This is a genomic window from Carboxydocella sporoproducens DSM 16521 (assembly GCF_900167165.1).
Classification (GTDB): domain Bacteria; phylum Bacillota.
This window is the reverse complement of sequence record NZ_FUXM01000018.1, coordinates 1-42,227: the sequence shown is the minus strand read 5'-3', so window position 1 is coordinate 42,227 and position 42,227 is coordinate 1. Positions and strand designations below refer to the sequence as shown.

Genomic DNA, 42,227 nt, shown 5'->3' with positions numbered 1-42,227 from the left:
TGTATGGTATGTTGATATTGCCTAAAGAGGTTGATTACCAGCAACAAAAAAAGCCCCGGAGGGCCGGGATAAAGCTAGCTATTTTTAATGGCAATACATATGATGCTGTTGCTTCAAAAAATTCTTTGTGAATTTATTTTGATCGCTTAATTGTTCACGAAGATGTAAGCGCCTTTCTTTTGGTTTTCTTTTTTTCATTTTTTCTGCTATCTCAAGTTGTGTATCGTAAATATGTTTTCCAGAAACACCTACTATTATTGGAAACATTATAATTACAGCTTTAAAAAGCAAAATAAAGACCCTTAATTTTTGCCATGGTGTAGCTTGTTTAATTGCTTCATGAAAAGCAAATTTTATTCCAGAATCGAAAATAATTATAGGCATAATAAACGGATGAATAAACAGTGTAAAACCCCGTACTCCTTTTAAATAGATTTTTATAAAGATGCCAAGAGCAAGTGTTAAATATAATATAATTAAAACATAAAGAAAGTTGTCGACTATCATACTTATCACCTCTTTTGATAAAAATTATGAGTTGAATTCATTTGCCCATTTTTTTGCGTTTTCTGCTGGATATTCACAAATAATCCAATCTAACAAAGTAATTATTACATTTACCATAAGTGCATACCAAACATATAATAAGCTAATATTTATATTTAGACTACGAAACGCAATAAAATCTTTACTTAATTGAATATGTAATTCGTTATTTAAAGTAATAATTTCAAAGACTCCTAAAATTCCAATGATAACCCAGAAAAAAGTTATACACAAACTAATTTTCTTAAAATATTTTCTTATTTTTTCTGATGGCTCAAATTTAAGATAGTCAACGCACAAAGGACTAACAAAAAATAATAATGAAACAAAAAAACTAGAACCTGCCGAATTCTTATATCCTAATAAAATCCAAGCAAGAAGCGTATAAATAAACCTGAACCCTAAATTAGCAATAAACCCAGGCTTATCAGGAGATTGATAAGCATACATACAGTATAAACAATATTCCTTTGTTTGTGTCTGTTCGCTTTCGTTATTAATTGTTACTGAACTTTGCATTTTCATATCCCTCTACTGAATATATTATCTGAATATATTATTCATTCTGTTTCAGTATATTCGCCAAAAAGCAGATAAATCCTTCATTTGATTTTCGTCAATATTCGACAAAATGCGCAGAAAAGCCGTTCTTTCTGCCGTCTGTCACGGAACAATAACTGGCACTGGTATAATCAGCTTCTCTGCATTCTTGCCGGGATCAGGCTGGCCTTGCTGGTCCAGCGGCGTTACCTGCACAGTAAATACTACAGGACTCCTGTTGCTCACAGTCGGCTTCAGCAGTACAAACACCTTATGCCCATCCACCTGCGCTGGTCCGCTGGCCAGCACGTTGCCGGCAGCATCTTTATACTCATAGGTAGCGGTTATAGAAAAATTGCTGCCATCCGCTGAAGTTATTTCAACTCCGACCTCCCGTTCTTCCCCGATTTGTATTACTCGGCCCATTCAATTCAGCTCCTTCCAGGTGTAACGGCTGGGTAGTTCTTTAGCGACATATCTATCCGGCAGCTCCTTGTAAATGTGCCGTTCCAGCATTTCGCGCCAGCTGTACGCTGGCGATTTCTTTTTGGGTACAAAAGCTATAATTGCTGGCGCCAAACTGCTTGCCAGAGCAGATATAATTGCGCCTTGCACCCATGCCTCGGCTTTGTTGAGAGGCAAAAATCCGTTTATCATGGCCTGCCCCGGGCCTGGGATAACCTCTGCCTGGCCGCTTGCAGCCACAGTGTTGACCAGAGCCCCTGCACCTGCCACTCCTGGCACCACTCCAGCATTTCCGCTTATTCCTGGAATGAGGGCACCTGCTACCAAATTGGCTGCAGCCCCGGCAATATTTGCCCCTCCGTTAGCACTAGCAGCGATTACTGCTGCGAGTGCGGTTGCTGCTGTTGTATTAATGCTTGCGTCAACTGACGGAGTTGTGTAGGTTATAATCAACTTTGGTCTCAAAGCTGTATCTGTAGTGTATTCTTTACTGGCAAAATCGCAGTAATTACTGTTACTTTCGGTGTCTTGTTTTAACAGGACACCGAAATTATTCCCGTTCGTTTTCCAGCCTTGCACTAAAACTGTTATATCAAAGTCCTGCCAGCCCACTGCGGAAATATTTTTTGCAGTTACTACTGAAGAATCAAAACCTGGGGCTGTATTCCAAGTGATTGTGCTTTCAGACCATGCGCTGGTAACCTTATGCAAATTAACCGTTTGTGAGCCAGATACGGTATAGGCGTACAGACTTAATGTGGCAGAAGTAATATCCCCAGTAATCCCGGAAATATCAAACTGTACCAGCCCTCGCCAAGGCACCCCATAGGCAGAGTTCCAGCCAACTCGAATAATTGAGGTAGCACCGTAGTTAGTTGTTGAGTTTCTCTGCCATATATACGCATCCTGGCTGGATGGTTGTAACGTAGTGGTCGGGTCAATCCGGGCAGGATAAGTGGCATTGGCCAGCCAGCTGGCGTCCGGTATCAGGACAATCTCATTGCCATCCAACTGCAACGTAACTGGGCCTACCTCTCCGCTTGCATCTAACGCAAATGGTGCAGGAATTCTACCTACCAGTTGCCCACCTGCTTCAAAAACTATTTCCTGGCCGAATTGCACCATGTTGCAGCCCTTAGGATATGCTGGTATGCGAAACTCTGCGGGATGGCCTGGGCCCTTCAGTACTATATCCGCTTTAATCCCAGTTGTACCGTTAGTATATTCCAGGTCGGCATTAGACCATGCTTCCGTTATTATCAGCTTACGCCCAGATATGGACCTGGTTCCGGCAGGTAATCTGTAATCAACATAAATTTTCGGTGCAAACCCAAAACGGATGTACCCAGGCAGGATACGCAAATTGTATCCTGCCCGCTTTACCTTGTGTCCAAATCCCGGCTCGTATTCCCAGTCCCCCACGATTTCCTGCCAACTATTTCCGTCATGGTAATGCACATCCCCGGAATATATGTGCGCCTCAATTTTCCCATCTGGCCGCAGATAGTGCTTGCTATTGCGGGTGCGTTTGCTAATTAGTTCTTGCATAGCGCATCACCGCTATCCAACAGTAATGGTAAATATACCTGCTGCATCCCATGCAATCGTAAAATTGCCGTTGGTACTGCTGACATCCTGCCCGAAGTCCACATAGCCCAGCAGCGGACTTGTAGCAGGGTTACCGGTATCGACATATAACACTGCATATCTTGCAGTGATTGTCGCACTAGGCCACGTAATATCAGCTGCATCCAGGATTATTTTATTGTTTACGGCATCATAGGTTATTGTTTTCGCTGTAAGCACTTGCCCACCAGCTGTATAACCAGTCCCGGTTACCTCGTTGGTTATGCTGCTTAAGTATACATGGTTATCCTGATCTGGCACATACGCGCTGCTGCACAGCATTACCTTTATGGCGTCAGTGTCCCAGTCAATTTCCTTGTTCAGGGCCTTCAACAGCGCCTGGCCATACCATTTACCTGTCGCCGGCATCTCCGCCGCCTCCTTTTATTGCTGCTTTAGCCAGGCCATAAACCCCGCTGGCGGTTGCAGCTGCAATTATCCCATCCCGGACCGCTGCGACAACGTCCCCGCCAAAAGCAAAGGCATTAGCAGCATTTAATGTAGCCCCGATACCTAAAACCAGCAGCCAGATCCAATGTTTTGGCACAGGTATGGTCTGCTTTATGCTTTCCACCAGCCCTACGGTCAGGGCCATTACTAACTCGATAGGTAACATATTATTTACCCCCTTTCAATTTTTCGGCCATCCGCATGATCAGTGTCCCAGCATAATCGCCCTCAACCAGCTTACCTTTCCTGGCATGATCAAGCCAGTATTGAGGGCTGTTAATAATGCCTTGGGCCTGTAATACCTTTACCGCCTCGACCAGCTGGTCCCCCGGTTTAGGCGCTGGCGGCTGCCCACGCCAGCGGCCAAGGGCCATTTCGGTCAGGGGGAAATGTTGCCCAGGGCAGGCAGTCTGCGCCCAGTATTTGTGACCATGAATAATGCGTATATTCGGCAGTTGCTGCTTGAGCCAATTAATAAGCCAGACGCCTGCATTAAATTGCGCGTCTGGCATTATAGTTTGCGTATGCTCGTAATCGCCTTGAAAGCCGATGCTGATTAGCTGCTCGTTATGACCCAGAACACCAGCGCCAACGTTAAACCCCCGGCCCTGATAAATGGTGCCGTCAAATGCCACCCAGAAATTATAACCGATCCCATTCCAGCCCCTGGCCTGGTGTGCCCGGTGCACATCCCAAAAGCCCCAATTAGGGTTTGCCATATGGTGCAAGGCAATGCCGATAACCGCCTTCTTGTCCAGCGGCTTTAAGTCGGCCGGGTCCTTCCAATTTATTTGCGGCGTAATAATTTTGTATTCCACCTTAGACCCCTCCTTTTAAAATGAGTGCCAAAAAAGCCCCGATAACGGCGCCAATGATGGTTTTGTATATCCAGCTTTTGTCTTGCTCCAGAATGACCAGCCGCCTCTCTAGCTCCGCTGCTTTACCCCGGGCGCAGTCCGACCCACAAAGAGGCACTATACTCAAGCGCTCCTCTATTCTTGCCATGCGTTGACTTATTTCATTCAGCCTATCAGTTATTTGTCTGATTTCCTGGTCCGACATCTCCCGGCCTCCTTCCAAGCAAAATAAAAAAGCCGCTATGCAATCGGCTTCGGATACCTGGCCTTTATAGCCAGTATTTTTTGTTTTAATTCATGCGCCTCCGTCCCGGCCGGCGGTTCAAGTAATTTCCAGAGAGCATCCAGTTGGTCGCCGATTGGAGGGTATTCCTGACGTCGCTTTTCAGCGTATTCATAAGGGTTAATTGGCGGCTTGGAATTTCTGACCTCTTGAAGGTGCTGAATAAGCTGCTCGGCAATAGCCCTGGCTTCTTCCTCAGTTTCGATGGGCTGATAACCTTCGACAAAAGGCTTAATATCCTGAGCAATAGTTGTTTCATCATCTTTTATAACCACGACATACCCTCTATCGGATTTTTTAACATTTACCTCCATTAACATCACCACCTATTCTATTGCAAACGATAATGATAAAGCGCACTATTTATCGCCATATAAAAATCAGTTTCAGTACAATAGCATGAATATCCCGACATCAAGTAAAATGGAGGAAATATCAACAATGTGTAATCTCCTGTTACAAAATCCCATAATAGTGTTGACCTATGCCGCGAATAATCTTCAGAGCCTGAAATTACAAAAAACCTGTTGTTGCCCATATAATTCCAGGCCATAACATGTGGTCCACCCATAAAATTTAACAGACTTTTGCTCACCACTTGATCATAACTACTATTAAATACTACTTTTGCCGGCATTCTGTAACCGGTATAGTCAAAGGCATATATTGTATTATTTGTAGCGTCAAAGTAAACCCCAGTGCTGGGGTCTCCATTATAAAAAGCCGTTGACATATTAATCGACGGATAAGTTGTAAAGGTGTTGCTTGTTATATTGTATATAACTACCCGCCCATAAGTGCTGGACGAACCAGAATAATAATCTATTGCCAGCAAAAGATTGTTGTAATCATAGCATATCCCATTAAAATACCCACTGCTTCCATAATATGACGACACACTCGCTAAATTTACCCAATTACCATCATAATGTTTCGCTATATATAGGATATTGCTTGATAAATATGCAATATATATCACGCCATCCTTTACTATTAGTTTTTGTACCCCTCCAGGCACATTACCAATAGTGCTATATGTGTAATCAGTCCGGTTTATTTTGTAAAGGGTAAGCCCGTAAATACCGTATATATAGTTATCGTCAACAAACAAATTGGACAAAGTAACCCCCAAATAACACACTTTTTTAAGCGGCTGAATAATACTCGCCGGGTTATTATTTATTTGGGCCAGCCCACTTAAATGCACCCCATCCACTGTATCCGCATCCAACCCGCTTCCTGGGCCGTCCACCGTTTGCAGCTGCGCCAGGATATTGCTGGCCCCGATCTGCGCAGCAGTAACATTATGCGGGTTGTCGGTGCGGTTTGCGTGGGCGTCCAGGGCCGCTTGACTTGCCGCTCCAATGTCGGCCGGAGTAAGTTGATCCGGCCCCCCTGTGGCATGTCTGCTCTTGTGTGCGGCCAGAGAAGCCAGGGTTATGTCAGGGTTATCGTACCAGTTTGCTTTACCCGTTATTGCCCTGACCCTGTTCGCCAGCCAGTCCAAAAATTGCCGCAAGCTGCCGCTGTTCCCCGTCGGTGCCTGGGCCGGGTCAATGGTCCTGGCGTTCTCCTCCACCGCCAGAATATTGCCCTCAATGCGGTTAAAATCAGAGGCCGTCGGGATGTTCCCGGCGGCCCAGTCAGTTTTAGGGTTCTGGTAGTTGTTCGGTGCGCTGCCCATTCAGCAATCACTCCCCATAATATCCATTAGGGTCAATGTATGGGTTTTCTGCAGTGCATTGCGCCCAATGTGCCTGCACCAATTGGCCCAGCGCCTCCTGGTCGGTATCCAGGCCGTAGTCGTACTCTTTCAGAGCCTGGAACTTGCCCCTGCAATAGCCACATTCCACAAAAGCATAACCTTCTAAAAACTGCGCCATTTTACTACACCTCCGAAGTGCTGCTAATTAGCTCAAAGCTGCCCTGGGCCGTTGCGCCATTTACATATTTTACACGCCAGTATCTGGCCAGCAATCGCACCGTCAGCGTGCGTGTTTCCCCGGCAGCAAGAGCAATGCTGTCCCCCACTGCCGACCGCCAAATGGTTCCGTCCCGGGACTGCTCAATGTATAAGGTCCCGGGCTGATCCGCATAGGCCCGGGCGATAGCAAAAGCTGGGTAATTGTTTCCGTCAGTACCCAGGTCCCGGGTGGAGCCGGTATAGGTTGCGCTGGCTGCTAATGCTGTTGTGCTGTCCGTGTAAACCGTTCGTCTATTTCGCATATAAGCAGACACACCGGCTGGAGCATAAACAGAAATGCTCTGCGAAGCCCCACCGCCGCCCCGACCTCCGGTAATTTCTGCCGTCAGTTCGCTGATGTCCTGTACCACCACTGCATCAATGTATAATGTGGTGCTACTGGCCGGCGCTGTGGATAGGTTCTTGGCCCGTATCTGGATATAGTACTCTTGCGTTAGGTCAGGGATTAAGCGAGTGCGGCAGCCGACATAACTTTTCGAGCTTGTGCTGTCAGCATATCTACTAACAAAATAAGTCTCATCCGGGAATAGCTCAATCTCGAAAATGGTATAACTTGCGGATGATAGGGTGGTCATCGATATTGCTCCGCCATAAGTGCCGGCATTAGCGACATTATGCTTACCGTTCGTGGCCGAAGTGCCGTCCAACAGCCACTGAGCCACCATATCCCCAGCCTCGTTAACTACCTCTAGGTAGAACTCCTGATTAGCTATGCGCTGCGAAAGATAAGCAATAAACCAGACCCGGAAAGGTATAGTAAACTTTTTGGTGCTGCGGATGATGGTCTCGGTGTTGGCCGTGGTCCCAGTCGCTATACTTAATACGCTGTTGGCCACGGATATGGTATGCCCGCTACCGGTCTGCACCACCTGCCAGTTTGTGTTCAGTCCAGTTCCAGGGAAGTCTTCCCGCCAGGGCTGCTGCAGGGTGCCTACAATTAACTGTTTTCCGTAACTGGTAACTTCCTCGAAGTCGTCCAGCACCGGGTTATATGCCTGTGGTATAGGACGCCCGTTAGCATCCAGTTTTAAGGTGTTATCTGCATAACTCAAAATCACAACCTCCTTGCACTTAGTTTCGCTCGCAAAGCCCCCGCAAACTCCAACTCCTGCTTTACAACAGCAAAGGGTTCCCAGGTCGTGCCCCCCTCGACATTAGCTACATCCCCTAATTCGAGCGCCGGGTTACCTCGCCACTCCAGCTCTATATCCCGCCTTGGATCCTTGAAGCTGGCCAGCAGCCGGTCTGCAATTTGCTGCGCCATCGTCAAGGTCTGTACCAGCGGATTGCCAGGATACACATAGCGAATAAGGCCATGTTCGGTAATGCTGTTATCATCCCGAGCGATGGCCTTCTGTTTGTTTGCCACCTCCAGCGGCTGGGCCGTAATGGTAATTATTACCTGTTCCCCCGTCGGCCCGCTGTTTTGCAGGGTCAGCTCTGCACCCCAGGCATAATACTGAGCTGCCGCTATAACCGTATTCGTTGCCCCTTGCAGTGCGGCCATAGCATTTATGCAGGGTGTTTTATTGTAATACGCAATAACCTGTACCTGCTGGCCCGGACCAACGTTTATCGGATCATTACTGCGATATACTTCTTCGGCACTTTTGGGCAGCAGCGGCTGCGTTTCTACTTCTACCAGGTTTGCGATTTGCCCCCATTTTGTGGGCCGGTCCAATTTATAATAATCATCCTTGCTAATGCTTAGCCCGACCTCTGCGCTGAAAAAGGGCAGTAGGTATTGACTGGCGCGTTGGTATATATATTCCATCGTTTCCAGCCGAACCACACCATCCCGGTCGCAATACACCTGGCCCAAACAAGCCTCCGCTACTTTCCGCAGGGCCTCCCGATGGCTCATGTCCCCCAGGTAGGCATACGGAATTGTATGTTCTGTCAGCGCCGGGTCAAGCCAATATTCCCCTGGCGTCAGCCCGCCATCTTGCAAGATCGCCTCCGCCATCTGGTATAGGGTTATGTTCTGCCAGACCTGGGTGCCCTTGAAGGTGCTTTTACTCAGCAGTTCCAGCCGGTCTCGGCCGGTGGTCTCCACATACACCTCATCCCTGGGCGCCTTCCAATCTCCGGACCAGAAGGTCCCCAGCGGCACCCATTCGGTGCCACCCTCCAGCGGTGCCCCCAGCCAGGCTCTTATTCGCCGGTTAGGTTTAAGCAGCTGATATAGCGGACTTTGTTTATTGTCTGCATCAAACTTCCGACTGGCATTATTCAGCTTGACAGTTATTTCGTTAGCACTTATGTTGCCCACTGGCAAACTGCTGTTTGATACTTCTCTTTCCTCCAGCAAATATATGCTGATAAGGTCCTCGCCCTCATAAATCTCGCTAATGCTGGTATAAAATTCGGTTATCTTGACCTGCCGCCCCGGATGGCTCCAGCGGCTTATTTCCAACTCCATTTTGTTTGCCTGGGTTACAGGCGCCCCCAGGGTTTTGGCCCAGTTTATCTGCGTGTTTCCAGTCACCTGTTCCGTGTACAATAAAGTCGTGCCATTATACAGCCGAATAGTAAAATCAGCCGGATATTCGCCCCGCTTGCTGTCCCCAACCACGGTCAGCCGGGTTATTGGCCGACCAAAAAAAGATACTGTCAGGGTCGGATAGGGCTGGCTAAAATAGCCCCCAGCATCGGCCAGCTGACTCCCCCACCAGCCCATCTGCATTAGCTCCTCTTCCCCCGGCCCTGGCGCCAAGGCAAAGGTGCCGTCCAGTACCCATGCCCCGTCCAGGGCCGCTATTTTTGCAAATGGTTCTGCTACGCCGTCTGCTGTTTGAGCAGGATAAGAAATATTCGCCTGCTCATTTGCTGTGCAGGTAATAGATTGATCCAGGAAGGGGTCCGTGTAGTCAACCTGCACCCTGCCCAGGACCCGTCGTTCCACCGCCGCCATAGCTTGCATAAACTCGTTGCTAACTTGCCGCATTATTGCTCCACCAGCCCTATGCTAACATCCCGCCAGTACCTAACGCCCCCGACGGTCTGCCAGGCGTTCTCTTTTATGTCACCCACATATACAGTTATGGTCTTTGTCCCGCCGCTCCCCTGTGGGTCAGGGTAAGTCAGGGTGTGGAATGTCTTGCTTTCCAGTTCATCCAGGATTGTTTTAAGTTTACTTTCCTCGATAAGGTTGTATTTAATCGTAACAGACCGCTTGATGGCGATAATCTCCATCATCATTTTACCAGCAGCGGTCCGCTCTGCCTTGCTAATGCGGTACTGCCCAACCTCAATGTCCGACGGGTCTGCGATCGCCCGCCCGTTAATTGTAACCAGCGCCATGCCATCACCCCCCTATGATTACGGTGCGGCCCAGCCGCTGGCTTTCCCGGGTCAGCGCCGGGAACAACGCCCGGCCGATGCGGTTGCCATCTATCTCAAGCACGATTTCCTGCTGCCGGTGCTCCCCGCTATTGCTTGCGCTGTGCATCCGCAAAGCGTCCCGGACTGCAACATATACTGCCTGTGCGATCTGGTCCGCAAAGGCGGCGCCCCGCGAACCGCTTAAGGGAACAACTGCCTCCGGGCCGGCTTCGCCAACCATCGCCAAAGTTGGCCCGGTGACAATACCGCCCTTGGCCAGGAAAGGAATTTTCGGAAGTTGTACTACCCCAACAGAAAAGCCTCCAAAGGACCGGCCGCCCGGCAGCGTGATTTTGGGAACGGTAAATTTAAGGCTGTTCCATACATCGATTAGCTTGTTGATAAAACCAATGATGCCATTTACAGCAGACTTTAGCACCCCGGTAATGCCGTCCCATTTGCTTTTAGTGGCCTGCTTTAAGCTGTCCCATAGCTCGCTAATGGTGTTTTTGGCGGCTGTCCATTTGTCCGCTACCCACTGGGTTGCTGCTGCTGTGCTGCTCTTTATTGTATCTGTCAGCGCCCCCCATTTTGACCCGGCCCAGGATTTGATATTGTCCCACGCCTGGGAGAGATAGTTTGCTATGGTGTTCCACTTCTCGACCGTCCCTGTTTTTAAGTCAGCCCATAACTGTCCAATGCCCGTAACAAGAGCTAAAAACTTCTGGGCTGCCCAGGATTTTATATTCTCCCAAGCCTGGCTCAGATAATTCCCAATTGCGTTCCAGGCGTTTATTGCGCCTGTTTTGATTTTCTCCCAGTCCTGGGCAATAGCATTAACGATTTCGTTAAATTTTGCGTCTGCCCATGCTTTGATATTTCCCCAAGTCTGGCTCAGCCAAGCAGTTAATTCGGACCATTTTTGCTTTGTCCAGGCACTGATTTCGTCCCAGTAAAAGTATATTACAACCGCCAACGCGATAACGGCTGCGATTAGCCACCCGATTGGACCGATTGCGGCTATCCAACTTGCTGCCATCCTTGCCACATATCCTACCACAGCCAATGCATAGCGCCCAAATAAACCTAATGCCCAGCTTATATCTAACAACCTTTTTACCAGCGGTATTTCAGCTATAAACTGCATTATTCTGCCCAGCGGCAGTAGCTTCCCGATAAAGCTGCCCACTTCGGCCGCAAGCTTAATAAATTTACCCAGCATTAATGCAGCCACAATATACCCGATCGCCTCCAGGATAGGTCTGGCCTTCTCCATTGCTGCTGCCAGCTCGTCCCACTTCTTTGCCAGCTCACCTATAGGGCCGGTAGCCTGACTCAGGTCCGGGATTTTTGGAGCTGCAATATTGGGAGCCGCTACCTGTGGCATCGCCATATTCGCCGCAGCTCCGCTAGCCGCCTCTGCCATGTCCTCCTGCAGGGTGTAAACCTGGTCAAAAGCCTGCAGGTTTTTGCCTGCTTTTTTGCCAGCCCCCTCGACCGCTTTGCCTAACTGTTGCTGCGATTGCGCTGCTTTTTGCCCAGCCCCGGCGATGGCTTGTTGTTGTTGCTTTATCTTGTTGCCTACTTCAGCTGTTTTATTGCTTGCTTGTCCCAGAGTGTTACTGTACGCAAATATACGATCTGCTACCCCGGCCAGGGGAGGAATAAGCAAGCTCAATATCCGTACCACAGACCCGATCACTCGCAGTATAAACACACCAACTGCAGCTATTCCGCCCCCAGCATCTCTCCACGCTTTGTAAATCAGGTAAGCGGTTGTAGCAATAGCAGCGCCCTGTAGCATAAACGGTCCGAGAGATGCTAGTAATGCTATAGCCGCTTTTGTTGCTAATAACAAGGCCGGGACCAAAGCACCCACTATAGCCCCAGCTAAGGCCACAACCAGTATTTTGGCCTCTGGGGAGAATGCCCCCATTATAGCCTCCCGCAAACTATGTCCCTCATTTTTAAGCTGCCTTATTCGTGCCGTTAGGTTGCCCAGCTCATTAGCCACCTGCTGCATAATGTCCTTAATGCCAAATGCATCAATTAGCTCCTGCCCGACAGAACGCATTATAAATATTAGCTGGTCTTTTATGGTACTCCATAAGCCCAGCATGGTCTTGCTTTGTTTATCCATCGCCCCGGCGAAACGCTTTTCCATGCCCGCCAGGATAGCATTTATTCCGGTAGCCCCGGATATTGCCCCCTTTTCTGCCAGCTTCATTGCTTCCGGGATACTTGTTCCAATAGCTCGGGCCAGCATTTCCCAGGCTGGTATCCCCAGTTCCGCCAACTGCATCATTTCCTCGGCCGATACCTTACCCTTGGCCTGCATCTGGCCAAGAGCCAACGTTACCCGGCTTATCTCTGCTTGCCCGCCGCCCAGGGCCGCTACTGCGTCCCCGATAGCGGTCATCATGGGGATAATCTGCTTTGCGCTAAAGCCAAAGGCCAGCAGTTTCCTGCTGGCCTCGGTTAGACCTTGCAGTTCAAAGGGGGTTCTGGCCGCAAAAGCATCCAAATCCTCCAGAAAGGCCTTCGCCTTCTCCCCGCTTCCTAACAGTGTAGTAAAAGCCATTTCCGTCTGTTCCCATTCGGCCGCCAGCTTAATGCCAAAACCAGCAGCCGCAGCTGCCGCAGCGCTAATAGCGCCAACAAAAGCAGCTGCAGCTGCGGAGGCTTCGCCGGCGCTGCTGGCTACCCTGTTTAGCTTTTCCTTGGCTTCATCTAACGCCCGATGGAAGTCCGATGTCCGGGCCGTCAAACGGACAAACAATTCGCCAACCTGTGCCATCCATTATCGCCTCCTCAGCCTGCTGGCCCTGGCTTTTTGCTCGGCCTTTTTATGCTCGGCTTCCCGCTCTTTGGCCTCCGCTGCGTAAAATGCTATCCATTCCACGAATTCCCGGGTGCTCATCTTTCGTTCCAGCTCCGCAACAGTCATGCCCAGGTCCCGGGCCAGCCGAAACGTGAAAACTTTTTCCCACTCATCAGGGTATCGCCTGGGGTCCTTAAACCCCAGGACGAAAGGATTTCATAGCCTCTTTTTGTGCTTCTTCGGTCAGTCCGGCCAGCTCCAGGATTTCCCGCAGAATACGGTCAATCGCTGCGGCAGATTTGTTTTTAAGCTGTTCTGCCTGATCCATGGTGATTGCTGGCTCCACCAAACAGCTGGCCAGCATGATTGTTTCCAGCTTGTCGGTGTCAATCTGGCCATTTGCAGTGCTGGCCTGCCGCCGCATAGCCTGCTGCTGTGCCTTAGTAAGTCCGCGAATTTTAACATAGCCATCCCATTCGGGCACAAACAATTCTTTTTCATCAAGATCTGGTTTATTGATAATATCCTCAAAAGCCAAATACTTACTCACAAATAAACCCCCTTATTAATTATTAAGCGGTTGTCCGAGTAACGGCACCGCTAACCTGGAATTCAGCGCTAAAGGTGCCGGCCTCATCAACGGCAGTCTCCGGATTGTAACTGGTCAAAATGCAGGTGCCGGTAAATTTCGGGTTGCCGGTCGTGGTGCCCTGCGGGTAGTATTCAAAAGTCCTGGTCATACCAAAGATGCCGCCCAGGGTGCTATCTACCATCGGGTCATACACACCCTCGATGCTGATAGTTGCATCGAGTAGGCCAGGGATATAACTTTTTGCGGTGCTGCCCAGGGTGGTGGTTTCAGACGTTTCCGCTTCCTGGCTAAATGAAATGCTGGTCAGATACTGGCTAATATCAGTCAGCGTGCCGCTGCTGTTCTGTACCTTGAATACCGCCTTGCTACCGTGTGCAAAAGCCATTTCTCATTCCTCCTTTACTTTCTCGCAAATGCAACATTGAAGGTAAAGCTCGGGCTCGTCCCGCTTATGGTCCAGGTAGCCCGCAAATACCGGTTCACGGTTCCGGTTACAACTACCCGCTGTGCATTGTTGCTTGCCGTAACAACAGCGAATGTGGCCAAATCCGCCCAGGTGATGCCGTCAGCGCTGTGTTGTATCTTAATTGTTGCCGACGGGCTAACGCCGCTAACTGCAGTTACCTGCAAATAAGCCACTCCACCGTTACTGCTTGCGGCACTGTTATCCACTTGCCCGCCGCTGCCGGTGCTGGTTCTGGTGGCCAGCTGGTGTAAAGACACTATATTATCCAGCCCTTTGCTCGACTGCGCTTCAGCAGTAACGCTAACTACATCATCAACCGGGCTTTCTACCTCATAGCTGGTAAAGTATGCCGCCAGCCCATAGCCCCGGGCCCCCAGCGCGTCTCCTTGCGGATAATAACACCAAGTGCTTTCGTTGCCAGCTCCCAGGGCCGCCTGTACCACATATTCGATTTCACCGACCGCTGGGGAATGTATCCCCTCGGCGCTAATGGTTGCATCTTGCAGGCCCGGGACATAGCTTTTGGCGGTACTGCCCAGGGTTGTGGCCTCAACTGCCTCCAGCTCTCCAGAAACACTAACGCTGGTAAGGCAAGGGGTCAGATCGTACCCGTTACAATATACTTTTGCCTTGCTGCCATGTTCAAACGCCATCAGGTCTCACCTCCCTCATCGGGTTCTGCTGGCCGGACAAGCCCCTGCTCTAACAGCCACTTTACACTTTTCCTGGGCAGATCATCTACAATCTCTCCCTCTTCAACCCGCTTGCCATTATATTCAAGACCAGTCATCGCCACATATTTCATCCGGCCACCTCCCTGCCAGTCCAAATTTCGATATTAAAAACAAACAACACCCGGCCAGTTTCGTCACGTTCCAGAAAAAAAGGCGGCTGCATGGCCTTTATCACCATTTCTCTGCCAGAAGGCGAAATTTTGTTCCCCTTGCCTCCGTCGTCCAGCAGGCTAAAAATTCTCCATGCTCTGTTATAAGCATCCTCATATCCTAAAGCTCGAATTATTACCTGAGCGGTGGCTTTTACAGCAGGAATAGGAAGTGTTTGTTTAAATCCCCCGGTAGGATAAATTGCCACAGCTCCATCCGGATCTACCGGTAACTGCCCCAGGAAAATATTAATGCCGACGGTCCCTTCGCCGCCGGCCTGTATCAGGTCCGCAATATCACGAATCAGCATATGTGCCCCTCCTTACTTCAGGGCTTCACTTATTCCTTTCGCAATTATCCTTTTATAGGTCTCATAGTTTTCTTTGTAGGGGTCCTCCAGGTATTTAGCTTTACCGCCTTTTGGGTGATTAAAGTGCAGCGATTCATGCTGTACAATAGCATATGGCAAATTATACCCAACTCTAATACTAGCTTTCCCTTTCCTTTTCGTCAACTTACTTACATTACAGTTTGCCCTCAAATCACCCGTGTCCACAGGTGCCTGTTCAGCACTTTTCCTTTGCAGATCAGCCGCACAAATACGCAAAGCCTCTTCTGTTTTTCTGTCAACCTTTTTAGCTATAAATTGCCCTTCCCATTTCAGATCTTTGCCCATTGAAATTCACCTACTTACAGTAAGCAACCCTGTACATTATGGCTCCGTTCAAATCTACTGATTCAGTCACGGATACAATTTCCCATCTTCGGCTAGCATATTCAATTTTATCCCCTGGCTTAACCTCTTCCAGGCAAAAGAAACGGGCCTCGGAGACTACCTCCTGGCCCCTGCTATCCCTTATTACTTTTATTCGGTTCTCCCATCTTACGTTGATGGCCAAGCTGCTAAAAAGCGATTCCCCGAATTCATTCTGCCCGGTTTTTTTTAGCAATATCGCTGACTGCCTTAAGTATTCCTTTACCATATTGGCACCGCCCCGGCAATATATGGCTTTAGCAGTTCTAATGCTTCTCTGCTAAGTAACTTTAAGCTGGCTCGATATTCTTCACTGACATCCCCAAAACTTACCCGCACCACATTTTGTTCCTGAGCATTCGTTCTGGCATTATTCCCAAATTTTAATAGTGCTAGTGCTTCTTCGCATGTAGCTGCCTTTACCTCCGGGCTTATTTCTTCTTCCTGCGTAAATCCGAAAGTTGCTTGTCTTGTCCAGGCAAACTCTCTGGGGAATTCCAGCAACTGTGCCGGATCTGCCTTTTTGCCAATAAAGGGCAATCTGTTTATCCGTTTCGTCGCCGTTATCAATGCCTTTTCCTTGGTGTAACTGTCTGCATTTTCCCATTCTTCGCAGAAAAGTTTCCCGGCAAAGTATTCCTCCGCCTCGCTCAGGGTTACATAGCTGTTGATTCCTACCTGCAAGGCCATAAAACATCACCCCTTCTAGTTTTTGCCGGGAGATTTCTTCTTCAATTGTGCTTTTTCCTGCTCTGTCTGTAATTTTTTTTCATTTTCCTGCTGTTGTCTTTGCAGCTCTAGCTCTCGTCTTTTTCGGTTAAATGCCGTAACACTCATTTTACCACCTCATTTAAAAAGGGAGGCAGGATTAACCTGCCCCCGCTTAGATCTTGTGAATGAACGCGACCATGCGAATTGCTTTGGGTTCATAAACCCGCTGCCAGTTGGTACCTGTTTCAAGTTCGGCATTGCTGGGGCTGGAACCAGCAGGAGTTCCTACCCACTTGACACCGCGCGGGTGCAGAATAAAGGTTCGGCGGTTAATTAGGTAGTCCTCGCCAGCCAGGCTGTCCCGGTCAGTCTCTGTGGGAACGAATCCTACAGGATTGCCTTCGCCGTAAGCAATAGCACCAGCACCAAAAATATAGGTTGTGTACACTCCGGCAGAGGCTGGACAGCTGTCGTCAACAATTACCCGCTTGCCCATATAGGTAGGCACCTGCGGGCTGGCAGTAGACGGCTGAATGTACTGAATTAAATTCTGCTTCGCCAGGGCTGCCTCAACAGCGGAGTGCATAATCACAGCGGTCAGTTGGTCTTTGGCGTCGCCCAGAAGCTGTACAGCGTCGATGAAGCTGGATGCGGAAATCTTCTCCGCCCCGCCGGTCAGGCCAGAAATATCCAGCTTATTGCTGTTCATGCTGGCCGAAGCGAATACGCCTTTCAGAACGGAAATCAAAGTGGCCTGGTAACGGCGCGCCCAGTAACTGGCCACAAGATCGCCGATTACTCGCATCGGATCATCACCGGCAAGGTTGGCAGCCAGGTCGTTGGCGCCCCAGGCCTTGCCTCGACGCAGAATAGTTGCAACATCCTGGTCAGTACCGATTTTGCCAGGAGTTAAGGCCCCGGTATCAGACAGCACTTCATCTGCGCCAGTAAGGTCGGTCCAGTAGGGCATATTGATAGTTTTAGCTCCACTGGAAGCCAGCCGGTCAAATTCAGCAGTTCTCTGCACGATTCCACTTCCAAAGATTGCGGACAGTTCCATTGTTTTTTGCACTACATACGGGTTAAACACCTCAGGAATAATTACATCAGCAATTTTGGTGGTCACGGTTCATCATCCTCCCTTTCGTTACTTTATCCCCGCTTCAGCCATAAGTTTTTGAGCCAAAGCAGGATTTTCCCTGAGAATCTTACCTTGCAAAGTAAGGTTAAAAGTATCTTTGTGCCAGGGATTTTGCATCCCGCTGCTGGTTGTTGTAGGATTGGTTCCTCCGCCAATAGGCTTTGAAGCTATGCCCAGGAGTTTCTTGAGCGTCTCTGCATCCCGCCTAATCGCCTGTTCATCCTCGCCAAAAATTCTCCCGGCCAGGTCCAGTGGCAAGCCCAGTTCGGTCAATACCTTTACCTTGGTTGCCTGTATTTGCGCTTCTTTGGCCTCTCGCTCTTTTTCTTGCAGGATCCGCTCATATTCCTGGAGCTTGGCCTGCAGCTTTTCCTGCTCCGTCATCTGGGCTTCCTTGAGTTTCTGCAATTCCTCAGCCGCTTTTTTAAGTTCGGCGTAGTCTTTGTATTTTTCTCTCTCCCGCTTGAGGCGCTCGGCGATGATTCGCTCGATGTCCTCCTGCGTAAAGGTTTTAGGTTCCGCCTGTTGATTGTTCTGTGCGTCCTGCCCGGCGTCAGCAGGATTGATATTGGTATTGTTGAAATCATCCATAAAAAAACTACCTCCTTCTAATTTCCGTGCTTAACCGGCGCACGTTGCCGTAGTTTAGGCATAACAAAACCACCCTTGCATTTTAGCTTGGGTGGTTTTCACTGCTCTTTTATTCTCCATGTTACCCTCTCTATCTGGTCAGGAGAAATCTCCTCAACTTCACCCTCGTCTTCCGGGAACTCAACCAGGTATCCGAGAGGATCTTTCCCAACGTAAACGACAGTACCTTCTCTGCCATCTTTCAGTAAAACTACATCGTGTTCCTCCACAATCATTTTCATCACCTCTTATCAACATAGATGGTTGTTAATCTTGGTCTCCCAGTCTCTTTTTCGATAAGCCAACCTGTAACAACTGGTGCTGTCTTGCCATTCGGGCCTGTTAGTTCCATCCTTACCTCATACTTGTCGCCATACTTCGTTTTGCCCTTATAGACCGCAGGGTATTTGGATAAATTTGCTTTTACATCCTCTATTAACTGCCGATAGTTAATTTTATTATACCCCAGCGCTTTCTCAAATGCTATAGCCTTGTCACGCCCGCCCTTGGCATGTTCCATATTTAGCGCGTAACCAAGTAGTTTATTCTCAGGAATATGGGCGTTTTCTGGCGTTATTATACCGAACCTGGCATTTTCTTTAAGCCAGTCCTGATAATGCTTCAAAATTGCAGCATCCTGGCCTCTGGGCTTTTGCCCAGCCTTCTCGTATGACCGTTGCAACTGTCGGGCCGCTTTCAATTTATCTTCCAGCGGTGCGACCTCGTTATAAAGCACTTCTCTTGCCCTTTTCCGGTTAGTAGCGATTGTCACCGCATCCCGCATTTCTTTGTAAGCTTGCTTTTCTTCTTCGCTTCGTGGGTCTTTGATAAGCGAAGTATTGCTGTATTTTTGTACCTTATCTGCTTCCGGATCCAGCTCTCTCACATAAGGATGTAAGGAATGCCGACAATTCGGATGAATTGGCGGTCTATATCTATCTTCAAGCTTTGGATAACGTTTATCTTGGCCGGAGATACTAAATACCTTACCCTGGAGCGGAGCACATTTTTCGCAGGTCGGATAATGCGTCGTTATCTTCACCAAATCAAGTCCCGCTTCCCGGCAGGTGTTTATCGTGGCCGCGCTGGCCGCTTCCCTGGTAGTCGTTCTGGCCACCATCTCAGCATAGCTATCTAACCGCCACTTTCTCCCCAGCTTATCCACGAAAGCTGTTTGCCCCTGGTCGAGCAGCCGCTGGATCAACCTCTGTTTCATGTCATCAATCGTAGTCCCGCTGGCCATTTTACGGCCAGCTTCCTCAAGTGCAATGCGTCTGAATTCATCGTCAATCCGCCGGCCTATGAACTGAAAGGAGTCGTGCATACTCATGATCATACTGGAAGCTATTGCATTTATGGCCCGCTGGTGGATCTGGGTAAAGTTTGGATCAACTTTAGTTACGATATCTAAACCTTGCAGATACGTCCTTGTTTCCGCACTGGCCTTTGTATATACCTGACCAACTACCTGCTCAACCCATTCCTTTGTTTCGGTATCAAGTTGCTGCAGTATCTCGTATACTTCCTTAAGCAGGTCTCGCCAATACCTCACCGCTTGCTTTTTGGCCTCTTTTTCAATTATCCGGCGCAAAATCTCTTCAAATCCCCAGCGATAAAGCTGTATCAGTTGCTGGATCAGCTTTTCTTCATCCAACTGCGGCATTATTCTTCACCGCCTGTACTAGTTTCAGGCGTTATCGGTTTTGTTTGTGGTATCGCCGGTTTAAATATCAGCGGCACCTGTGTGTTTGCCTCAGCAGCTATCCGCATAAGTTCTTCTCTCAAAGTGTCTGCTTCAAACTGGAATAGTCGCCGTATTGCAGTTTCCCGGCTTTCCAGCCCGTTTTGTACCAGTATGGAATGAACTTCCGCTTGCTCTTTATCATCCTGCGGTAAGCCGTCATTCCACGTTATCTCGATATTCTCCAGCTTCACCGCTCCCGGCTTGCCCTGAGCTACTTCCAGCTCAGAAGCAAGTCGCAGGACTTTTTTCAGTGCTGGATCAAAGCGCATACGGATGCGGTTTACCTTGGCGAGCGGAGCCATCATCAGCCGACGTAGTGCGCTCCCACTTTCGGCAAGCCCGCTTTTAAGCTGGCCAAATGCCGCTGCGCTGGTTTCGCTCAAAATATAGAGTTGCTCCATCAGCAGATCAATTTGCCTGAATGCCGCTTCAAGCTGGCCATCCCAGGTGACGTATCCCGGCGGTTTCTCGTCAGGTCCTACCGGGAAGTATTTACCGCCACCTCTGAACGTCAACTGCCCCGTCTGCGGGTCTTTCTCCAGCGCCGTATCTGGGCCGTACATATTTGGGTCGGCATGCTTGTCCAGGATGCGGCTTATTTGTGCTACCCTTATCTCCAACTCCTGAATAATGCTGTCCAGGTCGGAGTAGTCATCCATGCCAGTTACCCGGTCAGAAGTAAGGATATTGTTTACTGGCACAATGAGGAAATCATCAACACCAGTGCTTACCTCTTCCCGATCCTGTTCCGCTGCTATCATCCCATCACGGAGCAAATATAAGGCGGAGGTGATTTTCCCCCGCTCGTGTATTTCGGCTTTGAGGTAGGTTTGCTTTCGAGTACCAAAAAGCCCCTTTTCCTCAACGTCGTAAGTGTAAGCCAAAACGTGGGCTACAATCTCCTTTACATTGTCCGTCTTTACTACAGGAAACCATACTGCCGGTTGCTGAGCCTCGATAATTGCCCGACCGTCATAGCGGATTTTGTAGAGCCCTACCCCAAAACGACTTGTATCTAAAACTACCTCATAAGACACATTATGGAGCTGGTTTTCCCTGATTAACCGTTCTAGGTTCTGCTGTTCCGAACTATTCCTATCACCAGCGCTAATTCTCGGCGGCTCTCCCAGCAGTAAATCAGCCCATAGTATGCTCAACCGCTTATGCCAGTTCAGAATTATCTCAAGTGTTGCCGCCTGGTCGCTCCGGAGCAGTTTAATCCACTGCGAATAAACCTGATCGTGCTTACCCTCGAATAATTTGCGGTTGTTGTCGTATAAGGTCAATCTTTCTAATTCCGTCGGAGGCGGCCATTTCTGGCCAATCGCCAGGAAATCTAAACTTGTAAGCAAAGTCATCACCAACCTTTTGGTTTATCTACCACCGTTCTATTTCGTTCAACCATGTCATTTTCTAACGCATATCTAACAGCATCAATGCTATGGTTGTTTTTATCGGGGAAATCGGCTTTGAAATTGCCGTTGTTATCTTTTTCTAACTCGTAATTCAAAAACTCCCTGGCTGTATTCGGGCATCTTTCCGGGTCTACCACTATCTCTTCTAAATCCTGCAAAAACTTAATACCAAATTCGACGCTTCCTGGACCTTTCTTGGCACCATATACTTTCAATCCATAACTCTTTAACTCTGCAATTGATTTTGGCTCTGCACTATCAGCGGTAATTAGAGAATTCAATTTGTTTTCCTCCTTGATTAATTCAGCCAAGCGTCGATTTGATAATCCAACTTGGTGAATCTCATAAAAAATAAAAAGCCGCCTGCGAGTGCGATCATAATGGCAAACTGTATAGTGAACGGGATCTATCGCATAACCCCAGTCAATCCCCCGGCGGATGCGGTCAAATGCTTTTATTTCGTCATCGGTAATTTTTCGAATTGTGATGTTACTGAATATTTCCCCACCAGTTCCGGTAACTTCCCCTAAATACTCATGCCGGTAAGCTTTCTCGTTAATCCGTCTTAAATGCTCTGCTTCAATAAAAAACTGTTCCCCAAGCCATTCACGAGGAACAGTCAAATACGTGCTATGATGTATCTTTCTGTCTGCTCTTTCAATTAAAACTTCTTCATTTACCCAGCTCCGTACTGAATTTGGCGGGTTATAGGTATAAAAAACACAAAACTGTTGCCCGCCCCTCATTAAGGACTGGTTTATTACCCGGATTTCTTCTATGCCATTGAATTCGTCTACTTCTTCATACCAAATAAACTTCACATATCCACGACTAACCTTGATTGATTTGATTTTTTTCGGCTTATCAGCCCCGCGGAATAAAATCTTTTGCCCTGTCGGGAGATAAGTTAATTCCATCGGGTTATGTTTAATATCCCAATACTCAGTAACTTTTAGCTTCTCGATTGCCCAAACTAATTGCTCGAATACGCTATCTTTGATTGTTTCTTTGACCTTTCGCAGGGCCACTGCATTGGCGTCAGGGTCCTTCATAAGACCAAGGATTATTTCCAAACTAACGAAGGACGATTTAGTCGAGCCACGGCCACCTTTTAACCAGTAATGAGTGTAGCGGTTGTTCTTTATGTCTTGATGTACTTCGTAAAACGACGGCGCTATCAAATCGCTAAGCTTAATCTTCATCGCTATCATCTGCCTTGATGTCATCAACAATTACGACGCCCATGTTGCCGCTAACGTTGACCTTTTCGGTAAACAGTGCATATCTTTTTCCTAAAAGCTCCGCTGCTTTTACCCGATCCTTTGTGCTTGGTGCTTTCTTTTCTTTAACCGGGCCACTTTCAGTAAAGCCAACTACTTCTTCGGTTTCTTGACCGCGCATAACTCGAGTGAGGAATTCTAACACTTCGTCCTGGGAGGCAATACGCTCGGATTCCTTTTGCTTCATTCTTTCCTCGATGTATTTGCGAACCTTAACATTTCTTAACATTCTACTTGCAGCCGCATTAGCGGCATCTTCACTTTTAACCTTATAACCTGCTCTTTTATAACTTTCAGTAGCATTTAGCGTCTCAATGTAATAATCACAAAACGCTTTCTGTTTTTCCGTAAGTTTCACATCACCTCACCTGCCTCACATTTTTGGACATGAAAAAAGAGCCCGAAGGCTCTAATTGTAGGTTAATTTTTATATCTGTACTTTACAGAGGTATTGTTTCCGTTAAGCGGCTCAACTTCGATTGCAATAATATCTCTTGGAAGTTCATTTAAGATTGATAAAATTACTATTTGTTTAATTCCTGTATCTTTTGAAATTTGCTGAATAGTTTTTGCTTCTCCTACGCTTTTAAGATAATTTATTATCTTTTCTTTTTCTGTCATTTTCCCCACCTCCTGCTTTTAAGCATTCGGTGGATTTATGTTAATTCCTGCATTGTTTCAACAAGTTTCTGCATTTCCTCTGCTATGGTCTTGAGTATTACTGCCGGTGGTACGCCCTCCATCTTTTCGGCAATTATGGCCGGTAATTGTTTTGCTGTTTCCAGAATTTCTGCCGGATCCAAAATCGATCACTCCTTAACTCGAGCCGTCCAATCGCCGCAACTGACAACATATCGCCCGCAGTGTATCACAACGTTCCGCTTGGCATAATCCCAAGTGTTTTTATCTCCAATGCTGTATAAATATGCAGCCTTTACTGCTTCGCATGGAGGAAGCATGAAATATAAAACCTCGCCAGTTGCAAGGTTAAGTACTGCTGTTTCTAAAATTTCAGCTGGGTTCACTGCTTACCCTCCTCAGGCAAACGCCAGGCCATTATCTTTAAGTACCTGGTATAAACAGCTTGCCAAAGCCGTTATCTGCCTGTGGTCAAGACCTAATTCGTATTCCAAGTTTATCTTTTCGATTATCTCATGCAACAACGTTACTTCTTTGTGATCATCCGGCTGCACCCCATCAATGACTATTCTCCCCTTTATATGATCACATTCTCCAAATCTGTCATTAGAAGCAGCTAGTCTATCATCCAGGATTACATCCAGGTATAATCCCCCGATTTTGATTTTGTTTGGCAATTTCATGTTATCACCTCAATAAGTCTTAAATAAAACAAAACCAGCACCCTTTTTTACTCTAAATAATAGACCGGCCTCTAATGAGACCGGTCCAGGAAAGGGGGCAGAAAAGAATGACAGGACATGCAGGCTGCCGCCCTTGCGGCGGCTTCGCTTCGCTAGTTTAATTATAAATTATTTGTACCCCTTTCATGCTCCGAAAAAACTCTAAGCTAATACCAGCCCAGTCGCTCAGCAACTCCATAGACAAAACCAGTTCGATATGCATAAAAAGTGCTTTCTGCTACAGGAATCATGTCTGCCATTTCCCTTACTGACATATCAAATCGGTTCCGCCCTTTCATCTTGGCCACAAGTTCCTCTGGCGGTTGCCAGTCTATCGCAAGTCCATACTTCACCCAAATTGCATGGCGTACTTCTTCTTTGGTTTTTGTGTATACATCCGCTATCGCTCTGGTTATTCGTTCCATCTCCCGCAACAATATGCTGTCCGCCAGCTTTGTTGCTCGGCGTTCTACTTTGCTTGAAGCATACCCACCGCCAACAACAGCTCCAAGTTCGTCTTGTCCTCCGGCCAGGATAATATCTTTTCTGAGCTCCTCAATAGCTTTTAGCGTATCGTAGTAGGCATATATTTCTGCTTCTACATGCCTGTACGTTGCCCTCTTCATCTTCAACACTCCCACCCCTTTCATCTAGTTTGCCGCTCCGGTTACTACCTCCGTGACCACTTGTTCTTTGCTTTTACCCAAGACTGTTAACAATTCCAGAACAGCTGCAGGATCGATAAAGGTTAGCTTGACTGGTGGCTTTCCAGGATTCTTGATATTTACCACCCAAATCGGTTCCCGTTTATCGCATTCGCAGGCTTTGGTTTCTGTCATCGGTTCCCCCTCCTTTTCTTGCGGCTTTTCCTGGACCTCTTTTTTGGGCACCACCTTGCCCTGCTCTCTGTCCCAGTCATAGCCATTGTGGCGCAGGTGGTACATAATGGTCGCATAAGTTTTCCCAATCTCCTGCGACAATCTATACGGGTTCCCTGCCTTATGTATTGCAGCAATCAAGTCATCCACGTTTTTGAATAATCCCATAACGGGCCTTACATCCTGTGGCACAGCGCCAGCCCCCCTATTCAACTTCTCGTTCTCTGCCTCAATTAGTTCAACTAATGGAATCGGCGGAATTTCCTCCGGTTCCGTCACAGGAATTATCTCCCCGGTCCGCCTGTAATGTTCCACGTCCATAAAATACCTTTTGCAGGGAAAAAGGTTGTCCATCCTTAAACCACCCTCCGGCAATCCAGGCAACACCTCAAATCCAAGTCCGGGTAATCCTTTAGTTCTCGTCCTCCGCAAAACGGGCAATACCCCTCATAGCGATACATTCCAGGCATTGTTCCTGGGCTTTTTTGTCCATTCGGATTGTTGCTAATATCCAACCCATCATAAATGCCATTGGCAAGCCCAATGCTGTTAGCCACATTGTTCCACCTCCTCAACCTTCCATATCCGGACTTCTGCCCGTTCCTCGCCTTTATCGCAGAGCCGCTTGATAACTCTGCCGTCCACTATCTGCCTATCATCCTTGTAAGCCACTTTGTTTAGCGCATCGGTTATAGCTTTCCCGTAATTGTCCCAGTCACCAGCTTTTTTGTCAGCAAGGTGGATGATAATCTCCACCGCAACTGGACCATTAATCCGCCTAACCCCGGCCCTGACTGCGTACCATGCCACTGCCTCCTTATAGGCCAGATATTGCTGAGCTCGTTCCTTCACGAATTTGCCTCTTTGCGTCATCCGGACGGCCGGCACTGGTCGGCCGGGGACAACAAATTCAAAGACCTCTTTCCCGCAACTCATCATAAATCCTCCTGAGTCGTCTTATCTGCAACTCCATCGCAATTACCGGGAGAGCAAGTACAACCAATCCAGCTATGTATGCTGCCAATAAGCCTTTCGTCATCCAGCTGCCCTCCTCTTTCTGGTTTTCAGGCGACGCGCCTTCCTCTCTTCCCAAGCCCTTTTTATTTCGTCAAGTATTTTTTCTTCCTGGACCATCTTTATCCGTTCTATCAGTTTCCACTCTTCAGGGGTATAGCTGCGGAAATATGCCGGTTCCGGGTCCCGGCTAACCAGTACCCCTTGCTTTATATCAACCACCTTGAGTGGATTTTCAAACAGGTCCTGAAACCTTTTCAGCTTGCTCCTATGCTCTTTTGCGATTCTATCGCGATTCGGCTGGTTCCCCCCATTGGACCAGGGGGATTTCTTTTTTGTCATCAGATACACCTCCGGTTAGTTAGAATAAACTCAGTTGCTGCATAGTTTCTTGCATCGGCACCTCATCGTAAACTTCAAGCCACTCTACATGCACATCATAAAAGGCATTTTGTGCACTCTGGACAAGTAGATCATTCGGAGTGATTTGCACAAAAGCGTAGTAGAAATTATCAGTGCCTTCAGTGCCTATTGCATTAACACTAAACAGTAGTATCTCATCAATCCTGCCTTCGTACCGTAAATACCACCCGTCCTTCATTTCAAAGCTGGAGCGCTTCTTGTGCCCCAGCCGTTTTACATACTGGCCAGGATGAAGTGTTTTATCGCCAAGTTCAATCGGTACTCTCTGGATTTGGTCACCTTCTTCCACCTTCGCATACATTGCGCCGCGCCCAAAATATATTTGCATGCTCACCGCCTCCTGTAAGGCTGTATTGGAGGCCCCGTGCTGGTTCGAACAGCCGCCCTGGCTTGTGCTACACCAGGTCACTCCTACTGGCAGGGCCTTGTTAAGATCGAAGTAGTCTTTGTTTTTTATGTAATACTCGTACTCCAACTCGTGCCTTATTTCTTCAACAATCTTTTCATAAAGCGCCTTGGCTTTGGATAATGGCAGCTCATGTTTTTTGGCTATATGCTTTATTACAGTACCTTTACGAATGAATTTGTTCTTTAGCTTGATGATGTCGGTTCTTACTTGGTCTTCGAGAGTCTCAAATAAAGTAAGCTGTTTTAGTGGTGGCTCCTTTCTTGGGCTTTTTATTAAGTGTGAAAACGGTCCTTCAGGTAAAACCGGCCCATCATATTTCAGCTTCCACACTTATTACACCGCCTCTTTCCTCCGCATTCTCAACAAACACTCATAGTGTCCAAACATATCCCGGCATCCGTGTTGGGTATAACTTATCTCGCCGCTGGGCTTTTGATATTTTCTCTGCTCAATTTGTAAAAACACTTCTGTTGCGGGTTTACCACAAACTTCACAGGGGCCAAACTTAATACTGCTTGCACCCAGGGATTTAATTCGATAGCGGAAGTCACCAACATATTCCCAGTCCATAGTAACTTTACCTACCTTGGTAAGGGAAATCGAAGTACTATCCAGTACCTTACCCAGTCTATCCATCTCATCTCATCCAGTTCTAACCTCGCACGTAAGCCTTCAATAAGCTTCAAGTAAAGCCACCAATGAAGTTTATTTAACAACTCGCACATTATGAAACCCCCTAAAACGGAATGTCCTTTAGGCTTCTTTTTCCCACCGGAGTTTAACCTGCAAAGGATGTAAATCTACTCTTGGCCTGTTCTTTCTGCTCCAGCTTCCTCCTCCAGTTTCCCCTATGCACTTCCAACCTACTGCCCGAAGGCTTGCCCCACTTTCCTCAGGCAAAGTGTAGGTGATAAGCTTCTTATAGCCAAGTGCTTTAGCTGCCCGCCAAGCCGCACCCAAGAGCATTGAGTTAGCATTTTTGGTTCCGTCAGTACAGGTTCTGGTTACCTCCAGTGTCCAGCCATCGTCCAGATGACGGGCAATCGGTCTGCCCACAATTGCTACCCCCACGATTTTTTCTTTTTCCATGTCGGCTACTGCCAAGCAGAATTTGTATCCCTGCGGAGGTTGGTGATGCCGATGATGTTGCCTGATAAAGGCATTGGCCTCATCGAGCGTGCAGGGAACTATTATAAGCCTTGGTTGTCGGTTCATGTTAGCACCACCAACCTAACCCTGGTTTTTGCTAAAATATTGCATGGGTTGATGAAATCGGTTTCCCGTTCACCAGCCTGGTTCTTAAAAGGCCGATCTACCGCTAGAGTAAATCTGGCCACCGCTTTACCGGTATTGGTATACCTCAGCTCAGGATCCCTGGTCAGGCGTCCAATGAGAATGATTCTGTTTAGCAATCTATTCACTCCTTGCTCAGACTATCTTCCTGTAGTCCTCGTAATTCATATGCACACCTCGGCACATTTCGAATATCCTGGAAGTTATCGCTTCAGCGGTTTCCAGGTTATCTTTTACCGTAAGACGAGCAGTGAGCTTTTCAATGTCATAATTACTCGTGATCAATATTGGCTTGTTTTTCTCATACCTTGAGTTGATGATGTAATATAACTTTTCCACTGCCCATTCTGTCGGCCTCTCTTTGCCCAGGTCATCAATAATTAGCAGGTCGCAATTTATGTACTTGTTAATGACCTGCTCCTCATTCTCCCTGGCATAATCGTCATCATACGTTGCCTTAATCTTTTCAAGCAGGTTAATCATCGTGCCAAATATAGGCTGATATCCTTGCAGTATAAGTTCATGGCAAATAGCAGCCGCCAGATGGGTTTTCCCCGTTCCATAACTGCCAGTAAAAATAAGTCCTAATCCCTGCTTTTTGTATTTTTCGAATTCTTTCGCGTACTTTAAGGCTATCTCATAGGCTTGTTTATTCTTGGTTGTTACTTGAAAGTTTTCAAACTTCCTCGTCATGAATCTTTCGCCCAGTTTACTTTCTTTCAAGAGCCTGGCTATTTTCTCCTGGTAAGCCCGTTCTTTCTCTTCCTGTGCGCGCCTTAACATCTCTTTCTTCTGCTCTTCTTCGTATTTACGCCAATACTCCTGGGCATCTTTACAGTTACATCGTGCATGCCCCCGATAATACCAGCGCGGCCCAAAAACTCGCAAGAACATCCCAACCGGTTCAAGCTCTGCCTGACAAAACTGGCAGATTTCGTTTTTAATATCTGGCACTTTTGCTCCCAATTCTGCGGCCTGAGACAAGGGTACATTTTCAATCAAGGCCTCTTGCGTAGAATCGCTGGACGTCCCCGGAAACAATATTTCCCCGATCCGCTGCATTGGCCACTTTACCCCCTTTGCTCTTGTCTTGGTAATCCCTCAAGTATCCCTTAACAGCATCTGCAGTAGTTAGCCCGTTACTGTGCCAGTTAATCAGGACCTTTTCAATGTACCTGATGTTCCTGGCATTTGATTTTACCGCCTCCTGAATGGCCATTTCTACCACATCCGGCTCAACACGGTTAAGCCACTCCAATAGCACCTGAGCTTCAAAAGGCGTGATGAGGTGCACGTTATCCTCGAATACTTTCCGCAGTTTCTGGAAGCCCTTTCCATCGGCCGCCTTATTATCATCATCTTCATCATCATCTTCTTGTTTATGTTTTTGTTTTAGTTTTAGTTTATATATGGCTGGAGGTTCTACTGGAGGTTGTACTGGAGGTTTTACTGGAGGTTTTACTGGAGGTTCTACTGGAAATATTCCAGCCTTAGTGTTATTGACTGGAATATTTCCATCCTTTTCTCCAGTTAAATCAATGATTTTATACTTTGTTGGCTCACCTTTTTTGTTCCCGCTCTTAAAATCAATAAGCCCTTTTTGTTTAAGTTCATTTCTTGCTCTGATTAATGTTTTTTCGTCTATCCCTATAAGTCCGCAGAGGGACTGATTGGTCCGCTGGAACCATGCCGTCCATCCGCATCTGTTGTTTATCATGAGCAATGTATGATAAAGCGAACTTGCGGATACAGACAGCTTGTTCTCTTGCAGCCAATCGTATAGGGCATTAAGCTGTTTAATGTAGTTCATAAGGGCTTCACCGCCATGTAGGTATTTTCAGAATCTGCCCAGGGTAAATTATCGGTTCCAACGGCTTTCCATCCTGGCTGTTAGCCTCACATATAATGTCTACACCTTCCAATACATCCCGTTGATCAGGATAAAACCTTTTTGAAATTGCCCAGAGCGTATCACCAGGTGCCACAATGTAGGTCGTATAACTTTTTTCGCTTGCCGAGGTATAATTTGCATAAAAACTGTATAAACTTAGTATCAGGGAGACTATGACCAAAATTGCGACTAAATTTAAGCGATACTTTTTCCGTCGTCTCCACATCTTTCTTCCCCCAGTTCCCTGGCCGCCTGTCTGATCTGGGCCAGTGTGGCATCCCCTTTCGCATAAGCGGTCAGCATGTAAGTGTTAACCATTACATCCAGGGCCGCATTTGCAGCCAGAACATCTGGGTGCTGTACAGTTCCATATTTGTTGACCAGTCTCTCAACCTTTTTGCGCTGCTTTGCGATCGCAATCAATGGATGCATTTCTATCCCTTCCCCTCTTTTTTTAGGACCGGCGGGACTAGCCCGCCGGTTTTAGTTATCTACCAGCCGTAGACAAAACACTTGTAGTTTCTATTTCAATCTTCCGCGGAATATAGAACTCCCGATTCAAACCGCTCACTTTTTGCGTCCACTCTGAGTCTCCTGCCTCGGATTCTGCTCTGGCGATCTTCCATAACTGCACATCCAATAGATCTGCATTATGGAGAATCACCGCTTCTTTAGTTTTAGGCTCAACCGGACTACCCCATTCAAGCTTGCCGTGGTGGCTGACAATTAAATGAAGCAGCTGGTTTGCTGTTTCATTATCCAGTTCCAGAATCAACTCAGCCAGCATCATTAATTCCAAACCAATATGTCCTACTAAACGTCCTTCAGATGTCATTGCTATTGTGCAACCACTTTTCCAGTCATACTCCCGAATCTTTCCTAAGTCATGCAAAAGAGCTCCGGCAATTAACAAATCTTTGTTTGCATCTTCAGGAGCAATTTTCAATGCCTGTTTCACTACACCGATAGTGTGTTCTGCTAAACCTCCAAGATAATTATGGTGATGGTTTACTGCACCTGGTGCAGTAAAAAAGTCGTCCCAATATCCTTGTAAGCAAGCATGCACCATCTGTTTTATTCCAGTATGGTTAATCATATTTACATAATTTTTAATTTGAAATTCAGCCGATTCTCTCGAAAGCGGGCTAACAGGAATAAATTTTTTTGGGTCCACTCCATCCTTTGGCTCACTCGGACGCCATCTCAAAATAATCAACTGTGGATTGCCCTGATATTGTTCTACTGTGGCTTCTACCTTGATGACAGAGTTTTCTTTAGGCGGAGCGCCGACAAAGTCCCATTGCTTTGCCGCCATTTCTGTTTCCCCGTCAGAAAGTATGCAATTAAGGTAAGTACTTCCTTTAGTAGTTGTTCCAATATTTGCTCTCTTGACCGCCAAGAATTCAATAAAAGTTTGTCCTACGGCATATTCTTTTAACATTATTGTCCCACCTCTCCGGTTCCGGTCGGCTGCAGCTCTGGTGATTCTGCTGGAGCGTCAATTATCACATTAGAGATATCATTGATGCCACTGGTAAGATCCTGGTCACGCTTAATACTTTCATCAGCAGATTCAACTTGCGTCATAATTTCTACACTGATGGGCAACCATTTCCAGGCACTTCTTACTACCGTCTTCTTGCCCATCTCAATGTAATCAGTTACCCATGGACCATTATCTGCAGCTTTGGACCGCGCCCGGTGATTATCAACCTGCTGTTTGGTCATATAGTGGAAGTGGCAACCACCATCTTTAAATTTTGCAACCATGTAAAATCCGCGGATATCTCCAGGACCGTCAAATTGACCGTCAGTTCGCATATGCCAAGGTATATGCACCAGTTTCTCTTCAAGGCCATATTGGAGTTCAAAATAATCGTTAGTATAAACTTCATGCGCATAGATAGATTGAATATTGCCGGATCGACGGGCTAGATCAATCATGCCTCTATAGCCTATTACAAACTGGGCTTCTTTCCCGTATGGTATGATATAACAATGTCCTAATAGCCCGGGCTCCAATCCTAACTGGGCAGCTTGCATTATGGCTCCCATCAAGCTGGGCAGTTCACATTGCAATAGCTTGGGTGTTAACCTGATTGTGGTTAATGCTACCCTTGCCAGTCTATCCGGGTTCATATGCTTAGGTAATGCCCTGGCTATTTCCGGGCCCATTTTTTTAAGATATTCAGCTATTGTAGTAGCAGGATTTTGCCCTTTGGGTGCTACGGCAGCTTTTTCCGCCAATCTCTCTTTCAGATTACTCATGCCCTTTATCCCCCTTTACTTGATACTGAATCTTCTCATAACACTCTCCGTGCAATACTGGCTATAAATATCTGGCATTTCAGCTTTTAATCTCTTGGTATCCAGACGTGCACTGGTGACGGTTTTCCATGTCACTTTTCTCTTACCGATAAATCCTACCTCATAATCTCCAAGCATTGCCTTAAGTTTATTGGCCGCTGCCTCTTTCCGTTCAGCAGCCGCTTTTTCTTCCGCTGCAGCTTCTTCATACTCTGTGATCAGTTTTTCTGCATCCGGTGGTAATTCGATCCGGCTGTCAGGCAATGAGTTCGGATAAAGTATATCCAATAAGTCAGCAGAAGCCTGAGAGCCATCCATTTCCGGAGGAGTTCTGCTTTCTACCAATTTCCAAAAGTCCGATTCAATCTTAATCAGATACTGGATAATCTCTTCATCCCGCGGAACCAGTTTGTATTGAAATTTATTGCCGCCTATTAAAACAGCTATATAAGCATATTGCAGTCCAGTTACCGCCAAATAGTGCTGTACCTGTATAAGATAGTGATCAGGTATCTTGTCGCCTTCCCAGTCACCTTTGTTGTATTCCCCAGTAGTCTTGCATTCAAGAATCCCGTTGCCATGTTTTTTATCGATAATTAAGCGGTCAATATTACCAATCATGAATGGATATTCTGGGTGCTGCAAGATAGCATTTTTACGCTGAACCTTCAGCCCTGTCCGCAGGCTAAATTCCTTAGCAATGATATCTTCGAGAATACTTCCCCAGTAGGCTGCCTCACTTGATTCTTCAGGCTCAATCTGGCCAGTTTTCTCAAGCCAAACGGTTACTGGAGACTTCCACTTGTTTAGACCAGCAATGGCAGCAGCATCACTGCCGCCGATACCTCGTTTTCTATATTCCAGCCACTGATCGCGATCAATTTCCTTTGTTTTAGCCAAACAGTGGGCAATCATTCTAGTACCCCCTTCATTGCATAATCTTCTAATTCTGTGATATAATTAAGTTGGGTATTTAGGTTTGCCGGCTGTTCATCAGCTGGCTTTTCTTTTTTGGAGAGTATGCAAGCCATATCACCCCCTCCAACCTACCAGTTCGGCAACAAAATCCACCAGAAGATTATCTTCCTGGCCCTCTTGTTTCTTCACTTCCCCTTTAAACAGCTTTTTGTAGCAGGTTTTGCCATAGCCCAGCTTGATTGATTTTTCGTCCTTAAGCGTACGCCCGCAAGCACCGCATTTCATTGCTGTCCTCCTCCTTTGGTCCACCAAACTCAATTACATAGTATGGTTTTTGCTGATAGAAAATGGTTCTGACCTGGACCCGATTGTACTCTTTGCGATATTCCTCAGTACGCGGCCAGTGCCGCCTCATTTTTTCTTAAGTAGCCTTTTTGCCAACATTTATTGTTATGCTGCTGTATAAGTTCGCTAACATCGCACCATTCGCCAAGCGAAATTTTGAGTGTTTCAATATTGTGTTCTACATCTAAAAATTCATGAAGGCACTCTATGAATTCATCCCATTCTGCTGGCAAAAAATCTTCCCGGCCGTTTTTGTTTACAAGTATCTCCAGCATTCTGTGAAGCACAGCCTCTGCTTCTTTCATTTCACTAATGAGCTTTAGCATTATCGATGCCGGATCTAGATTTACTCCAGTTAACATGACATAGCTGTATTTCTGTCCAATAGCACAATGACGTTTACAATATTCCTGCGTTAGCCAGGGTATTCTTAAATACTTACTGATTATCATGACCACATCTGGAGGAGGTACCTGCTTTCCTGTCTCGTAAGACTCAATAGTACGAGGACTTAAGCCTACCTTCCGTCCTAACTCTGTCCTGGTAACTTTTCTCTCCTTTCTAACCCGTTCTATTGCGGTACCTATATGCATTTTGTGCACCTCCTTTCCGAAAAAAGTTAGGAGTTGCTTTATTGCTTTTGTAGAGCTAATTTTATAAGCTATATTTGGACACAGCCAGATACATCAGATGCAGATTCGATTGTAAAGCTGGCAAATTTATTTCCTTTTAGCCTTTCGTTCTAGCATCAAATTGCTTGTATTAAACTCGTATTTTGCAAACTCCCGCCTCTGCCGGCCTCGCTTCCGGCGCTTACTTAAATGATGTACTTTATCAGGTACCTGACTGCGGTGGCCAGTGTAGTTGCGTCAACCGGGTTGTCCAGCTCCAGATACTCCATGATGTCCCCTGCAGTACAGTCAGCTCTTACAATCCCGCAGCGGCTGAAATTCGGCACCGACACCAGGTAGCCTTTATGAGTCTCCGCAAGGTACACGTCTAACCTTGTACCCCGCCCGCTGACAATGAAGCTGTTGCCCATCCTCTCAATCCGCACTGGCCAGCTCTCTTCTTTTCGCTGTGCCACTATGTTAGCTAACAGCTCTCTCTGATTAGCCATAATCTGCTCAATCAGCAACACTTTTACGTCTTTCATGTTTATCCCTCCTAACTAAACGGCTTTGGTCAAGTTTAATATTTGCTGTTTAACCTCTCGGGTTGAAAACTCGTAATATACAAGAATCTTTTTATCGTTGGCAGTAACAACTATACCTTCGGATACTTTCTCTGTAATCGAATTAGGGTAATATGTTTTCAAAAACTCGTTAACCGCATTGTCCGCTTCGCGTACCATTCTTAGTACTATTTTGGCTATGGTATCGTATGCTGGAGCAGTGATCTCATTGTAGGGGACAATCACTCTCCCTCACCTCCTATCCCGCCTTGGGCTTTTGTTCATCAAGTAGCTCCGCAACCGATACACCTAAGGCCTTGGCAAGTTTGTCTAATATGGTCAGTGTCGGTTGTTTACATCCAGCTTCAAGTTCACTGATATATGCCTGCGACACACCAGACAGTTCTGCTAATCGTGTCTGACTTAATCCAAGAGCTTTTCTGATAGCCTTTAGTCTTGCATTAAACACGATATCACCTCCTCTATCTACAATATATCGCTATTGCTTTGCATTGTCAATAACTTTTGCGATTGTTTCCATAAAAAAATTTATATGTTATCATAGCTATAGCGATAACTTTAAAGGGGGCTATATTATTGGATATATCAGAAAGAATCGTCCATTTAAGAACTATGCGTAATATAAGCCAATATAAGCTCGCCAAAATATCTGGGATATCCCAAGCTGGGTTAAGTGATATAGAGCTTGGCAAGAAACAACCGACTGTTCAGACACTTGATAAAATACTAAAGGCACTTAATGTTTCTTGGGCCGAATTCTTTTCCGAAGAAACTCCGGACATGCCTCCGGATCTGCGGCAGTTACTCCAGGAGGCCGAATCCTTAACTCCTGAGCAAAGACAGCTATTGACTGCTTTCCTCAAAAGTCTGAAAGGAGAATGATTATGGAAAAGAAGATAGACATGCTGCTTGATTACGTTGCACAAATTACCCAGGAACTTACGGATATCAAGAACACCCAACAGCAGCACTCTCAACAACTGGCTGCAATGCAACATTCTATTGCTCGCATTGAAAATGAATATGGGGAAAAGATTACCGCCCTATTCGATGGTTACTCTATGCGCGGTGACCAAATTGCCCGCCTGCAAGAACATCTTGATGAACGCCTGGATGCTATTCAAACTGACTTGTCCTATATCGTCAGCAAAATTGCCCAGCATGAGAGAAAGTTTGTACGGCTTAATGCAAAAGGTTAAATGAAAGGAGAATGATTATTGCCTAGACTCGATGCCAAAGAGGATTGCCACAGCGGCAAGCCGTCTGAGCCCAATTTACAAAAACCCTTGACTCGTTTAAGAGGATTGTCACTCGTCGCTATCCCGCCTTGGGCTTTTGTTCTGCATGATTGACAGTATCGTCAAAAAAAATTTCCTCTACTTTACAGCCAAGGGCATTTGCTATCTTTAGCATAAGTTTCCCGCTAACATTATATTTCCCGTTTTCCAGATCGGACAAATATGGTCTGCTTATTTTTAATATGCTCGCCAATTCCTCTTGCGTCATGCCAAGCGCCTTTCGCTTTAAGGCAATTAAATTCCTCATCAACTACACCCCCTCTCATTCGTTCTGCATTCCTTACATGTAAAGCATAACATACATTAATTTAGGCTGTCAAGTATGTTTTACAAAAAAAATTACAATTTACGTATGGTATGTCTTACATTCATGTTAAAATGTACATGGAGTGATTTTATGGATAAATTAGGAGAATACATAAGAAACAAAAGAAAAGAGCGAGGGCTTTCTCTGCGCGAATGCGCTCGGATGTGTGATATAAGCCATTCATACCTCGACAGTTTGGAGAAAGGCAAAGATCCGCGAACAAATAAGCCAGTGTCACCCACAATCGACACCTTAAAAAAAATATCCAAAGGGCTTGGAGTGCCAATAAATGAGTTGCTAGAAGCTGCAGATATAAAAACCGACCCCAACCATCTTGGCCGCACCGATGAAATGGAAGCGATTGAGGAGGCAACTGCTCGCGCTGAAAAGATGATTGCCGATGCCGTTGCGGACGACCCGGAGCTGCTGGAGTTCTGGCAAGAGTTAACCAAGCGCGATGATCTGCAATTGCTCTTCAAACAGGTCAGAGATTTACCTCCGGTTACAATCAAACGAATCATCCGTTATATCAAGATGGTTGAGGATGAGGAAGCTGATGAATAATTAACCCGCTACTTGTTAAACAAGTGGCGGGTTTCGTGCTATTTACAGTATTCGACACTTTTCAACAAAAGGTGACAGCATCATGGTTGATTTAAGAGAGATTAGCGATTTATTTACCAATGGCAAAGCAGTTTGCCATACTGTTCAGTTAGGACCGGGTGTTGCTGGCTTTGTCTATAAATCCCGGAAAGGGGTTTATCATATTTTTGTTAGCGAAGACCTATCCCCAGAAGGACGAAGGCATATCATCTTCCATGAGATTAACCATATCCTTAAAGATATGCCGGTCATCCCCTATGTAATCGGGGTCGATATGCAGCGATATTCAATAGAGAAAAGCGCAGAAAGATTTGCGAGAGAGGTTGGTCTGGTTTATTTTGTTGGGTCGGGATAGTTAAAGACAAAGTTTTCGAACAGCGATTTAGAGAAGTTTTTAGATTAAGATTGTTATTTTCTCATAAAGAAAGGAGATGTTTTCATGTCCTTTAAAGATGAGCTTTTTAAACTTAGTATGCAGATTTCTGAACGTAAGCAACATGTTGCAAATGAAGAAACAACCAAGCATTCATTAATTATCCCTTTTATTCAGGTTTTAGGTTTTGATGTTTTTAATCCGTTAGAAGTTAAACCCGAATATACAGCCGATTTTGGGAAAAAGAAAGGTGAAAAAGTTGATTATGCAATATTTAAAAACGGTCAACCAATCATTTTTATAGAAGCGAAATCCATCAGTGAACGACTTGAAAATCATGATGCTCAACTTAGTCGTTATTTTAATTCTACTCCAGAAGTAAAAATAGCAATTTTAACCAATGGAATTAAATATAAATTTTTTACAGATTTGAATCAGAATAATGTAATGGACAGTACTCCCTTTTATGAATTTGATATTGAACATATTCGGGACGTGGATGTTGAAACGATAAGCAAATTTCGTAAGGATGCTTTTGATCAAGAAGGCCTGGTTCGGTTCGCCGAGGAACTTGTATATATGGCCAACCTTAACAGCAACTTAAAAGAATTATTTAAAAATCCATCAGATGAATTTGTTCGTTTCCTGATTAAGGATTTTAGCGAAACCAGAATAACTAGTAATGTAATAGAACGTTTTAAACCAATCGTTAAAAAAGCCATTCAATCTACCCTTGTAGAAATTATAAGTCAAGGTATCCTCAAAAGCGATGAATATGACAACACTGTGCCCCCATCCGATTCCGAAAACCCCGAAAATACCGAAACCCAACCTGGTCAAGAAATAAATGAAAAGAAATCGATAGTCACTACAGAAGAAGAACTATTCGTTTTTGAAAAAGTGAAGGAATACTTATCGATTGCTGGAAAAGATATAAGTCAAATTAATTTTAAAGACACTATAAACTATTTAGGCATCTATTACAAAAATATTTATGGATGGTTCCTGCGTATTAATCTGAGTTCATCTATCAAATATATTACGTCCCGCTTGCCTGTAAACATAGCCAGCGAACTAGCCAAAGGTTTTACTGTCGAACCTGCTCCAAAGGGCATGGGAGAATCGAGAGTAATTATTAATTCTGCAGAAGATATTAAACAGCTTAAAGATTTTGTAATTAAAAGTTTTGAGATTATATCAGAAGAATAAAAATCATAAAAGATAAATACGAACACAAACCAGTTGAAGAAATTAAAAAAGCAATCGAAGAATTACATAGTGGTTTTGTCAATTGGACTTTTGACCCTCCAGCTGAAGAATACTGGGAAAGCAAAAGAAGAAACGCAATGTAATAAACGAAGCCTAGAATGGCGGCACCATAATTTGTAGCGGAATAGATATTTATATTGTGTTTTGTATACAAAAAAATATTTTAGTAAATGGAGCTGATCACAAATGTACCTTTTTTTAGGAGGTTTAGGTGTTCTGATTTTTTGCATTTCTTTAATAAAAGCAGTCTCACAAAGAAAATCTCGTATTCGCTTTTATTTTTGGGCAATTTTAAACTTTATTGGTGTAACACTAGTTGTTATTGCATTATCAATGAATTACGATCCATCAGTTCAGCCAGCTCAACAAATACAACACGAGCAATTACAAAAACAAAATAATGCCGAAGCCAAGAAGTTATTAAATAAACTGAATAAGTATCTTTATGAGAATTTCGGTGGTGCTGGAAACACTAAATATCAAGTATGGTGGTATAGATTAATCAAAGAAATAAGCTTGGCTATTACCGATGATGGCAAAGTGGTTGTAGGTGTCGATACCGATATATACCCAGACGCAGAAGGAGAAAGATTAGCAAAGCTAATTGGAAATGTAGTTTTAACAAATGACAAAGTCAATATAAATAGGGTTTCAGTATATGGTCAAAATAATAGTTTGTTGTTTGAAAGTTCAAAATATTAGTTGTTTTTAAATGGTTTTATGCTGCCCCTATCTAGTAAAATTTATTAACCTTTTTGGTAAATAATTATTTGACAGGTGAATCGAATGTATATATACTTTAAACAAAAGAAGCTGCAAAAAATAAGCTGTTCTGAGCGCAAAATAATTAAGTCCTTTGGGGAAAAGATTGGACAAAAATTAATGCAGAGACTCTCTGAGCTAAAAGCTGCAAAAGATTTGTCTGAAATTAGTCACCTTCCCCCACAACGTTTGCATTTACTATCAGGAGATAGGGCAAATCATTTTTCTGTGGATCTTACCGCAAATTACCGGTTGATTTTTACCTCACCTGAAATCACCGAAGCACTCAATCCTGACGGAACCCTGGATAAAGCTAAAATAAAAACGGTTATTATTATTGAGGTGGTTGATTATCATGACTAATAAATATTATGAGTTCACGCCAGATTATGCAGTACCACCTGGAGCCACGATACTCGAGTTACTAGAACACCTAAACATCACCCAAGCTCAACTTGCCGAAAGAACCGGAAGGCCCAAAAAAACAATTAATGAAATAATTAAAGGCAAAACCGCTATAACTCCAGAAACCGCACTTCAATTTGAAAAAGTTTTAGGTATTTCCGCTAATTATCTTTTACGATTAGAAGCAAACTATCAAGAGACTTTAGCCCGAATAAAAGAAAAAAAGTCTCTAGAACAAAATATCGAATGGCTAAAAAACTTCCCCATAAAAGAAATGATAAAAAATAAATGGATTCGGGAGTGCAAAGATAAGGTTGAACAATTGGATGAACTTTTGAAATTTTTTGGTGTATCTTCTGTTGATGCCTGGGATAGCATATGGAGGAAATACCAAGTCTTGTTTCGTAAATCTAATATTGCTAAAACCAATCCTTATGCTATTGCCTCATGGTTACGTCGTGGTGAAATAGAGGCGAATAATATCGATTGTTTGCCTTACAATAAAGATAAATTCAAAGAAGTTCTTTTTGATATTAAAAACTTAACTACAACATCGCCAGAAGTATTTGTTCCCCAAATGCAAATGCTTTGTGCCAAAGCTGGTGTTGCAGTGGTTTTTGTTAAGGAATTCAAGGGAGTTCCTGTTAGTGGAGCAACTAAATGGCTTTCATCTGAGAAAGCATTGATACAACTAAGTTTAAGATATAAATACAATGACCATTTATGGTTTTCTTTTTATCATGAAGCAGGCCATATACTCCTTCACGACAAAAAATCGCTTTTTTTGGAAACAAATGAAACTTCAGAAACAAATAAAGAAAAAGAGGCAGATAGGTTTGCAGCAAATTTTCTAATCCCCCAAAGAGATTATATTGAGTTCATAAAAAAATTCGATTCTAGAAATATAAGTCGAAATGCCGTTATAAGCTTTGCAAATAAGTTGAGGATTGCCCCAGGAATCGTGGTCGGTAGACTTCAGCATGATAGACTTATACCTTATTCTTACTTAAATGATTTAAAAGTAAAATATTGCTGGACAGATGAAAAATAAATTCAAAGCGACCTAGGCGCTTTTTTCTTTCGGTATTTTATCGAACATTTGTTTAAAATATAATCTCATGGCAAATGAATATAAATGGCAAATAGTAGTTGAAACAAAGTAGAAAAGGAAAAATAATGGTGGTGGTCAAAAAGTGAAAAAAGTCGGTATTTATATTCGCGTTAGTACGCAGGAACAAGCCGAAGAAGGTTATTCTATCCAGGCCCAAAAAGACCGCCTTATTAGCTATTGCAAGGCTAAAGACTGGAACATTGTAGATATCTATGTTGATGGCGGTTATTCCGGTTCTAACCTTGACCGTCCTGGCATTCAGAAGTTAATTGAGGATGTTAATAATGGAAAATTGGAAGTTGTTTTGGTCTACAAACTAGATCGTTTAAGCCGTGCTCAAAAGGATACCCTTTACCTGATAGAGGATGTCTTTCTGAAGAATAATGTGGATTTTGTTTCCATGAATGAAAGCTTTGATACTTCTACCCCTTTCGGGAGAGCCATGATTGGTATCCTCTCCGTTTTTGCGCAGCTTGAAAGGGAAACCATCAAAGAGCGTTCCCTGATGGGCAGAATTGAAAGGGCAAAAGAAGGGCTTTTTCATGGAGGCGGCTATGCTCCCATTGGGTATGATTATATAGATGGAAAGTTATTAATCAATGAATATGAAGCTATGCAAGTCCGCAAGGTATATGACCTTTATTTGGCTGGTAACGGGGCAGATAAAATAGCCAAGATTATGCACGATAAAGGCTACAAACATAAGTATGGCGATTGGAGTTATACTTCCTCCGTGAGAAATGTTTTAGATAATCCGATCTACATTGGGAAAATAACCTATTGCGGCCTTGTCTGCGACGGCCTTCATGAGCCGATTATCTCCCAGGAAGTTTTTGAAAGAGTACAGGCTATGCGTGAAAGAAAAAGGCGCTCTTATAAAAGAGTGTACGAAAGTAATTCTCTGCTTGCCGGCTTGATTTTTTGCGGGAATTGTGGAGCTCGGTATTTTGTTAGATATATTTCCGGTAAATATAAATATTATGCCTGCTATTCCCGTGCCAAAAACCATAGACACATGATTAAAGACCCAAACTGCAAAAATAAAAGCTGGCACATTCCTGAATTAGACAAGATGGTACAAGACGAAGTCCTTAAACTTGCTTTTGATAGAAAACACCTGGAAAAGCTTCTGAAACGGAAACAAGAACAAAACAGCCCCGCTACCGAAAATACCGAAATGATCCAAAAACAAATTACCAGCATTAATAAACAAATTGGTCGCCTTATGGATCTATATCAAATTGAAAGTATGCCAGTAGAAGAAATAAGTAAAAGGATTGAAGATCTCTACAACAAAAAGAAAGCCCTAGAAAAGCAATTACCAGACTCAAAGCTTAATCCCAAAGTAGTCGATCAGTTTACTCTTGATGGCGTAAATGCAATTCTGGATAATATCAAGTTGGCATGGGAATATGCCGGTATGGAAGAACGCAGGAACATTCTTCGTAGTCTAATTGACCGTATTCTCATTTATGATGATAAAATAAAAATAGAGTGGAGCTTCATCTAGCTCCACTTCTTCCTTTTTAGGCAACAACAACACTCCACATGT

At 45.2% G+C, this 42,227-nt stretch carries 65 protein-coding genes and 1 pseudogene; 9 read left to right on the top strand and 57 right to left on the bottom strand.

What is annotated here, in order from left to right; genetic code table 11:
* Nucleotides 1–84: 84 nt before the first annotated feature.
* From B5D20_RS08035 to B5D20_RS07785, 56 genes and pseudogenes are all read right to left on the bottom strand, one after another.
* Nucleotides 85–507: a hypothetical protein gene (locus B5D20_RS08035; RefSeq protein WP_078665720.1), complete on the bottom strand. Its 423-nt coding sequence runs from the start codon at nt 505–507 to the stop codon at nt 85–87.
* A 24-nt stretch (nt 508–531) separates the two neighbouring features.
* Complete coding sequence (locus B5D20_RS08030; RefSeq protein ID WP_078665719.1) at nt 532–1,065, bottom strand: hypothetical protein; 534 nt, start codon at nt 1,063–1,065, stop codon at nt 532–534.
* A 144-nt stretch (nt 1,066–1,209) separates the two neighbouring features.
* Nucleotides 1,210–1,512 (bottom strand): hypothetical protein, encoded by a 303-nt coding sequence (locus tag B5D20_RS08025; RefSeq protein WP_078665718.1) that lies wholly within the window; start codon nt 1,510–1,512, stop codon nt 1,210–1,212.
* A complete protein-coding gene (locus B5D20_RS08020) occupies nt 1,513–3,099 on the bottom strand; it encodes a DNRLRE domain-containing protein (protein ID WP_078665717.1) in 1,587 nt (528 codons plus the stop codon).
* Nucleotides 3,100–3,111: 12 nt separating this feature from the next.
* Complete coding sequence (locus tag B5D20_RS08015; protein WP_078665716.1) at nt 3,112–3,546, bottom strand: hypothetical protein; 435 nt, start codon at nt 3,544–3,546, stop codon at nt 3,112–3,114.
* Entirely contained in the window at nt 3,530–3,793 is a 264-nt protein-coding gene (locus B5D20_RS08010) for a hypothetical protein (RefSeq protein WP_078665715.1), read from the bottom strand. The genes B5D20_RS08015 and B5D20_RS08010 overlap by 17 nt, the downstream gene beginning before the upstream one ends.
* A gap of 1 nt (nt 3,794) precedes the next feature.
* Nucleotides 3,795–4,445 carry a peptidoglycan recognition protein family protein gene (locus tag B5D20_RS08005; protein WP_078665714.1) on the bottom strand — a complete coding sequence of 217 codons (651 nt, stop codon included), beginning with the start codon at nt 4,443–4,445 and terminating at the stop codon, nt 3,795–3,797.
* A 1-nt stretch (nt 4,446) separates the two neighbouring features.
* Nucleotides 4,447–4,689, bottom strand: coding sequence for a hypothetical protein (locus B5D20_RS08000; protein WP_078665713.1), 243 nt, complete (start codon nt 4,687–4,689; stop codon nt 4,447–4,449).
* Between the two features lie 35 nt (nt 4,690–4,724).
* A complete protein-coding gene (locus B5D20_RS07995; RefSeq protein ID WP_078665712.1) occupies nt 4,725–5,081 on the bottom strand; it encodes a DUF4907 domain-containing protein in 357 nt (118 codons plus the stop codon).
* Nucleotides 5,082–5,098: 17 nt separating this feature from the next.
* Nucleotides 5,099–6,451: a hypothetical protein gene (locus tag B5D20_RS07990; RefSeq protein WP_078665711.1), complete on the bottom strand. Its 1,353-nt coding sequence runs from the start codon at nt 6,449–6,451 to the stop codon at nt 5,099–5,101.
* Nucleotides 6,452–6,458: 7 nt separating this feature from the next.
* Nucleotides 6,459–6,650 carry a hypothetical protein gene (locus B5D20_RS07985; protein WP_078665710.1) on the bottom strand — a complete coding sequence of 64 codons (192 nt, stop codon included), beginning with the start codon at nt 6,648–6,650 and terminating at the stop codon, nt 6,459–6,461.
* A 4-nt stretch (nt 6,651–6,654) separates the two neighbouring features.
* The gene (locus B5D20_RS07980; RefSeq protein ID WP_078665709.1) at nt 6,655–7,803 is read right to left on the bottom strand and encodes a hypothetical protein; all 1,149 of its coding nucleotides are present in this window, start codon (nt 7,801–7,803) and stop codon (nt 6,655–6,657) included.
* Nucleotides 7,804–7,805: 2 nt separating this feature from the next.
* A complete protein-coding gene (locus tag B5D20_RS07975; protein ID WP_078665708.1) occupies nt 7,806–9,698 on the bottom strand; it encodes a hypothetical protein in 1,893 nt (630 codons plus the stop codon).
* The gene (locus B5D20_RS07970; protein ID WP_078665707.1) at nt 9,698–10,054 is read right to left on the bottom strand and encodes a hypothetical protein; all 357 of its coding nucleotides are present in this window, start codon (nt 10,052–10,054) and stop codon (nt 9,698–9,700) included. The genes B5D20_RS07975 and B5D20_RS07970 overlap by 1 nt, the downstream gene beginning before the upstream one ends.
* A 4-nt stretch (nt 10,055–10,058) precedes the next feature.
* Nucleotides 10,059–12,872 (bottom strand): tape measure protein, encoded by a 2,814-nt coding sequence (locus tag B5D20_RS07965; RefSeq protein ID WP_078665706.1) that lies wholly within the window; start codon nt 12,870–12,872, stop codon nt 10,059–10,061.
* A 3-nt stretch (nt 12,873–12,875) separates the two neighbouring features.
* A complete protein-coding gene (locus tag B5D20_RS13895; RefSeq protein ID WP_159071963.1) occupies nt 12,876–13,022 on the bottom strand; it encodes a hypothetical protein in 147 nt (48 codons plus the stop codon).
* A 67-nt stretch (nt 13,023–13,089) separates the two neighbouring features.
* On the bottom strand, nt 13,090–13,446 hold the full coding sequence (locus B5D20_RS07960; protein WP_078665705.1) for a hypothetical protein: 357 nt from the start codon (nt 13,444–13,446) through the stop codon (nt 13,090–13,092).
* Nucleotides 13,447–13,468: 22 nt separating this feature from the next.
* Nucleotides 13,469–13,873 carry a phage tail tube protein gene (locus B5D20_RS07955; protein ID WP_078665704.1) on the bottom strand — a complete coding sequence of 135 codons (405 nt, stop codon included), beginning with the start codon at nt 13,871–13,873 and terminating at the stop codon, nt 13,469–13,471.
* A 14-nt stretch (nt 13,874–13,887) separates the two neighbouring features.
* Complete coding sequence (locus tag B5D20_RS07950; protein WP_078665703.1) at nt 13,888–14,607, bottom strand: hypothetical protein; 720 nt, start codon at nt 14,605–14,607, stop codon at nt 13,888–13,890.
* Nucleotides 14,607–14,759 carry a hypothetical protein gene (locus B5D20_RS13890; protein WP_159071964.1) on the bottom strand — a complete coding sequence of 51 codons (153 nt, stop codon included), beginning with the start codon at nt 14,757–14,759 and terminating at the stop codon, nt 14,607–14,609. Before B5D20_RS13890 ends, B5D20_RS07950 begins: the two co-directional genes overlap by 1 nt.
* Nucleotides 14,756–15,148, bottom strand: a complete 393-nt coding sequence (locus B5D20_RS07945; RefSeq protein WP_078665702.1) for a minor capsid protein — start codon at nt 15,146–15,148, stop codon at nt 14,756–14,758. The genes B5D20_RS13890 and B5D20_RS07945 overlap by 4 nt, the downstream gene beginning before the upstream one ends.
* Before the next feature lie 12 nt (nt 15,149–15,160).
* The gene (locus B5D20_RS07940) at nt 15,161–15,514 is read right to left on the bottom strand and encodes an HK97 gp10 family phage protein (protein ID WP_200803483.1); all 354 of its coding nucleotides are present in this window, start codon (nt 15,512–15,514) and stop codon (nt 15,161–15,163) included.
* A 300-nt stretch (nt 15,515–15,814) separates the two neighbouring features.
* Complete coding sequence (locus B5D20_RS07930; RefSeq protein ID WP_078665699.1) at nt 15,815–16,282, bottom strand: DnaT-like ssDNA-binding protein; 468 nt, start codon at nt 16,280–16,282, stop codon at nt 15,815–15,817.
* A gap of 15 nt (nt 16,283–16,297) precedes the next feature.
* On the bottom strand, nt 16,298–16,429 hold the full coding sequence (locus B5D20_RS14210; protein ID WP_278308374.1) for a hypothetical protein: 132 nt from the start codon (nt 16,427–16,429) through the stop codon (nt 16,298–16,300).
* A gap of 46 nt (nt 16,430–16,475) precedes the next feature.
* Nucleotides 16,476–17,429 (bottom strand): major capsid protein, encoded by a 954-nt coding sequence (locus B5D20_RS07925; RefSeq protein WP_078665698.1) that lies wholly within the window; start codon nt 17,427–17,429, stop codon nt 16,476–16,478.
* Between the two features lie 21 nt (nt 17,430–17,450).
* The gene (locus B5D20_RS07920; protein WP_078665697.1) at nt 17,451–18,035 is read right to left on the bottom strand and encodes a capsid assembly scaffolding protein Gp46 family protein; all 585 of its coding nucleotides are present in this window, start codon (nt 18,033–18,035) and stop codon (nt 17,451–17,453) included.
* Between the two features lie 98 nt (nt 18,036–18,133).
* Complete coding sequence (locus tag B5D20_RS07915) at nt 18,134–18,310, bottom strand: DUF4926 domain-containing protein (protein ID WP_107753931.1); 177 nt, start codon at nt 18,308–18,310, stop codon at nt 18,134–18,136.
* A 5-nt stretch (nt 18,311–18,315) separates the two neighbouring features.
* Nucleotides 18,316–19,737 carry a phage minor capsid protein gene (locus B5D20_RS07910; protein ID WP_078665695.1) on the bottom strand — a complete coding sequence of 474 codons (1,422 nt, stop codon included), beginning with the start codon at nt 19,735–19,737 and terminating at the stop codon, nt 18,316–18,318.
* Entirely contained in the window at nt 19,737–21,176 is a 1,440-nt protein-coding gene (locus B5D20_RS07905; protein WP_078665694.1) for a phage portal protein, read from the bottom strand. The genes B5D20_RS07910 and B5D20_RS07905 overlap by 1 nt, the downstream gene beginning before the upstream one ends.
* Complete coding sequence (locus tag B5D20_RS07900) at nt 21,176–22,444, bottom strand: PBSX family phage terminase large subunit (protein WP_078665693.1); 1,269 nt, start codon at nt 22,442–22,444, stop codon at nt 21,176–21,178. Before B5D20_RS07900 ends, B5D20_RS07905 begins: the two co-directional genes overlap by 1 nt.
* On the bottom strand, nt 22,425–22,871 hold the full coding sequence (locus tag B5D20_RS07895) for a terminase small subunit (RefSeq protein WP_078665692.1): 447 nt from the start codon (nt 22,869–22,871) through the stop codon (nt 22,425–22,427). The genes B5D20_RS07900 and B5D20_RS07895 overlap by 20 nt, the downstream gene beginning before the upstream one ends.
* A 62-nt stretch (nt 22,872–22,933) precedes the next feature.
* Nucleotides 22,934–23,134: a hypothetical protein gene (locus B5D20_RS07890; RefSeq protein WP_078665691.1), complete on the bottom strand. Its 201-nt coding sequence runs from the start codon at nt 23,132–23,134 to the stop codon at nt 22,934–22,936.
* A gap of 35 nt (nt 23,135–23,169) precedes the next feature.
* On the bottom strand, nt 23,170–23,316 hold the full coding sequence (locus tag B5D20_RS13885) for a hypothetical protein (protein ID WP_159071965.1): 147 nt from the start codon (nt 23,314–23,316) through the stop codon (nt 23,170–23,172).
* Nucleotides 23,317–23,322: 6 nt separating this feature from the next.
* Nucleotides 23,323–23,538, bottom strand: coding sequence for a hypothetical protein (locus B5D20_RS07885; RefSeq protein ID WP_078665690.1), 216 nt, complete (start codon nt 23,536–23,538; stop codon nt 23,323–23,325).
* Between the two features lie 12 nt (nt 23,539–23,550).
* On the bottom strand, nt 23,551–23,835 hold the full coding sequence (locus B5D20_RS07880) for a hypothetical protein (RefSeq protein ID WP_078665689.1): 285 nt from the start codon (nt 23,833–23,835) through the stop codon (nt 23,551–23,553).
* Between the two features lie 206 nt (nt 23,836–24,041).
* Nucleotides 24,042–24,500 (bottom strand): hypothetical protein, encoded by a 459-nt coding sequence (locus B5D20_RS07875; RefSeq protein ID WP_159071966.1) that lies wholly within the window; start codon nt 24,498–24,500, stop codon nt 24,042–24,044.
* A 24-nt stretch (nt 24,501–24,524) separates the two neighbouring features.
* Complete coding sequence (locus B5D20_RS07870) at nt 24,525–25,106, bottom strand: hypothetical protein (RefSeq protein ID WP_078665687.1); 582 nt, start codon at nt 25,104–25,106, stop codon at nt 24,525–24,527.
* A gap of 58 nt (nt 25,107–25,164) precedes the next feature.
* Nucleotides 25,165–25,311: a hypothetical protein gene (locus tag B5D20_RS13880; protein WP_159071967.1), complete on the bottom strand. Its 147-nt coding sequence runs from the start codon at nt 25,309–25,311 to the stop codon at nt 25,165–25,167.
* The gene (locus tag B5D20_RS07865; RefSeq protein ID WP_159071968.1) at nt 25,302–25,688 is read right to left on the bottom strand and encodes a RusA family crossover junction endodeoxyribonuclease; all 387 of its coding nucleotides are present in this window, start codon (nt 25,686–25,688) and stop codon (nt 25,302–25,304) included. The genes B5D20_RS13880 and B5D20_RS07865 overlap by 10 nt, the downstream gene beginning before the upstream one ends.
* The gene (locus B5D20_RS14205) at nt 25,663–25,791 is read right to left on the bottom strand and encodes a hypothetical protein (protein WP_278308372.1); all 129 of its coding nucleotides are present in this window, start codon (nt 25,789–25,791) and stop codon (nt 25,663–25,665) included. Before B5D20_RS14205 ends, B5D20_RS07865 begins: the two co-directional genes overlap by 26 nt.
* Nucleotides 25,788–26,108 carry a hypothetical protein gene (locus tag B5D20_RS07860; RefSeq protein WP_078665685.1) on the bottom strand — a complete coding sequence of 107 codons (321 nt, stop codon included), beginning with the start codon at nt 26,106–26,108 and terminating at the stop codon, nt 25,788–25,790. Before B5D20_RS07860 ends, B5D20_RS14205 begins: the two co-directional genes overlap by 4 nt.
* Before the next feature lie 19 nt (nt 26,109–26,127).
* Nucleotides 26,128–26,928, bottom strand: coding sequence for a hypothetical protein (locus B5D20_RS07855; protein WP_078665684.1), 801 nt, complete (start codon nt 26,926–26,928; stop codon nt 26,128–26,130).
* 3 nt (nt 26,929–26,931) lie between these two features.
* Nucleotides 26,932–27,234, bottom strand: coding sequence for a hypothetical protein (locus tag B5D20_RS07850; RefSeq protein WP_078665683.1), 303 nt, complete (start codon nt 27,232–27,234; stop codon nt 26,932–26,934).
* Nucleotides 27,235–27,351: 117 nt separating this feature from the next.
* Nucleotides 27,352–27,813 carry an XF1762 family protein gene (locus B5D20_RS07845; protein WP_078665682.1) on the bottom strand — a complete coding sequence of 154 codons (462 nt, stop codon included), beginning with the start codon at nt 27,811–27,813 and terminating at the stop codon, nt 27,352–27,354.
* 47 nt (nt 27,814–27,860) lie between these two features.
* Nucleotides 27,861–28,010 (bottom strand): annotated as a pseudogene (ssb, locus tag B5D20_RS07840) (single-stranded DNA-binding protein); the annotation flags it as partial.
* A gap of 16 nt (nt 28,011–28,026) precedes the next feature.
* Nucleotides 28,027–28,953, bottom strand: coding sequence for an ATP-binding protein (locus tag B5D20_RS07835; RefSeq protein WP_078665681.1), 927 nt, complete (start codon nt 28,951–28,953; stop codon nt 28,027–28,029).
* Nucleotides 28,886–29,701, bottom strand: a complete 816-nt coding sequence (locus tag B5D20_RS07830) for a DnaD domain protein (protein ID WP_078665680.1) — start codon at nt 29,699–29,701, stop codon at nt 28,886–28,888. Before B5D20_RS07830 ends, B5D20_RS07835 begins: the two co-directional genes overlap by 68 nt.
* Nucleotides 29,702–29,977: 276 nt before the next feature.
* A complete protein-coding gene (locus tag B5D20_RS07820) occupies nt 29,978–30,214 on the bottom strand; it encodes a hypothetical protein (RefSeq protein WP_078665678.1) in 237 nt (78 codons plus the stop codon).
* A 55-nt stretch (nt 30,215–30,269) separates the two neighbouring features.
* Nucleotides 30,270–31,223 (bottom strand): 3'-5' exoribonuclease YhaM family protein, encoded by a 954-nt coding sequence (locus B5D20_RS07815; protein ID WP_078665677.1) that lies wholly within the window; start codon nt 31,221–31,223, stop codon nt 30,270–30,272.
* Nucleotides 31,223–32,050, bottom strand: coding sequence for a recombination protein RecT (gene recT, locus B5D20_RS07810; RefSeq protein ID WP_078665676.1), 828 nt, complete (start codon nt 32,048–32,050; stop codon nt 31,223–31,225). The genes B5D20_RS07815 and recT overlap by 1 nt, the downstream gene beginning before the upstream one ends.
* A 15-nt stretch (nt 32,051–32,065) precedes the next feature.
* The gene (locus tag B5D20_RS07805; RefSeq protein WP_078665675.1) at nt 32,066–33,004 is read right to left on the bottom strand and encodes a YqaJ viral recombinase family nuclease; all 939 of its coding nucleotides are present in this window, start codon (nt 33,002–33,004) and stop codon (nt 32,066–32,068) included.
* Nucleotides 33,005–33,121: 117 nt separating this feature from the next.
* The gene (locus B5D20_RS13875) at nt 33,122–33,292 is read right to left on the bottom strand and encodes a DUF6011 domain-containing protein (RefSeq protein WP_159071969.1); all 171 of its coding nucleotides are present in this window, start codon (nt 33,290–33,292) and stop codon (nt 33,122–33,124) included.
* A gap of 104 nt (nt 33,293–33,396) precedes the next feature.
* The gene (locus B5D20_RS07800) at nt 33,397–33,945 is read right to left on the bottom strand and encodes a helix-turn-helix domain-containing protein (RefSeq protein ID WP_078665674.1); all 549 of its coding nucleotides are present in this window, start codon (nt 33,943–33,945) and stop codon (nt 33,397–33,399) included.
* Between the two features lie 224 nt (nt 33,946–34,169).
* On the bottom strand, nt 34,170–34,508 hold the full coding sequence (locus B5D20_RS07795; protein WP_078665673.1) for a hypothetical protein: 339 nt from the start codon (nt 34,506–34,508) through the stop codon (nt 34,170–34,172).
* A 15-nt stretch (nt 34,509–34,523) separates the two neighbouring features.
* Complete coding sequence (locus B5D20_RS07790) at nt 34,524–34,772, bottom strand: hypothetical protein (RefSeq protein ID WP_078665672.1); 249 nt, start codon at nt 34,770–34,772, stop codon at nt 34,524–34,526.
* A 13-nt stretch (nt 34,773–34,785) separates the two neighbouring features.
* On the bottom strand, nt 34,786–34,995 hold the full coding sequence (locus B5D20_RS07785; RefSeq protein WP_078665671.1) for a helix-turn-helix domain-containing protein: 210 nt from the start codon (nt 34,993–34,995) through the stop codon (nt 34,786–34,788).
* Between the two features lie 128 nt (nt 34,996–35,123).
* Between B5D20_RS07785 and B5D20_RS07780 the strand changes: the two genes are divergently transcribed.
* Nucleotides 35,124–35,429 (top strand): helix-turn-helix domain-containing protein, encoded by a 306-nt coding sequence (locus B5D20_RS07780; protein WP_078665670.1) that lies wholly within the window; start codon nt 35,124–35,126, stop codon nt 35,427–35,429.
* A gap of 2 nt (nt 35,430–35,431) precedes the next feature.
* The gene (locus tag B5D20_RS07775) at nt 35,432–35,746 is read left to right on the top strand and encodes a hypothetical protein (RefSeq protein ID WP_078665669.1); all 315 of its coding nucleotides are present in this window, start codon (nt 35,432–35,434) and stop codon (nt 35,744–35,746) included.
* A gap of 118 nt (nt 35,747–35,864) precedes the next feature.
* Here the strand turns inward: B5D20_RS07775 and B5D20_RS07770 are convergent, their stop codons facing one another.
* Nucleotides 35,865–36,092: a helix-turn-helix transcriptional regulator gene (locus B5D20_RS07770; RefSeq protein WP_078665668.1), complete on the bottom strand. Its 228-nt coding sequence runs from the start codon at nt 36,090–36,092 to the stop codon at nt 35,865–35,867.
* Nucleotides 36,093–36,242: 150 nt separating this feature from the next.
* Here B5D20_RS07770 and B5D20_RS07765 point away from each other — a divergent pair, with 150 nt between their 5' ends.
* The 7 genes from B5D20_RS07765 to B5D20_RS07735 all read left to right on the top strand — a co-directional run bounded on the left by B5D20_RS07765 (nt 36,243) and on the right by B5D20_RS07735 (nt 42,185).
* Nucleotides 36,243–36,716, top strand: a complete 474-nt coding sequence (locus B5D20_RS07765) for a helix-turn-helix domain-containing protein (RefSeq protein ID WP_078665667.1) — start codon at nt 36,243–36,245, stop codon at nt 36,714–36,716.
* Nucleotides 36,717–36,798: 82 nt separating this feature from the next.
* A complete protein-coding gene (locus B5D20_RS07760; protein WP_078665666.1) occupies nt 36,799–37,110 on the top strand; it encodes an ImmA/IrrE family metallo-endopeptidase in 312 nt (103 codons plus the stop codon).
* An 84-nt stretch (nt 37,111–37,194) separates the two neighbouring features.
* Nucleotides 37,195–38,337 carry a type I restriction endonuclease gene (locus B5D20_RS07755; RefSeq protein WP_078665665.1) on the top strand — a complete coding sequence of 381 codons (1,143 nt, stop codon included), beginning with the start codon at nt 37,195–37,197 and terminating at the stop codon, nt 38,335–38,337.
* A 246-nt stretch (nt 38,338–38,583) separates the two neighbouring features.
* A complete protein-coding gene (locus B5D20_RS07750) occupies nt 38,584–39,099 on the top strand; it encodes a hypothetical protein (RefSeq protein WP_078665664.1) in 516 nt (171 codons plus the stop codon).
* Nucleotides 39,100–39,183: 84 nt separating this feature from the next.
* A complete protein-coding gene (locus tag B5D20_RS07745; protein WP_078665663.1) occupies nt 39,184–39,522 on the top strand; it encodes a type II toxin-antitoxin system RelE/ParE family toxin in 339 nt (112 codons plus the stop codon).
* Entirely contained in the window at nt 39,515–40,615 is a 1,101-nt protein-coding gene (locus B5D20_RS07740; protein ID WP_078665662.1) for a HigA family addiction module antitoxin, read from the top strand. Before B5D20_RS07745 ends, B5D20_RS07740 begins: the two co-directional genes overlap by 8 nt.
* 142 nt (nt 40,616–40,757) lie before the next feature.
* The gene (locus B5D20_RS07735; protein WP_078665661.1) at nt 40,758–42,185 is read left to right on the top strand and encodes a recombinase family protein; all 1,428 of its coding nucleotides are present in this window, start codon (nt 40,758–40,760) and stop codon (nt 42,183–42,185) included.
* Nucleotides 42,186–42,227 lie beyond the last annotated feature (42 nt).

Excerpts from the sequence above, each read along its gene's own strand:
- B5D20_RS07845 (WP_078665682.1), bottom strand. The coding sequence starts at position 27,813 with ATGAACCGACAACCAAGGCTTATAATAGTTCCCTGCACGCTCGATGAG.
- B5D20_RS07800 (WP_078665674.1), bottom strand. The coding sequence starts at position 33,945 with ATGCATATAGGTACCGCAATAGAACGGGTTAGAAAGGAGAGAAAAGTT.
- B5D20_RS08010 (WP_078665715.1), bottom strand. The coding sequence starts at position 3,793 with ATGTTACCTATCGAGTTAGTAATGGCCCTGACCGTAGGGCTGGTGGAA.
- B5D20_RS07865 (WP_159071968.1), bottom strand. The coding sequence starts at position 25,688 with ATGAGTTGCGGGAAAGAGGTCTTTGAATTTGTTGTCCCCGGCCGACCA.
- B5D20_RS07930 (WP_078665699.1), bottom strand. The coding sequence starts at position 16,282 with ATGGCCTTGCAGGTAGGAATCAACAGCTATGTAACCCTGAGCGAGGCG.
- B5D20_RS08020 (WP_078665717.1), bottom strand. The coding sequence starts at position 3,099 with ATGCAAGAACTAATTAGCAAACGCACCCGCAATAGCAAGCACTATCTG.
- B5D20_RS07755 (WP_078665665.1), top strand. The coding sequence starts at position 37,195 with ATGTCCTTTAAAGATGAGCTTTTTAAACTTAGTATGCAGATTTCTGAA.
- B5D20_RS07740 (WP_078665662.1), top strand. The coding sequence starts at position 39,515 with ATGACTAATAAATATTATGAGTTCACGCCAGATTATGCAGTACCACCT.
- B5D20_RS07995 (WP_078665712.1), bottom strand. The coding sequence starts at position 5,081 with ATGGAGGTAAATGTTAAAAAATCCGATAGAGGGTATGTCGTGGTTATA.
- B5D20_RS14210 (WP_278308374.1), bottom strand. The coding sequence starts at position 16,429 with ATGAGTGTTACGGCATTTAACCGAAAAAGACGAGAGCTAGAGCTGCAA.
- B5D20_RS08030 (WP_078665719.1), bottom strand. The coding sequence starts at position 1,065 with ATGCAAAGTTCAGTAACAATTAATAACGAAAGCGAACAGACACAAACA.
- B5D20_RS07940 (WP_200803483.1), bottom strand. The coding sequence starts at position 15,514 with ATGGGCAAAGATCTGAAATGGGAAGGGCAATTTATAGCTAAAAAGGTT.
- B5D20_RS08000 (WP_078665713.1), bottom strand. The coding sequence starts at position 4,689 with ATGTCGGACCAGGAAATCAGACAAATAACTGATAGGCTGAATGAAATA.
- B5D20_RS08015 (WP_078665716.1), bottom strand. The coding sequence starts at position 3,546 with ATGCCGGCGACAGGTAAATGGTATGGCCAGGCGCTGTTGAAGGCCCTG.
- B5D20_RS14205 (WP_278308372.1), bottom strand. The coding sequence starts at position 25,791 with ATGACGAAAGGCTTATTGGCAGCATACATAGCTGGATTGGTTGTACTT.
- B5D20_RS07905 (WP_078665694.1), bottom strand. The coding sequence starts at position 21,176 with ATGACTTTGCTTACAAGTTTAGATTTCCTGGCGATTGGCCAGAAATGG.
- B5D20_RS07835 (WP_078665681.1), bottom strand. The coding sequence starts at position 28,953 with ATGCAGCGGATCGGGGAAATATTGTTTCCGGGGACGTCCAGCGATTCT.
- B5D20_RS07795 (WP_078665673.1), bottom strand. The coding sequence starts at position 34,508 with ATGAAAGACGTAAAAGTGTTGCTGATTGAGCAGATTATGGCTAATCAG.
- B5D20_RS07965 (WP_078665706.1), bottom strand. The coding sequence starts at position 12,872 with ATGGCACAGGTTGGCGAATTGTTTGTCCGTTTGACGGCCCGGACATCG.
- B5D20_RS07890 (WP_078665691.1), bottom strand. The coding sequence starts at position 23,134 with ATGACAGAAAAAGAAAAGATAATAAATTATCTTAAAAGCGTAGGAGAA.
- B5D20_RS08025 (WP_078665718.1), bottom strand. The coding sequence starts at position 1,512 with ATGGGCCGAGTAATACAAATCGGGGAAGAACGGGAGGTCGGAGTTGAA.
- B5D20_RS13895 (WP_159071963.1), bottom strand. The coding sequence starts at position 13,022 with ATGACTGTTGCGGAGCTGGAACGAAAGATGAGCACCCGGGAATTCGTG.
- B5D20_RS07950 (WP_078665703.1), bottom strand. The coding sequence starts at position 14,607 with ATGGCGTTTGAACATGGCAGCAAGGCAAAAGTATATTGTAACGGGTAC.
- B5D20_RS07975 (WP_078665708.1), bottom strand. The coding sequence starts at position 9,698 with ATGCGGCAAGTTAGCAACGAGTTTATGCAAGCTATGGCGGCGGTGGAA.
- B5D20_RS07915 (WP_107753931.1), bottom strand. The coding sequence starts at position 18,310 with ATGATTGTGGAGGAACACGATGTAGTTTTACTGAAAGATGGCAGAGAA.
- B5D20_RS08035 (WP_078665720.1), bottom strand. The coding sequence starts at position 507 with ATGATAGTCGACAACTTTCTTTATGTTTTAATTATATTATATTTAACA.
- B5D20_RS07765 (WP_078665667.1), top strand. The coding sequence starts at position 36,243 with ATGGATAAATTAGGAGAATACATAAGAAACAAAAGAAAAGAGCGAGGG.
- B5D20_RS07770 (WP_078665668.1), bottom strand. The coding sequence starts at position 36,092 with ATGAGGAATTTAATTGCCTTAAAGCGAAAGGCGCTTGGCATGACGCAA.
- B5D20_RS07970 (WP_078665707.1), bottom strand. The coding sequence starts at position 10,054 with ATGGCGCTGGTTACAATTAACGGGCGGGCGATCGCAGACCCGTCGGAC.
- B5D20_RS07745 (WP_078665663.1), top strand. The coding sequence starts at position 39,184 with ATGTATATATACTTTAAACAAAAGAAGCTGCAAAAAATAAGCTGTTCT.
- B5D20_RS07875 (WP_159071966.1), bottom strand. The coding sequence starts at position 24,500 with ATGAAGAGGGCAACGTACAGGCATGTAGAAGCAGAAATATATGCCTAC.
- B5D20_RS07870 (WP_078665687.1), bottom strand. The coding sequence starts at position 25,106 with ATGGACAACCTTTTTCCCTGCAAAAGGTATTTTATGGACGTGGAACAT.
- B5D20_RS07830 (WP_078665680.1), bottom strand. The coding sequence starts at position 29,701 with ATGAACTACATTAAACAGCTTAATGCCCTATACGATTGGCTGCAAGAG.
- B5D20_RS07880 (WP_078665689.1), bottom strand. The coding sequence starts at position 23,835 with ATGAAATTGCCAAACAAAATCAAAATCGGGGGATTATACCTGGATGTA.
- B5D20_RS07900 (WP_078665693.1), bottom strand. The coding sequence starts at position 22,444 with ATGATAGCGATGAAGATTAAGCTTAGCGATTTGATAGCGCCGTCGTTT.
- B5D20_RS13875 (WP_159071969.1), bottom strand. The coding sequence starts at position 33,292 with ATGAAATGCGGTGCTTGCGGGCGTACGCTTAAGGACGAAAAATCAATC.
- B5D20_RS07955 (WP_078665704.1), bottom strand. The coding sequence starts at position 13,873 with ATGGCTTTTGCACACGGTAGCAAGGCGGTATTCAAGGTACAGAACAGC.
- B5D20_RS13890 (WP_159071964.1), bottom strand. The coding sequence starts at position 14,759 with ATGAAATATGTGGCGATGACTGGTCTTGAATATAATGGCAAGCGGGTT.
- B5D20_RS07985 (WP_078665710.1), bottom strand. The coding sequence starts at position 6,650 with ATGGCGCAGTTTTTAGAAGGTTATGCTTTTGTGGAATGTGGCTATTGC.
- B5D20_RS07920 (WP_078665697.1), bottom strand. The coding sequence starts at position 18,035 with ATGGATGATTTCAACAATACCAATATCAATCCTGCTGACGCCGGGCAG.
- B5D20_RS07850 (WP_078665683.1), bottom strand. The coding sequence starts at position 27,234 with ATGGATAGACTGGGTAAGGTACTGGATAGTACTTCGATTTCCCTTACC.
- B5D20_RS07775 (WP_078665669.1), top strand. The coding sequence starts at position 35,432 with ATGGAAAAGAAGATAGACATGCTGCTTGATTACGTTGCACAAATTACC.
- B5D20_RS07815 (WP_078665677.1), bottom strand. The coding sequence starts at position 31,223 with ATGTTAAAAGAATATGCCGTAGGACAAACTTTTATTGAATTCTTGGCG.
- B5D20_RS13880 (WP_159071967.1), bottom strand. The coding sequence starts at position 25,311 with ATGTGGCTAACAGCATTGGGCTTGCCAATGGCATTTATGATGGGTTGG.
- B5D20_RS07760 (WP_078665666.1), top strand. The coding sequence starts at position 36,799 with ATGGTTGATTTAAGAGAGATTAGCGATTTATTTACCAATGGCAAAGCA.
- B5D20_RS07860 (WP_078665685.1), bottom strand. The coding sequence starts at position 26,108 with ATGACAAAAAAGAAATCCCCCTGGTCCAATGGGGGGAACCAGCCGAAT.
- B5D20_RS07910 (WP_078665695.1), bottom strand. The coding sequence starts at position 19,737 with ATGCCGCAGTTGGATGAAGAAAAGCTGATCCAGCAACTGATACAGCTT.
- B5D20_RS07750 (WP_078665664.1), top strand. The coding sequence starts at position 38,584 with ATGTACCTTTTTTTAGGAGGTTTAGGTGTTCTGATTTTTTGCATTTCT.
- recT (WP_078665676.1), bottom strand. The coding sequence starts at position 32,050 with ATGAGTAATCTGAAAGAGAGATTGGCGGAAAAAGCTGCCGTAGCACCC.
- B5D20_RS07990 (WP_078665711.1), bottom strand. The coding sequence starts at position 6,451 with ATGGGCAGCGCACCGAACAACTACCAGAACCCTAAAACTGACTGGGCC.
- B5D20_RS07805 (WP_078665675.1), bottom strand. The coding sequence starts at position 33,004 with ATGATTGCCCACTGTTTGGCTAAAACAAAGGAAATTGATCGCGATCAG.
- B5D20_RS07945 (WP_078665702.1), bottom strand. The coding sequence starts at position 15,148 with ATGCTGATTCGTGATATTGCGGACCTGATACAGGCCGGCGGCGAAGGG.
- B5D20_RS07820 (WP_078665678.1), bottom strand. The coding sequence starts at position 30,214 with ATGCATCCATTGATTGCGATCGCAAAGCAGCGCAAAAAGGTTGAGAGA.